54 protein-coding genes (2 of these 54 only partly in view) are annotated in these 55,824 nt (G+C 61.6%); 25 read left to right on the top strand and 29 right to left on the bottom strand.

What is annotated here, in order from left to right:
- The 3 genes in view from SJY08_RS03745 to SJY08_RS03755 are tightly spaced (at most 14 nt apart) and all read right to left on the bottom strand, a layout consistent with a single transcriptional unit that may run on beyond the window.
- Nucleotides 1-427, bottom strand: the 5' portion of a protein-coding gene (locus SJY08_RS03745; RefSeq protein WP_054148410.1) for a transglutaminase family protein. The gene continues 395 nt to the left of window position 1, outside the view; the window shows 427 of its 822 coding nt (coding positions 1-427); it begins with the start codon at nt 425-427; its stop codon lies off the left edge, out of view.
- 14 nt (nt 428-441) lie between these two features.
- Nucleotides 442-1,383: an alpha-E domain-containing protein gene (locus SJY08_RS03750; RefSeq protein WP_153763606.1), complete on the bottom strand. Its 942-nt coding sequence runs from the start codon at nt 1,381-1,383 to the stop codon at nt 442-444.
- 7 nt (nt 1,384-1,390) lie between these two features.
- Entirely contained in the window at nt 1,391-2,800 is a 1,410-nt protein-coding gene (locus tag SJY08_RS03755; protein ID WP_054148536.1) for a circularly permuted type 2 ATP-grasp protein, read from the bottom strand.
- Between the two features lie 381 nt (nt 2,801-3,181).
- Here SJY08_RS03755 and SJY08_RS03760 point away from each other — a divergent pair, with 381 nt between their 5' ends.
- Complete coding sequence (locus tag SJY08_RS03760) at nt 3,182-4,078, top strand: DMT family transporter (RefSeq protein ID WP_377274737.1); 897 nt, start codon at nt 3,182-3,184, stop codon at nt 4,076-4,078.
- Between the two features lie 64 nt (nt 4,079-4,142).
- Here the strand turns inward: SJY08_RS03760 and SJY08_RS03765 are convergent, their stop codons facing one another.
- Nucleotides 4,143-5,549 carry a DEAD/DEAH box helicase gene (locus tag SJY08_RS03765; protein WP_083229761.1) on the bottom strand — a complete coding sequence of 469 codons (1,407 nt, stop codon included), beginning with the start codon at nt 5,547-5,549 and terminating at the stop codon, nt 4,143-4,145.
- 371 nt (nt 5,550-5,920) lie between these two features.
- Complete coding sequence (locus tag SJY08_RS03770; RefSeq protein WP_300889271.1) at nt 5,921-6,241, bottom strand: YdhR family protein; 321 nt, start codon at nt 6,239-6,241, stop codon at nt 5,921-5,923.
- Nucleotides 6,242-6,336: 95 nt separating this feature from the next.
- On the opposite strand from SJY08_RS03770, the gene SJY08_RS03775 reads away from it, so the two are divergent.
- Nucleotides 6,337-6,720 carry a helix-turn-helix domain-containing protein gene (locus SJY08_RS03775; RefSeq protein WP_300889272.1) on the top strand — a complete coding sequence of 128 codons (384 nt, stop codon included), beginning with the start codon at nt 6,337-6,339 and terminating at the stop codon, nt 6,718-6,720.
- A gap of 57 nt (nt 6,721-6,777) precedes the next feature.
- Here the strand turns inward: SJY08_RS03775 and SJY08_RS03780 are convergent, their stop codons facing one another.
- Nucleotides 6,778-7,893, bottom strand: coding sequence for a DNA alkylation repair protein (locus tag SJY08_RS03780; RefSeq protein ID WP_377274738.1), 1,116 nt, complete (start codon nt 7,891-7,893; stop codon nt 6,778-6,780).
- Between the two features lie 6 nt (nt 7,894-7,899).
- Nucleotides 7,900-8,199 carry a hypothetical protein gene (locus tag SJY08_RS03785; RefSeq protein WP_069043578.1) on the bottom strand — a complete coding sequence of 100 codons (300 nt, stop codon included), beginning with the start codon at nt 8,197-8,199 and terminating at the stop codon, nt 7,900-7,902.
- Nucleotides 8,200-8,284: 85 nt separating this feature from the next.
- Between SJY08_RS03785 and SJY08_RS03790 the strand changes: the two genes are divergently transcribed.
- Together SJY08_RS03790 and SJY08_RS03795 are read left to right on the top strand one after the other, a co-directional pair.
- The gene (locus SJY08_RS03790; RefSeq protein WP_054148416.1) at nt 8,285-8,962 is read left to right on the top strand and encodes a YafY family protein; all 678 of its coding nucleotides are present in this window, start codon (nt 8,285-8,287) and stop codon (nt 8,960-8,962) included.
- A 108-nt stretch (nt 8,963-9,070) separates the two neighbouring features.
- Nucleotides 9,071-10,894 (top strand): methyl-accepting chemotaxis protein, encoded by a 1,824-nt coding sequence (locus SJY08_RS03795; protein ID WP_377274739.1) that lies wholly within the window; start codon nt 9,071-9,073, stop codon nt 10,892-10,894.
- 124 nt (nt 10,895-11,018) lie between these two features.
- Here the strand turns inward: SJY08_RS03795 and SJY08_RS03800 are convergent, their stop codons facing one another.
- Nucleotides 11,019-12,605: a trimethylamine methyltransferase family protein gene (locus SJY08_RS03800; protein WP_377274740.1), complete on the bottom strand. Its 1,587-nt coding sequence runs from the start codon at nt 12,603-12,605 to the stop codon at nt 11,019-11,021.
- Nucleotides 12,606-12,847: 242 nt separating this feature from the next.
- Between SJY08_RS03800 and SJY08_RS03805 the strand changes: the two genes are divergently transcribed.
- Nucleotides 12,848-16,834: a PAS domain-containing protein gene (locus tag SJY08_RS03805; protein WP_377274741.1), complete on the top strand. Its 3,987-nt coding sequence runs from the start codon at nt 12,848-12,850 to the stop codon at nt 16,832-16,834.
- Here the strand turns inward: SJY08_RS03805 and mnmD are convergent, their stop codons facing one another.
- Complete coding sequence (mnmD, locus tag SJY08_RS03810; RefSeq protein WP_377274742.1) at nt 16,835-17,560, bottom strand: tRNA (5-methylaminomethyl-2-thiouridine)(34)-methyltransferase MnmD; 726 nt, start codon at nt 17,558-17,560, stop codon at nt 16,835-16,837.
- Here mnmD and SJY08_RS03815 point away from each other — a divergent pair.
- The 3 genes from SJY08_RS03815 to puuE all read left to right on the top strand — a co-directional run bounded on the left by SJY08_RS03815 (nt 17,559) and on the right by puuE (nt 20,624).
- Nucleotides 17,559-18,749 carry an NAD(P)/FAD-dependent oxidoreductase gene (locus SJY08_RS03815; protein ID WP_377274743.1) on the top strand — a complete coding sequence of 397 codons (1,191 nt, stop codon included), beginning with the start codon at nt 17,559-17,561 and terminating at the stop codon, nt 18,747-18,749. The two genes, mnmD and SJY08_RS03815, sit on opposite strands and share 2 nt — an antisense overlap.
- Nucleotides 18,750-18,904: 155 nt before the next feature.
- Nucleotides 18,905-19,612, top strand: coding sequence for a DUF1045 domain-containing protein (locus tag SJY08_RS03820; protein ID WP_377274744.1), 708 nt, complete (start codon nt 18,905-18,907; stop codon nt 19,610-19,612).
- A gap of 91 nt (nt 19,613-19,703) precedes the next feature.
- Entirely contained in the window at nt 19,704-20,624 is a 921-nt protein-coding gene (gene puuE, locus SJY08_RS03825; RefSeq protein ID WP_377274745.1) for an allantoinase PuuE, read from the top strand.
- 90 nt (nt 20,625-20,714) lie between these two features.
- Here puuE and SJY08_RS03830 read toward each other — a convergent pair whose 3' ends face one another.
- Nucleotides 20,715-21,593 carry a LysR substrate-binding domain-containing protein gene (locus tag SJY08_RS03830; protein WP_377274746.1) on the bottom strand — a complete coding sequence of 293 codons (879 nt, stop codon included), beginning with the start codon at nt 21,591-21,593 and terminating at the stop codon, nt 20,715-20,717.
- Between the two features lie 117 nt (nt 21,594-21,710).
- Between SJY08_RS03830 and SJY08_RS03835 the strand changes: the two genes are divergently transcribed.
- On the top strand, nt 21,711-22,568 hold the full coding sequence (locus SJY08_RS03835) for an urea carboxylase-associated family protein (protein WP_377274747.1): 858 nt from the start codon (nt 21,711-21,713) through the stop codon (nt 22,566-22,568).
- 203 nt (nt 22,569-22,771) lie between these two features.
- Here SJY08_RS03835 and SJY08_RS03840 read toward each other — a convergent pair whose 3' ends face one another.
- On the bottom strand, nt 22,772-23,818 hold the full coding sequence (locus SJY08_RS03840; RefSeq protein ID WP_377274748.1) for an NAD(P)-dependent alcohol dehydrogenase: 1,047 nt from the start codon (nt 23,816-23,818) through the stop codon (nt 22,772-22,774).
- Between the two features lie 233 nt (nt 23,819-24,051).
- Here SJY08_RS03840 and uraD point away from each other — a divergent pair, with 233 nt between their 5' ends.
- The gene (gene uraD, locus SJY08_RS03845; RefSeq protein WP_377274749.1) at nt 24,052-24,549 is read left to right on the top strand and encodes a 2-oxo-4-hydroxy-4-carboxy-5-ureidoimidazoline decarboxylase; all 498 of its coding nucleotides are present in this window, start codon (nt 24,052-24,054) and stop codon (nt 24,547-24,549) included.
- A 184-nt stretch (nt 24,550-24,733) separates the two neighbouring features.
- Here the strand turns inward: uraD and SJY08_RS03850 are convergent, their stop codons facing one another.
- Nucleotides 24,734-24,913 (bottom strand): DUF2735 domain-containing protein, encoded by a 180-nt coding sequence (locus SJY08_RS03850; RefSeq protein WP_054148428.1) that lies wholly within the window; start codon nt 24,911-24,913, stop codon nt 24,734-24,736.
- Between the two features lie 395 nt (nt 24,914-25,308).
- Between SJY08_RS03850 and SJY08_RS03855 the strand changes: the two genes are divergently transcribed.
- The 6 genes from SJY08_RS03855 to SJY08_RS03880 all read left to right on the top strand — a co-directional run bounded on the left by SJY08_RS03855 (nt 25,309) and on the right by SJY08_RS03880 (nt 29,972).
- Nucleotides 25,309-26,349 carry a glutamine synthetase beta-grasp domain-containing protein gene (locus SJY08_RS03855; protein WP_054148429.1) on the top strand — a complete coding sequence of 347 codons (1,041 nt, stop codon included), beginning with the start codon at nt 25,309-25,311 and terminating at the stop codon, nt 26,347-26,349.
- 233 nt (nt 26,350-26,582) lie between these two features.
- Nucleotides 26,583-26,927: a MarR family winged helix-turn-helix transcriptional regulator gene (locus SJY08_RS03860; RefSeq protein ID WP_377274750.1), complete on the top strand. Its 345-nt coding sequence runs from the start codon at nt 26,583-26,585 to the stop codon at nt 26,925-26,927.
- Nucleotides 26,928-26,946: 19 nt separating this feature from the next.
- On the top strand, nt 26,947-28,272 hold the full coding sequence (locus SJY08_RS03865) for an MATE family efflux transporter (RefSeq protein ID WP_377274751.1): 1,326 nt from the start codon (nt 26,947-26,949) through the stop codon (nt 28,270-28,272).
- A gap of 94 nt (nt 28,273-28,366) precedes the next feature.
- Nucleotides 28,367-28,876, top strand: coding sequence for an ureidoglycolate lyase (locus tag SJY08_RS03870; protein WP_377274752.1), 510 nt, complete (start codon nt 28,367-28,369; stop codon nt 28,874-28,876).
- Complete coding sequence (gene uraH / locus SJY08_RS03875) at nt 28,873-29,229, top strand: hydroxyisourate hydrolase (protein ID WP_054148433.1); 357 nt, start codon at nt 28,873-28,875, stop codon at nt 29,227-29,229. The genes SJY08_RS03870 and uraH overlap by 4 nt, the downstream gene beginning before the upstream one ends.
- A gap of 2 nt (nt 29,230-29,231) precedes the next feature.
- Nucleotides 29,232-29,972 carry a metallophosphoesterase family protein gene (locus SJY08_RS03880; RefSeq protein ID WP_377274753.1) on the top strand — a complete coding sequence of 247 codons (741 nt, stop codon included), beginning with the start codon at nt 29,232-29,234 and terminating at the stop codon, nt 29,970-29,972.
- A gap of 6 nt (nt 29,973-29,978) precedes the next feature.
- Here the strand turns inward: SJY08_RS03880 and SJY08_RS03885 are convergent, their stop codons facing one another.
- From SJY08_RS03885 to xdhC, 6 genes are all read right to left on the bottom strand, one after another.
- On the bottom strand, nt 29,979-31,124 hold the full coding sequence (locus SJY08_RS03885) for an alpha-hydroxy acid oxidase (RefSeq protein ID WP_069043594.1): 1,146 nt from the start codon (nt 31,122-31,124) through the stop codon (nt 29,979-29,981).
- 36 nt (nt 31,125-31,160) lie between these two features.
- Nucleotides 31,161-31,595, bottom strand: coding sequence for a potassium channel family protein (locus tag SJY08_RS03890; RefSeq protein ID WP_377274754.1), 435 nt, complete (start codon nt 31,593-31,595; stop codon nt 31,161-31,163).
- A 27-nt stretch (nt 31,596-31,622) separates the two neighbouring features.
- Nucleotides 31,623-32,939, bottom strand: a complete 1,317-nt coding sequence (gene guaD / locus SJY08_RS03895; RefSeq protein ID WP_377274755.1) for a guanine deaminase — start codon at nt 32,937-32,939, stop codon at nt 31,623-31,625.
- Nucleotides 32,939-34,171, bottom strand: coding sequence for a urate hydroxylase PuuD (gene puuD, locus SJY08_RS03900; protein ID WP_377274756.1), 1,233 nt, complete (start codon nt 34,169-34,171; stop codon nt 32,939-32,941). The genes guaD and puuD overlap by 1 nt, the downstream gene beginning before the upstream one ends.
- 137 nt (nt 34,172-34,308) lie before the next feature.
- Nucleotides 34,309-35,208: a LysR substrate-binding domain-containing protein gene (locus SJY08_RS03905; protein WP_377274757.1), complete on the bottom strand. Its 900-nt coding sequence runs from the start codon at nt 35,206-35,208 to the stop codon at nt 34,309-34,311.
- Nucleotides 35,209-35,612: 404 nt separating this feature from the next.
- On the bottom strand, nt 35,613-36,410 hold the full coding sequence (gene xdhC, locus SJY08_RS03910; protein ID WP_377278471.1) for a xanthine dehydrogenase accessory protein XdhC: 798 nt from the start codon (nt 36,408-36,410) through the stop codon (nt 35,613-35,615).
- A 130-nt stretch (nt 36,411-36,540) separates the two neighbouring features.
- On the opposite strand from xdhC, the gene SJY08_RS03915 reads away from it, so the two are divergent.
- Nucleotides 36,541-37,425, top strand: a complete 885-nt coding sequence (locus SJY08_RS03915) for a hypothetical protein (RefSeq protein ID WP_377274758.1) — start codon at nt 36,541-36,543, stop codon at nt 37,423-37,425.
- A gap of 4 nt (nt 37,426-37,429) precedes the next feature.
- Here the strand turns inward: SJY08_RS03915 and xdhB are convergent, their stop codons facing one another.
- The 3 genes from xdhB to SJY08_RS03930 all read right to left on the bottom strand — a co-directional run bounded on the left by xdhB (nt 37,430) and on the right by SJY08_RS03930 (nt 42,113).
- Nucleotides 37,430-39,766, bottom strand: coding sequence for a xanthine dehydrogenase molybdopterin binding subunit (gene xdhB / locus SJY08_RS03920; protein ID WP_377274759.1), 2,337 nt, complete (start codon nt 39,764-39,766; stop codon nt 37,430-37,432).
- Between the two features lie 2 nt (nt 39,767-39,768).
- Complete coding sequence (gene xdhA / locus SJY08_RS03925) at nt 39,769-41,241, bottom strand: xanthine dehydrogenase small subunit (RefSeq protein WP_377274760.1); 1,473 nt, start codon at nt 41,239-41,241, stop codon at nt 39,769-39,771.
- Between the two features lie 98 nt (nt 41,242-41,339).
- On the bottom strand, nt 41,340-42,113 hold the full coding sequence (locus SJY08_RS03930) for a 3-hydroxybutyrate dehydrogenase (RefSeq protein ID WP_377274761.1): 774 nt from the start codon (nt 42,111-42,113) through the stop codon (nt 41,340-41,342).
- A 231-nt stretch (nt 42,114-42,344) separates the two neighbouring features.
- Here SJY08_RS03930 and SJY08_RS03935 point away from each other — a divergent pair, with 231 nt between their 5' ends.
- Together SJY08_RS03935 and map are read left to right on the top strand one after the other, a co-directional pair.
- A complete protein-coding gene (locus SJY08_RS03935; protein WP_377274762.1) occupies nt 42,345-43,391 on the top strand; it encodes an LLM class flavin-dependent oxidoreductase in 1,047 nt (348 codons plus the stop codon).
- Nucleotides 43,392-43,432: 41 nt separating this feature from the next.
- A complete protein-coding gene (gene map, locus SJY08_RS03940; RefSeq protein WP_054148447.1) occupies nt 43,433-44,185 on the top strand; it encodes a type I methionyl aminopeptidase in 753 nt (250 codons plus the stop codon).
- Between the two features lie 30 nt (nt 44,186-44,215).
- On the opposite strand, the gene SJY08_RS03945 is transcribed toward map, so the two are convergent.
- The gene (locus tag SJY08_RS03945; RefSeq protein ID WP_006725732.1) at nt 44,216-44,452 is read right to left on the bottom strand and encodes a hypothetical protein; all 237 of its coding nucleotides are present in this window, start codon (nt 44,450-44,452) and stop codon (nt 44,216-44,218) included.
- 215 nt (nt 44,453-44,667) lie between these two features.
- Between SJY08_RS03945 and sbmA the strand changes: the two genes are divergently transcribed.
- The gene (sbmA, locus tag SJY08_RS03950) at nt 44,668-45,948 is read left to right on the top strand and encodes a peptide antibiotic transporter SbmA (protein ID WP_054148448.1); all 1,281 of its coding nucleotides are present in this window, start codon (nt 44,668-44,670) and stop codon (nt 45,946-45,948) included.
- A 79-nt stretch (nt 45,949-46,027) separates the two neighbouring features.
- Here sbmA and SJY08_RS03955 read toward each other — a convergent pair whose 3' ends face one another.
- Both SJY08_RS03955 and SJY08_RS03960 read right to left on the bottom strand, forming a co-directional pair.
- Entirely contained in the window at nt 46,028-46,183 is a 156-nt protein-coding gene (locus SJY08_RS03955) for a hypothetical protein (RefSeq protein ID WP_156322722.1), read from the bottom strand.
- Between the two features lie 101 nt (nt 46,184-46,284).
- Complete coding sequence (locus SJY08_RS03960) at nt 46,285-47,301, bottom strand: polysaccharide deacetylase (protein ID WP_377274763.1); 1,017 nt, start codon at nt 47,299-47,301, stop codon at nt 46,285-46,287.
- Nucleotides 47,302-47,430: 129 nt separating this feature from the next.
- Here SJY08_RS03960 and SJY08_RS03965 point away from each other — a divergent pair, with 129 nt between their 5' ends.
- The 3 genes from SJY08_RS03965 (at nt 47,431) to der (ending at nt 50,253) form a co-directional block, all read left to right on the top strand.
- Complete coding sequence (locus SJY08_RS03965; RefSeq protein WP_054148450.1) at nt 47,431-48,009, top strand: NnrU family protein; 579 nt, start codon at nt 47,431-47,433, stop codon at nt 48,007-48,009.
- A gap of 110 nt (nt 48,010-48,119) precedes the next feature.
- The gene (locus SJY08_RS03970) at nt 48,120-48,791 is read left to right on the top strand and encodes a tetratricopeptide repeat protein (RefSeq protein WP_377274764.1); all 672 of its coding nucleotides are present in this window, start codon (nt 48,120-48,122) and stop codon (nt 48,789-48,791) included.
- A gap of 40 nt (nt 48,792-48,831) precedes the next feature.
- Nucleotides 48,832-50,253 (top strand): ribosome biogenesis GTPase Der, encoded by a 1,422-nt coding sequence (gene der, locus SJY08_RS03975; RefSeq protein WP_300889296.1) that lies wholly within the window; start codon nt 48,832-48,834, stop codon nt 50,251-50,253.
- A gap of 9 nt (nt 50,254-50,262) precedes the next feature.
- Here der and SJY08_RS03980 read toward each other — a convergent pair whose 3' ends face one another.
- A complete protein-coding gene (locus tag SJY08_RS03980; RefSeq protein ID WP_377274765.1) occupies nt 50,263-51,357 on the bottom strand; it encodes a glycosyltransferase family 4 protein in 1,095 nt (364 codons plus the stop codon).
- Nucleotides 51,358-51,537: 180 nt separating this feature from the next.
- Here SJY08_RS03980 and SJY08_RS03985 point away from each other — a divergent pair, with 180 nt between their 5' ends.
- The gene (locus SJY08_RS03985) at nt 51,538-53,199 is read left to right on the top strand and encodes an alpha-glucosidase family protein (protein WP_377274766.1); all 1,662 of its coding nucleotides are present in this window, start codon (nt 51,538-51,540) and stop codon (nt 53,197-53,199) included.
- Nucleotides 53,196-53,648, top strand: coding sequence for an aminoglycoside 6'-N-acetyltransferase (gene aac(6'), locus SJY08_RS03990; RefSeq protein WP_069044082.1), 453 nt, complete (start codon nt 53,196-53,198; stop codon nt 53,646-53,648). The genes SJY08_RS03985 and aac(6') overlap by 4 nt, the downstream gene beginning before the upstream one ends.
- Nucleotides 53,649-53,651: 3 nt before the next feature.
- On the opposite strand, the gene SJY08_RS03995 is transcribed toward aac(6'), so the two are convergent.
- From SJY08_RS03995 to ade, 4 genes are all read right to left on the bottom strand, one after another.
- Nucleotides 53,652-54,443 carry an ion channel gene (locus SJY08_RS03995; RefSeq protein WP_054148456.1) on the bottom strand — a complete coding sequence of 264 codons (792 nt, stop codon included), beginning with the start codon at nt 54,441-54,443 and terminating at the stop codon, nt 53,652-53,654.
- A 9-nt stretch (nt 54,444-54,452) separates the two neighbouring features.
- Nucleotides 54,453-54,557 carry a type II toxin-antitoxin system YoeB family toxin gene (locus tag SJY08_RS04000; RefSeq protein ID WP_377274767.1) on the bottom strand — a complete coding sequence of 35 codons (105 nt, stop codon included), beginning with the start codon at nt 54,555-54,557 and terminating at the stop codon, nt 54,453-54,455.
- A gap of 262 nt (nt 54,558-54,819) precedes the next feature.
- Nucleotides 54,820-55,020: a hypothetical protein gene (locus SJY08_RS04005; RefSeq protein ID WP_377274768.1), complete on the bottom strand. Its 201-nt coding sequence runs from the start codon at nt 55,018-55,020 to the stop codon at nt 54,820-54,822.
- A 50-nt stretch (nt 55,021-55,070) separates the two neighbouring features.
- A protein-coding gene (gene ade, locus SJY08_RS04010; protein WP_377274769.1) for an adenine deaminase crosses the window boundary here: on the bottom strand, nt 55,071-55,824 show its 3' portion. 941 nt of this gene lie beyond the right edge of the window; 754 of the gene's 1,695 nt are visible here — the last part of the coding sequence; the start codon falls outside the window, past its right edge — the gene reads right to left on this strand; it ends in the stop codon at nt 55,071-55,073.

Genomic DNA, 55,824 nt, shown 5'->3' on the forward strand with positions numbered 1-55,824 from the left:
AGGCGATCTGTGCGTTGAGCTTGCCCATCAGGTCATGCATCTTCGCCAGTTCATCGCCGCCCGACAGGCTGCGCGCAAGCTCGCGGATGAGCTTGCCTGGCTTGGTGAGGGGCGTATCACGCAGATAGAGCCAGAGCGGCACATAGCCCTGATGCGGGCCGAAGACGCCGGCCCGGTCTTCGGTCTCGACTTCACCCGAAGCGACGATATGAACGCTGTGGCTATCGCCTTCGGTGGAGACGAGGTGCGTGTGGTTGCCGAACTGATCGTTGAAGCCCGCTTCGACCTTCGCGCCATCGACGACGATGTTCCACGACAGCACTTTCTGGCCCGGGCTATCCTGGGGGCTCAGTCGCAGGCGCTGCAGCGAATACTGAACGGGATCGTCGTAGCGATACTCGGTGGTATGGGTAATCCGGAGACGCATGCGCTCAATCCTGCTCAACTGTAGAACCTGTAGCCCTCGGTGATCTCGCTGCCCAGCTTGTTGTTGAGGGCAATGAAATTGTCGAGGAACTCGTGCAGCCCCTGATCCATGATCTGATCGATGCTGGTCGCCCGAAGAGTTGCAAAGACCGTATCGGCGGTTTCGTGTGCGGCGAGGCGCTCGCCGTAGTCCTTGCCGATGTAGCCGAGATTGGAAACGATCTTCTCGTAGCAATAGGCAAGCGAGCGCGGCATCTGACCGCTCAGGATCAGGAAGTCGGCGATGTTCGTCGCCTTGTATTCCCCGTCATAGACCCACCGATAGGAGCGATGGGCGGAGACCGAGCGCAGGATCGATTCCCACTGCATGTTGTCGAGCGAGGAGCCGACATGGGTGATCGCCGGCAGGAGCACGTAGTATTTCACATCGAGGATGCGGCTGGTGTTGTCGGCCCGCTCGATGAAGGTGCCGATGCGAGCGAAGTTGTAGAGCTCGTTTCTCAGCATCGAGCCATGGAAGGCGCCACGGATCAGACCGGCGCGGCGCTTCACGGTGTCGATGACCTCGGGCAGGTCTGCCGACTTCAGCTTGCGGGCGAGCATCTGCTTCAATTCGATCCAGCATTCGTTGGTGGCTTCCCAGGTCTCACGGGTGAGTGCGGTTCGCACCATGCGGGCATTGTTGCGGCCGGCGTCGATGCAGGACATGACGCTCGACGGGTTGGCTGGATCGCGCAGCATGAAGTCGATGGCATCAGAGGCCGTCACCTTGCCGTGGCGTTCGGCAAACAGCGGGCGGACGTCGGCGCTTTTCAGGACGGCGTCCCAGTCCTCGTCCGAGGCGCCGGATCGGGTGAGCGACATGCGAAGGCCCGCATCAACCAGACGGGCGATGTTTTCGGCTCTCTCGATGTAGCGGAACATCCAAAAGAGGCCGTTGGCAGTTCTTCCGAGCATGACCATGTCAGTCCTCCAGTACCCAGGTGTCCTTGGTGCCGCCGCCCTGGCTGGAATTGACCACCAGCGAACCCTGCTTGAGGGCCACGCGGGTCAGGCCGCCGGGAATGATCTGCACCTTGTCGGAGACGAGGACATAGGGACGAAGGTCGACGTGGCGGGGCGCGATCCCCTTGTTGACGAGAATCGGCACCGTCGAGAGCGACAGCGTCGGCTGGGCGATGTAGTTGGAGGGCCGCGCCTTGAGTTTTTCGGCGAAGTCAGCGCGCTCCTTCTTCGTGGCCGTCGGGCCGACCAGCATACCATAGCCGCCGGAGCCGTGGACTTCCTTGACCACGAGCTCTTCCAGGTGCTCGAGCACGTATTTCAGGCTGTCGGCTTCCGAGCAGCGCCAGGTCGGCACGTTCTCGAGCAGTGCCTTGCGGCCGGTGTAGAATTCGACGATCTCCGGCATGTACGAGTAGATCGCCTTGTCGTCGGAAATGCCGGTGCCCGGTGCATTGGCGATGGTGATGTTGCCGGCGCGGTAGACGTCCATGATGCCAGGGATGCCGAGCGCCGAATCGGGGCGGAAGGTGAGCGGATCGAGGAAGTCGTCGTCGACGCGACGGTAGAGCACGTCGATCGCCTCGTAGCCGCGGGTGGTGCGCATCTTCACCTTGCCATCGATGACACGCAGGTCCGAGCCTTCGACCAGCTCGACGCCCATCATGTCGGCGAGGAAGGAGTGTTCGTAATAGGCCGAGTTATAGATGCCGGGCGTCAGTACCGCGACGCGCGGCTTGCCCTTGCATCCGGGAGGGGCGAGCGAGGCCAGCGACTGGCGCAGCAGATAGGGATAGTCCTCGACGCGTTGCACCTTGTTGAGCTGGAAGAGCTCCGGGAACATCTGCATCATGGTTTCCCGGTTCTCCAGCATGTAGGAGACGCCGGAGGGGGTGCGGGCATTGTCTTCGAGAACGTAGAACTGGTCCTCGCCAGTGCGGACGATGTCGGTGCCAACGATGTGGGTGTAGACGCCGCCCGGCGGGCGAAAGCCGATCATCTCGGGCAGAAAGGCGACGTTTTTCTCGATCAGCTCGCGGGGAATGCGGCCGGCCTTGATGATTTCCTGCTTGTGATAGATGTCGTCGAGAAAGGCATTGAGAGCCAGCACGCGCTGTTCGATGCCCTGGGCGAGCTTGCGCCACTCACGGCCGGAAATGATCCGCGGAATGATGTCGAAGGGTATCAGCTTTTCGGCGCTGTCGGCATGCCCATAGACGGCGAAGGTGATGCCGGTCTTGCGGAAGATGTTCTCAGCATCTCGCGATTTCGCCAAAAGCCTTGCCGGATCCTGGCTGGAATACCAATCGAAGTAGTTCTGGTACGGTGCACGCGGATCGTTGTCCGCAGTGATCATTTCATCAAATGCCAATGGCGCCATCCCCTTTTTTGTTCATTTGAATACAACCAATTGGGCAATGCAAGCTGGATCACTGGCTTCGGTCGCAGAATTGCAGTCTGCCGAATGTGATTGAAATCAGAGCATTCGCGCAAACTCTGTGCAGAATGATAGGTGTTTTGCAGTTCCAGACGGCTCTACTCCCGCGTGATTTGGCATCTTCTGAAATTCGGCAAGCGTAACTTGGTCGCGATTGCTGAAAAAATGAGCAGATGAGCCTGCGAGATTTTTTGCGGCATGCTTGAATGGAGTTGACGGCAGCCTGCATGAAAACTCTTTTGACCGCCGCCCGGTGCCGCAGTATCGAAGCTTGCTGCCGGCTGCTGCGATCCGGTCCATGAAAGACAGTTCTCCATGACCCTTGCCCGGCTTGCGCCCGTCCTCTTCGTTCTCCTGTGGTCGACCGGCTGGATCTCGGCCAAATACGCGACGTTCTTCGCGGATCCGCTGACCTTCCTCGTGGTGCGCTACGGGACGGCCGTCGTCCTCTTCTATGTCGTCTGTCGGCTGGGCGGCGTTTCCTGGCCGAAGCAGAGATCGGGGTGGCTGCATGCCATTATATCCGGCATGTTTTTGCACGGGCTTTATCTCGGCATGGTCTGGTGGGCGATCGGGCAGGGAGTGCCGGCCGCCTTGTCCGGAATCATCGCAGGGCTGCAGCCGTTGATGACCGGGATCGCCGCGGCCTATCTGATCGGGGAAAATCTCAATAGCGGACAGCGGGTTGGTCTCGTCATTGGCTTCCTTGGTGTGGCAATCGCCGTGCTGCCGAAGGTGTTGATCATCGATGCCACGAGCATTCCGGCTTATGCGGTTGCGGTGAACGTGCTGGCTATGGCCTGCGTGACCGCCGGCACGCTCTACCAGAAACGTTTCGTCCGCGAGGGCGATCTGAGGGCTGTTGCGACGCTGCAATATGTCGGTGCGCTGATCGTCACCATTCCGGCGGCCATCGCTCTGGAAAACCTACGAGTCGACTGGAGCCTCGGTTTCTTCGCTACGCTCGCCTGGTCGGTGGTCGGCATCTCGATGGGGGCGGTAGCGCTGCTGCTCTACCTCATCCGCCGCGGGGACGTGTCGAAGGCGGCGTCGCTCATCTATCTCGTGCCGCCGCTCGCAGCGCTCGAAGCGGCGATCGCCTTTGGCGAAGAACTCACCGTGCCGATGATGGTTGGCACCTGCGTCGTCATGGTCGGGGTCTATCTGATCAACCGCAAGAGTGCGGTCGAGCCGATCATCGTCAAAGACTGACGCTATGAAAAATGGCGCGGTGAGTACCGCGCCATTTCAAATTCAATCAGACTCGAGCCGTGGCTCAGGCTTCGCGACGGCGTCCGCCGGCAGTGCCCGAGCGGGCTGGACGGCCCTGGCCGCTGCCATTGCCCGGACGACCCTGGCCGCCATTGGCGCTGCGGTTCTGACCGCCGCCATTGCCACCCTTGCGGTGACCGGACTTGGCGGGGCGACCGTCGGCCTTGGCGCCGCCTTCGGACTTGCCGCGACCCTGGCCCGGGGCCTGGTGGTTGCGGTTGTTGCCGCCGCCACCGCCGCCAGCGCGACGCTGCGGACGGGCCGGGCGTGCGAGGTTTGCCGGCGGTTCGCCAGAAGCGACCGGAATGTCGATGCTCATCAGCTTTTCGATGTCGCGCAGCAGGCGACCTTCATCGGGACCGCAGAATGCGATCGCAATGCCGTCACGGCCGGCACGGGCCGTACGGCCGATGCGGTGGACATAGGCGTCGGGAACTTCCGGCAGGTCGTAGTTGAAGACGTGGGAGACGGCCGGGATGTCGATGCCGCGGGCGGCAACGTCGGTGGCGATCAGCGTCTTGATCTCGCCGTCACGGAAACCCTTGAGTGCCCGCTCGCGCTGGCCCTGGCTCTTGTTGCCGTGGATCGAGGCGACCGAGTAGCCGGTGGCGTCGAGGTGCTTCATCAACTTTTCCGCGCCATGCTTGGTGCGCAGGAAGACGATGGAGCGGCCATCCGGATTGTCGTTGAGGATCTTCTTGAGCATTTCCGTCTTGGCGTTCTGGCCGGCGACGAAATGCACGTGCTGTTCGACCTTGTCGGCAGCCTTGCCCGGAGGGGAGACGGCAACCTTGAGCGGGTCGGTCAGGAAGCTGGATGCGAGATCGGCGATTGCCGATGGCATGGTGGCCGAGAACAGAAGCGTCTGACGCTTCGGCGGGACCATCTTCGAGATCTTGCGCAGGTCATGGATAAAGCCGAGGTCCAGCATCTGGTCGGCTTCGTCGAGAACCAGGTAACGCACGGCGCGCAGCGAGATCGCGTTGCGGGCGATCAGGTCAAGCAGGCGGCCAGGCGTCGCGACGAGGATGTCGGTGCCCTTTTCGAGCTGCAGCTGCTGCTTGCCGATGGACGCGCCACCGACGACCTGGTTGATCTTCAGCGGCAGGCGGCGCAGATAAGAGCGCAGGTTGTCGCCGATCTGGTTCACCAGTTCGCGGGTCGGGGCGAGAATGAGGGCACGGGTGGTGCGGTTGTCAGGGCGCTTCTCATCCTTGAGAAGCATCTCGATCATCGGCAGGCCGAAAGCGGCCGTCTTGCCGGTGCCGGTCTGGGCGAGGCCGATCAGGTCGCGGCCGCCGAGAACGACGGGGATGCCCTTTTCCTGGATGGGAGTGGGGGTCGTGAAGCCGAGCGTCGTCAGCGTCGCGACGATATTCTTGGAGAGGCCAAGATCATCGAAAGTTGTCAAAGTCATACCTTTCGGGGCGCCAAATGCACGAACCCCGGAACGCGTTCTTCGCGAGCCGGTTGGCATTGGCGTCAAGAACCCCGCGTGATTTGGGAACTTGTAAGTTGGAAAAAAGCTTTCCAAGCGCATCGGCGGCATGTCCGCCCGGATGTCATGCGCCTTATCCTTCGTCGCGTCTCAGTTGTCGCTGGGCACGCTCACGCGGCGGCCGGAAGGTAAAAGCTGACCTGCAAATGGGCTTATTTGTTCCGAAAGTCAAGGCTTTGTTTGCGGTGCAGTGTGGAAGCTACTCGTAGCAGCAGGAGCACCTGCCGCTCGAAATCTGGCGGGCGGCAGGTGGTGATCCGTTCGAGTGTGAGTCGTTTGGACGATCAGTCGGCGTAGTAGGGAGAGTTCATGCCCCGGCTGGCTTCCGCCACCACATCGCCGTCGAAGAGCTTGACGGTGAGGCTTGCGTTCGACCCCTTGGCGAAATCGGAGAGCATGCCTTCGGCATAGGCACGGGCATTCTCGACGGAATCGAAGTGATAGAAGCCGCCAACCGAATGGGTGTGAATGCCGCTGAGCCAGGTCTTGCTGATCAGGCCCTTGACGGTGTGCATGGCCGGGTTTGCTTCGCCCCAGACGGCTTCGGTGAAGGGAGCAGATACCTGGAATTCGGCATAGAGGTAGACGCGGGAAGGATTGGACATTTTTTCTCTCCTTGTGGTGGTGGGGCTTGGATACGGCTCTTATATGCGCTATTATCACCAATAGAAAAGTACGCACCTTCTGGTAATAATTGAAAATGTTCAATCCCGCCGACCCCTACAATATGGACTGCCCCTCCCGCGATGTGCTCGATCTGATCGGCGGCAAGTGGGCGATCCTGATCCTTTGCTGTCTCCAGCAGGGCCCTGTTCGCACCGGCGCGCTTATGCGTTCGATCAATGGCATCTCGCAGAAAATGCTGACCCAGACCCTGCGCGACATGGAACGGGACGGCCTGATCGAGCGCATCAGTTATCCCGAGGTGCCGCCCCGTGTGGAGTATCGCCTCACCACGCTCGGGGCGTCTTTGTCAGAACTTGCCCGGGCCATGGAGCAATGGGTGGTGACACATTACCCGACGATCATGGAGAACCGTGAACGCTCCGGTGTCGAGATCCCTGCATATTTGAAGCGGGCCTAACATCGACCGCCAATGGCGCCGAACCTGACGCCCCCTTGGTCGCGTGGCCACCTGCGCTCACGGCGCCTTAACCTGTGGCATGGCAAGATCGAAATCGGCACTGGCAGCGCCCGCGCCGTTCAGCATTATTTCCAGCCGGTGCAGGCCCGGATGATAGACCCGCGTGGTGATCGCACGCAGTGCATGCCGCTTTGCAATCGTCACGCTTTCTCCCGGTCGCAGCAGCAGGCTTTTGCCCTTGAAGACCTTGGGCGACAGAGAGCCATCCTTCTTCTGGTGGTAGATGGCGTAATCGAGCAATACGGTCGCTGCTTCCTTTCCGGTGTTGGAAAGGCGGAGTTGAAAGGCAAGCGCTCCGGGAAAGTTGATGCAAGTGCTCTCCAGAACGAGCCTTGCCGTGACATCGGTCAGGGCAGTGAAACCGAAATTGGCGAGCGCCTTGCCGTGGCCCTTCTTGATCAGCGTGCGCGAGGCGTGCTTGAGCAGCCAGAGCCGGTCTTTCGAAGCGCCCGCGGAATGCCTCTCCACGAAATCAGCGACCAGATCCGGGTGATCCTTGGCAATGTCGTTGAGGCTGTTGGCGACCGAGCGTCGGACGTAGTCCTCGGGGTCGTCGATGAGGGCTTCCAGAATCGGCAGGATCGGTGTCGGGTTCTTCACCAGGGCGGGCAGGCGCATGGCCCAGGGCAGGCGGGGGCGGGTGCCTTCCGAGGCGAGGCGACGGACATGGTGGTTCGGGTCGAGGGCCCAGGATGAGATGATGGCAAGTGCTGCATCCTGCTCCTCGGCGATGAACGGGCGTATGCCGAATTCTGCGGTGAAATGCGGGGTGAGAGCCTTCAGGAGGTGGAGAGCTGTTTCCAGATGGCCGCGGCCACGGGCGGCAACATACTGGTTGAAAGAGAGGAGTGCCCAACCGTTGAGGCCCGCCCGATCCGGTGCCGGCAGGCAGGCGTGCAGGATCGGAGCCGTGTTCTCGAAATCGTCCGGCAGATGGCGGTGCAGCGCATCCGCGATGCATTGGCCGCGCTGCATCAGTTCCAGCCCGTCGATGACGGGCAGGATGTCCGCGACAAAGGCGGCGTGATCGAAGGTTCCCCAGGCTCGCGCCACGGCATCAGCCGTATCGCGGGCGGTGTGTGGGCCGATCAGGTGTTTCAGTGGCTCGGCCATGATCGCTCAGATCGTTCCGTTGGTTTCGAAATGCTGCATCAGGGTAACACCCGTGATCGCTGCCATGTAAGGTGCGAAGGCGGGGTCGGCCTGAACTTTCGCGGCTGCTGCGTCGGCGCTTTCCTTGTCTGCCCATTCGACGAGATCGGCGATCATGTCGCCCTGTTCGATGGCGGTCAGCGCCCGCCAGCTGACGAAGCCCGGATAGGTGTTTACCGCCGCCATGGCGGCACGTCTTGCCTGTTCTGCTGCGGGCCTGTCGGTGACGGTGCAGACGGCGAGTTCGAGGACGGTGGTGGTGGTCATGAGGGTCTCCCTTTGCTGTTGACGGCTTGACCTAACACGACCCAACTGACAACCTTGTGGCCATAGCTATTGCCGGAGGTATCGCATGCGCCCCGCAGACCGCCTTTTCCGGATCATCCAGTTGATGCGCTCGACGGGCCGCGCCATGACGGCCGCCGAGATTGCCGAGAAGATGGAGGTTGCGCCGCGGACCATCTACCGTGACATGGATCACCTGATTGCCTCAGGGGCCCCGATCGAAGGAGAGCGCGGCGTCGGCTACATGCTGCGCGAGGCCTTCGATGCCCCGCCGCTCACTTTCACCTTCGAGCAGCTGGAGGCGCTCGCCTTCGGGCTTCGCGCCGTCGAGATGCTGGGGGATCCAAGGCTCGGCCAGGCGGCGCGCGAGGCGAAGGACAAGATGCTGGCGATGCTGCCGAAGGATCATGCCGAGCGGCTGATCTCCGCGCCGATCCACGCTTTCCGCTCATCGGCCCAACCGGTCGTGCCGGATTGTTTGGGCGACGTGCGTTCTGCGTTGTCGGCCAAGCGCAAGGTCTGGATCGCCTATCATTCGCTGCCCGGCGAGCGCAGCCAGCGTGTCGTCTGGCCGCTGGGGCTCGCCGCCTTCGGGGCGATCTGGGTGATGACCGCCTGGTGCGAGATGCGCGCCGGCTTCCGCGACTTCCGCCTCGACCGGGTCGAGGACTGGAAAGTCATGCCGGACCGTTTCGAGCCGGAGCCCCATCAGACCTATCAGGCGTATTTGAAGCAGCTCAGCTGAGTTTTGCTGTGGAGCGGAATTTTTTTTATGCCGTTCTCCTAAATTCCATAAATATTAAGGGGTCGAGCGGATAGGTAGAGGTACGAAAGCAACTTCTGAAAGACGCCTATGAAACACCTGAGAGTCTCCCGCAAGCTGACTTTGGCATTCGCCTCTGTCCTGTTCGTTGTCATCGCCTTCTGCTCCGTGGCATTTGTGTCGATGCAGCGGATCCATGACGCGACGCTGGCCAATCAGCAGACGCAGTCGGTCCTGAAGTTATCAGGTCAGATACTTGCGACGCTGGTCGAGCACCAGAATGCCATGCGAGGCTTTGTCGCCAGTCTGAATGAGGAATTCATCGAGCGCATGGCAAAGTATGGCGATGCCGTGCCGCCGCTCATGAGTGAACTTGAGCAGAAGCTTAGCAAAGCGGAAGCCGAAACCTATCTCCCCCCGGCACGCCAGGCGATACAGACGTTCTACGCTCAGCTCGATGCGACGGTCGCCAACGCACGCGATCCGGCAAAGATTGAAGAGACCCGCAGCAATATTGCGACGACCGCGCGCTTGAGCGATATCCGCAAGGCGCTCACGGCTCTCGACGAAGCGAGCCAGAAAGTTGCCGACGAGCGAACAGCTATGCAGAACGCGGCGTTCGAGACGGGTACCAAGACCCTGATTGCCGGGGGGCTGACCGCTGCCCTCATCGCCGTTGCCATGGGCATCCTCCTGACACGCAGCCTCGCAGCCCCGCTTCGCGGCATGACGGTCGCCATGCGCAAGCTGGCTGAAGGTGACACCGCCATCGACACTCCTGCGATGGGGCGTCGTGATGAGCTTGGCTCCATGGCCGCCGCAGTGGAAGTCTTCCGGGCCAACGCAATCGCTGCCCGGAAACTCGAGGCCGATTCGAAGCAGCAGCAATCCTTGACCGAGGCCGAACGCGCCGAGCGGGCAAGACTGGATCAGGCTCGCTCCGAGACGATGACCCAGGCAACCGCAACCTTGGCAGGCGGTCTGGCGGAACTCGCAAAGGGCAATCTCACGGTCCGCCTGGAGCAGCCTTTCGCCGAGGAATTCGAGACATTGCGCAAGGACTTCAATGAAGCTGTCTCGCAGCTTGCCGAGACACTTTCCGCCGTCGCTCACACTACCAACTCGATCGACACTGGTAGCCGCGAGATCAGTGGCAGCACGAATGATCTGTCACGACGCACCGAGCAGCAGGCTGCATCGCTCGAAGAGACAGCTGCAGCGCTCGACGAAATTACGGTCAATGTCCGTCATGCTTCAAACCGCGTGGAGGAGGCGCGCGCCGCTGCATCGGATGCCGCACACAGTGCCGAGACTTCCGGCACCGTCGTTGCCAGCGCCGTTGAAGCCATGGGACGTATTGAGCAGTCGTCTCAGTCGATTTCCAACATCATCGGTGTGATTGACGAGATCGCCTTCCAGACCAACCTACTGGCCCTCAATGCGGGCGTTGAAGCGGCCCGTGCCGGCGACGCCGGCAAGGGATTTGCGGTTGTCGCCCAGGAAGTCCGCGAACTTGCGCAGCGGTCAGCGCAAGCTGCTCGTGAAATCAAGGACCTGATACGGGTTTCGACGGAGGAAGTGTCCAAAGGCGTGAAGCTGGTCAGCGACACCGGTGCCGCGTTGAAGACGATCGAGAGCTTCATCACGACCGTCAACGTCCAGATGAACGCCATTGCCACATCTGCAAAGGAACAGGCGACCGGACTGGCCGAAGTCAACACGGCCGTCAATCAAATGGACCAGTTCACTCAGCAGAACGCGGCCATGGTCGAAGAGACGAGTGCTGCGAGTGCAGGCCTTGCCACTGAAAGTACGCGCCTGCGCCAACTGGTTCAGCGTTTCGAGATCAGTGCCGTCAACAGCAATGCCCAAGTCGACAGAGGCTATGCATCCGGGATGCGTCGCTCGGCATAGCAGGCCGGCGACCTACGTCAGGAGGAAGCCCGTTTTCGAACTTCAAAACCATGCAGCCTCGACCTTAACGGGTCGGGGCTTTTGTCTGTCGGGATCTCCGCGTTTCCTGGTCGGATTCCATTCCTCAGAAATCCGTCGCAACCCCGCCCTCGGCCTTGCGTTTCGCCACGAAGGCGTCCAGTTCTTCCTCGACGGCCGGGTCAATCGGCGGGCGCTCGTAGGAGCCAAGCTTTTCCTTGAAGACGCGATTGGCGTGGTCATAAGTTGTCGGGCGGCCGGCTTCCGTCCAGGTCTCGAAATTGCGCCAGTCGGAGAGGATCGGCGAATAGAAGGCGCTCTCATAGCGGGCGAGCGTATGAGCCGTGCCGAAGAAGTGGCCGCCAGGGCCGACTTCGCGCACGGCATCCAGCGCCAGCGCATCCTGGCTGACGTCGAGGGGCGTCAGGAACTCGGCGACCATCTGCAGCATGTCGACGTCGAGAATGAATTTTTCAAAGGAGGCAGTCAGCCCACCCTCTGACCAGCCGGCCGAATGCATGATGAAATTGCCGCCCCCTTGCGTCAGCGCCCAGAGCGAGAAGGCGCTCTCATAGGCTGCCTGGGCGTCCAGTGTGTTGGCGGCATTGGTGTTCGAGGTACGGTAAGGGATGCCGTAGCGGCGGGCGAGCTGGCCACCGACAATGACGGCTTTCATATATTCGGGCGTGCCGAAGGCAGGCGCACCGGTCTTCATGTCGACATTCGAGGTGAAGCCGCCATAGACGACTGGGGCGCCGCGCTTGACCATCTGGGTAAAGGCGATGCCACACAGCGCTTCGGCATTCTGCTGCACGACCGCACCGGCGATGGTGACGGGCGCCATGGCGCCGGCCAGCGTGAACGGCGTCATGACGACGACCTGGCCGCGCGACGACATTTCGATGATGCCCTGAAGCATCGGCCCATCGAGGCGGAGCGGCGAAGACGAGTTGATGATGGTGAAGAGCGAGGGCTCGCTTTCCATCTGCTCCATGGAGACACCACGGCCGATGCGGGCGATCTCAATGGCGTCGAGATTGCGCTGCTTGCCGAGCGAGTAGCAGTGGAAGACCTTGTCGGTCAGCTTCACCATGTCGGAGAGGCAGTCGAGATGGCGCACCGAGGCGTGGATGTCGATCGGCTCGACCGGATAGCCGCCGGTCGTGTGGATCACGTCGTAGCACTGAGCAAGCTTGACCAGCTTGCGGAAGTCTTCCTGGTTGCCGGCACGGCGGCCGCCATCGCGGTCTGCGACGAAGGGGGCAGAGGCGATCTGGGCAAATACCAGGTTGTTGCCGCCCATCTTGACGTTCCGCTCGGGATTGCGGGCGAACATCTGGAATTCGCGCGGGGCCGACGCGATCATGTCCATGATCAGGCCGCGGTCGAAGCGGACGCGGTCGGATCCCTCCGTCACCTCTGCGCCATGCGCCTTCATGATGGCGCGCGCCTCGGGCAGCATGATGTCCATGCCGATCTCTTCGAGAATAGTGAGCGATGCCTCATGCATGTCGTCGAGGGCCGACGGGTCGAGAAGCTCGGTCTTGGTCAGGCGATTGACGAGATTGCGGTACTTGCCGGCCGCACCCGTGCGAACACGTTCGGCTCCCCGACCACCCGTGCGCCTGCGGCGTTCACCGCCTGCAGAGAGGGTTTCAGTCTCGGACAAGGCGGAGGTCGTAATGTCGCTCATGGTCGATCCATTGTGTCAATCTCGACATCAAGTCTCGCAGGTTCGGAAGCCAAAAGGCATTGCCGTTTGCGACGAAAAACCGGCTCATCTGGAACAGTGGTGCGGCTGGAGTGATCCGTCAGGGATACGCGTTCATTCTGCTTCGCTTTTAAAGCTTTGGATGGTGCTTCGCTTACCCGCTGTTTACCATTCCGCGTCATTGATCGGAGGAGGGAGAAACTGATTTGATCCGGGGAAGCGACTTGCTGGACTTGGTCTGCGACAAGATCGCGGTGCTCGATCTGCCTTCCTACGTGAAGGACAGCGAGCTTCGTTACGTCGCCGTCAATGCGGCCTTCGCCGACCTGCACAACCTGTCGGCCGAAAGCTTCGTCGGTCGCAGCGATCGCGAAATCCTTGGAAGCGATCTGGACGCCTTGCGCGACGATCGCGAGCGGCGGGTCCTGGTGTTCGGGGAAGAGGAAGCGCTGCAGCTGCGGGCTGAACCCGGCGGACCGACGCGGGTCCTGCATATCGAACGTTTCTTCGACGACGACGACCGGCTCTATCTCTTCGGTTTCATGGAGGAGCAAAGAACGGTAACACCGTCCGACCCATCGGTCTTGGCGACTCTGCCCTCTGTTGCCCTCTTCCAGGCCGTGCTCGAGCAATATCCCATTGCGACCTATGTGCGCAGCTCTGACCACCGGCTGCTCTTTGCCAACAGCGTCTATTCGCAGATGGTAGGACGGCCCATCCAGGATCTCCTGGGGCGGACCGAGCAGGAGAATTTCCCCGAGCTCGGCCAGGAGTATTTCGAGGGCAACCAGCGCGTCCTCGAATGCGGCGTGACAGAGGAATTTCAGGACAATTTCATGCGGGCCGATGGCACGCGAATCCCCGTCCTCAGCCGCACCGGGGCCGTCACCGGGCCGGATGGCGAACGCTACATCGTCGGCTCGATCACCGATCTCTCTCCTCTCAGACACGAGCAGGAGAAGCTGGAATCCGTCCGACAGGAATCGGAAGCGCTGCAATCGCAGCTTCACAGCCTGATGGCCTCGCTGCCGGTCGGCATCATCGTTCTCGATCCCGATTTGCAGATCTCTTTTGCCAATGCGGCGGCCATCGAGATGACGGAATTTGATGCCTCGCAGAAGCTGGAGGGCATGTCCTACCGGGACTTTCTGACGCTGGCGATGGTCCGCAGAATGCCCAATCTCTCTGCACAAGAAATCGACGAGCGCGTCGCCTATCGCATCGAACAGGTGCTCAGCCTCGCAGAGGGGCCGCTGATCGACGTGAAGACGCCGTCGGGGCGGGCACTTGCCGGCGCAAGCCGCCGCCTTGAGGGCGGGCGCATTCTTTTGACCTATACCGACGTCTCCGACATTTATCAGCGCGAAGAAGAGACGCTGCTTTATCGCGCAGCGCTCGAGCAGATGCCGGTGCCTGTCTTCATCCGCGATCCGGATCGCCGGATGATCTATGTGAACAAGGCTTATGAGGACCTTCACGGCCAGCGTCGGGAAGACATCTACGGGCTGACCGAAGAAGAACTCTGGCCGGAGAACGGTCAGATCATGAAGGAGGAGAACCTCCGGATCTTCGCGACCGGCGAAATGATCGAGAAGAACCGGGAAGTCGTCGTCCGCGGCGGCGAGGAAATCTCGGTGATCACGCGCCTGAGCCGGATCACCACGGCGCAGAACAAGCATTACCTCGTCGGCTCGGTCAACGACATCTCGATGCTCAAGAAGGGCCAGGAGGCTCTGGTCGCGGCCCAGGCACGCGCCGAGTCGCTCTATGCCGACATCGTCTCGATGTTGCAGGTCATGCCAGTCGGCGTGGTGATTATGAATTCCGACTACATGGTCGAATTCGCCAACGAGAAGTGCCGGGAAATCTGGCGCTGGCCGGCTGACATGCAGCTGAACGGGCTGCCCTTCCGGTCCTATTGCGAGATGAACCACAAGCTCGGCTATGCCTGGCCTGGTATCGAGTTCGAGGAAGGCTATCGCGCCCGTCTTGCGCAGTTCGATGCGCTGGAAGGCTCGCATGTCACCGAACTTGCCTATGACGATGGCAAGTTCGTTCTGGCCACGATCACGCGGTTGCATGACCGCAAGATCCTGCTCACCTATTCCGATCTCACCGAGATGCGGGCGCGCGAACGCGAGATCGACGAGGCGCAGCAAAAGCTGGAGCGGCTCGGACGCTTCGTCCAGGAATCCATGCGGATGATGACGCAGGGCCTGATGATGATCGAGCAGGGACGGATCGCGGAGGTCAATCCTTCCTTCAGCCGCATCCTGAACCTGCCCGAAAACCTGGTGGCGTCGGGCGAAAGCTGGCGGCCGATATTCGAATATTGCGCGGCGCGTGGCGATTTCGGCGAGGAAGCGCACGACATTCTGCAGCAATGGCAATCGGCCGTGCAGACAGCAAACGCAGTCTCGACCAATTTCCTCGTCGACGGCAAGACCTGGGTCAAGCTGGAAGCGACCTTCGGTGGCGACCGCAGTTGTGTTGTCGTGCTCACCGATTTCACCGAGCTGAAGGAGCGCGAAGCCGAACTGGAAGTGCTCTTGGCGCGCAGCGAGGCGGCCGACAAGGCGAAGTCCGACTTCCTCGCCAATATGAGCCACGAGATCCGCACGCCGATGAATGGCGTTCTCGGCATGGCGGAGCTGCTCTCCAAGTCCGAACTCGACAGCCGCCAGAAGACCTTCGTCGACATCATGGTGAAGTCCGGCAATGCGCTGCTCACCATCATCAACGACATTCTCGACTTCTCGAAGATCGATGCCGGACAGTTGAAGCTGCGCAAGTCGCCCTTCGATCCGGTGGAAGCCATCGAAGATGTGGCGACGCTGCTGTCTGCCGCCGCTGCCGAGAAGGATATCGAACTCGTGGTCTCCGGCGAGCAGAAGGTGCGCCACACCTTCATGGGTGATCCGGGGCGTTTTAGGCAGATCGTCACGAACCTGCTCGGCAATGCGATCAAGTTCACCGAAAAGGGCCACGTGCATGTCGAGGTGTCCGCGGACGCCGTGGCGGAGGGGCAGGCGATCCTGAAGCTGCGGATCGAGGATACCGGCATCGGCATTCCCCAGGACATGCAGGCGAAGATCTTCGAGAAATTCTCCCAGGTTGACACATCTTCGACCCGTCGCCACGAGGGTACGGGTCTCGGACTCGCGATCACCGGCGGTCTCGTGCGCCTCTTCGGGGGCAAGCTGGATGTGGAATCAGAAGTTGGCCGGGGTTCGGCGTTTACGGTCGAGCTGCCGCTTGCGATCGTCGCCGAGCGGCGGGGCCAAAAAGAGCTGCCAGCGACGGTCAAAGATGCGCGGGTGCTCGTCATCGACGACAATGCCGTCAATCGTCGGATCATCACCGAACAGTTGAGTATGTGGGGCTTCGACGGGCTCGCGGTTCCCGACGGGCCGACAGGGCTTGAAATTCTGAAAGCGGCCCATGCCGAAGGATTGTCGATCGACGTCGTCGTCATCGACTACCAGATGCCGGACATCAACGGCATTGATGTGGCGAAGGCGATCCGCAGCGATCGTCGGTTCGACGATATTGCGCTGGTCTTCCTGACCTCGATGGATATGGTCGGCGATGACAGGCTGTTTGAAAGCCTGAAGATCCAGGCGCATCTGATGAAGCCGGCGCGGGCCAATGTGTTGCGTGGAGCGATCATCGATGTGGTGCGAACGGCGCGCGTTCATGGCGTGAATTCGCCTCGCTTGCGTCCGCTTTCGCCACCTGCACCACTGGCTCCGCGCGCGCCTGTAACTTTGGAGCGCAAGCCGGCTGCTGTTGCCGTTCGCGATGACAGTGCCCTTCGGGTGCTGATCGCCGAGGATAATGCGGTGAACCAGATCGTCTTCCGGCAGATCCTCACCGGAAGCGGCATCGCTTACCGCATTGTTGGCAATGGCGAGGAGGCCGTCGAGGCCTGGCGCAGCGAGCCGCCGGATCTCATTCTGATGGACGTCTCGATGCCGGTCATGAACGGCCACCAGGCGACCGGCGCGATCCGGGCGGAAGAGGCGATGCGCGGCGGAGGACGGATCCCGATCATCGGCGTGACAGCCCATGCGCTCGACAGCGACCGTGAGGCTTGCCTTGCCGCCGGGATGGACGACTATCTTTCCAAGCCGATCTCGCCGGAACTTCTGATGCGCAAGATCGAGCAATGGAGCGGCAGGTCCGTTACCGGGATCGCCGCCGAAGGCTGATCAGGCCGAGCGCCTGACGCCGCACAGCATTTCCCGCTTGCCCGCGAAACCTGGTCGGCGCTCGACGTCAAAACCGGCAGCGCCGAGATTGCGTCTGACGAAACCGGCCGCGGCATAGGTCGCAAAGCTGCCGCCCACCCGTGTCGTGTCGTGGACCCGCTGCATCAATTCCGCCGACCACATGGCGCTGTTGCGCGATGGCGCGAAGCCATCGAGGAACCAGGCATCGAAGGTCAGCATGCTTGCCGTCAGGTTCTCCAGTGCATCGCCGCAGACGACGGACAGACGCGTCTGATCATCAAGATCGATTTCAACGACGCCTGAAGGAGCTGTCGGCCAGAGCGAGACCAGCGCCTGCCGCTCGGCATTGATCTCCGGCCAGCGGGCGAGCGCGCGGTCGATCTCTTCCGCCTGCATGGGGAAGAGCTCGAAGGACACGAAGTGGAGGTGAGCGCCGGGATCACGATGCTCCTTCCACTGCCGCCAGGTTTCGCAGGCATTCAGCCCGGTGCCGAAGCCGAGTTCGCCGATGGTGAAATCGTCTGCATTGCGCCAGCGATCCGGAAGTCCATTGCCGGCCAGGAAGACGTGGCCGCATTCGAGCCGGCCATCGGTCTGGCAATAAAAATGATCGCCAAAGGCGGTGGAAAAGGGCATATCGCCGTCGTGCCAGGCCAACGGTGCCATGGTGTCGCCGGTGCCTGGCGGATAATTTGAATGGGTCATGGTGATGTCCGATAAAACGGCTGCGATGTCAGGTCAATTGCGCGCCGATCTCGTGATCGTCGGTGGCGGCATCATGGGCCTCTGGGCGGCTCTGAAGGCAGAGCGCCGTGGCATCGATACGATCCTGATCGACGGTGACGGTATTGCGAGCGGTGCGAGCGGCGGCCTGCTCGGCGCTTTGATGGCGCATATGCCCGATCGTTGGAACGAGAAGAAGCAGTTGCAATTCGAGGGGCTGCTGTCGCTCGAGGCAGAGATCGCTCTGCTCGAGGACGAAACCGGGCTCTCGGCTGGCTATCAGCGCTGCGGTCGTCTCATCCCCTTGCCAAAGCCGCATCTGAGACCGATTGCCCAACGCCATTCGGCAGAGGCGGCAACGAACTGGAACCAAGAGGGCAGGGCCTTCGACTGGACCGTCCTTGACGAGAATCCCTTTGCCGACTGGCCCTCGCCGAAGTTTTCGGAGGCTGGCGTCGTGTTCGATCGCCTCGCGGGCCGCGTCTCGCCGCGTGCTTTGACGGCCACGATCCGGGCGCGTCTCGAACGATCGGGGCGTGTGCGGTTGCTGGTCGGGGCCGCCGTGCAATCGATCGATGCGCAGGCAAGCCAGGTGAAGCTCGCCGACGGGACCGTCATCGGTTACGGGGATCTGCTGGTCGCAGCCGGTGTCGGGTCCTTCCCGCTGCTCGAAGCCATCGGACCGGCGCTTCGCAAGCCGCTCGGAAGGGGCGTTAAGGGGCAGGCGGCGCTGCTCAGACTGGACCTGCCGACGGATCTGCCGCTCCTCTATCTCGACGGCCTCTACGTGGTGCCGCATGAAGGCGAGCTGGTCGCCATCGGCAGCACCAGCGAAAACACGTTCGAACATCCATTTTCCACCGATGGGCAACTCGATGACCTGATTGCCGCCGCACGCGAGCTTGCGCCTATGCTGGGCGGGGCGGAGATTGTCGAGCGTTGGGCGGGTCTCAGACCCAAGGCGGTGGATCGGGATCCGATGGTCGGCCCTCATCCCGATCATCCTCGTGTGCATGCGCTGGCCGGCGGCTTCAAGGTGAGCTTCGGCATTGCGCACCGGCTGGCGGATGCAGTTCTCGATTCTATTGCCGGTGGAGCCCTGCAGTTGCCTCACGGTTTTGCCTTCGCCCATCACGTTTCGGTGGCTGCGCGTCGCGCAGGTGATGAGTAATTTACAGAATTACCCTGAAATCACAGGGATTAGCTCGGGGAGCTGCCGCGAAATTGCCTCGCGCGCTTCGTGATACTGTCATGCAAATCACCTATCCACCGGGTTGTAACGGCAACTGCTAAAGTGCCGTCGCGAGCCAGTGTGAGGTGCTCGACATGCGCTATGCCATCTGCTTTACGCCGCCTGCCCGTGATCCGCTTGCCGATGCAGCGGCGCGCTGGCTTGGCCGCAACGTGTTCTCCGGCGAGGCGGAGGAGCATCCGGGGCTGAAGGGCCTCGGCGTGCACGAGATTGCCTTTCACACGGCCCTTCCGCGACGCTTCGGCTTTCATGCGACATTCAAGGCGCCGTTCCGCTTGAGCGAAGGTTCAAACGAGGCCTCTCTCCTGCGCGACCTGATGCATTTCGCCGGCCAGATGGAGCCAATCGCATTGCGCGGGCTTTCGGTTGGCCGGATCGGCGACGTCTTCGGGCTCATCTTGCAGCGGCCTTGCCCGGAGGTCGATCATCTCGCGGCCTCGGTTGTGCAGGCCTTCGATGGTTTTCGTGCGCCGCTTTCCGAAGTCGAGATCGAACGGCGCAATCCCGACCGCTTGTCTGCGCCGCAGTTCAGCAATCTCAGCCGCTGGGGCCATCCTTATGTGATGGACGAATACCGTTTCCACATGACACTGACGGGGCCGCTTCTGGCGCGAGATTTCCCGCGAATTGAGCAGGGCTTGAAGGCGCATTTCGACCCGGTTCTCGCCGAGCCTGTCGTGGTGACCAATCTCGCGCTGTTTGTCGAGACTGAACGTGGTGCGCCGTTTACCGTACATTCGCTGCATCCGCTGGGCCGGGTTTCGAGCCGCAAGATCGCCTGACACCTGTGCGCTGCAGCAAGATGCGTGTTTTCCATCTCGACAGGCGCCGCCCTCGCCAATAGCCTCGCGTCAAAACACGAGAGGTGAACCGATGACGACTGCTCCTTATCCCCGCGACCTGATAGGCTATGGCCGCGACATTCCCGATCCGAAATGGCCCGGCGATGCGCGGATCGCGGTGCAGTTCGTGGTGAATTACGAGGAGGGGGGCGAAAGCTGCATTCTCGACGGCGATCCGGCCTCGGAAAACCTGCTGTCAGAAATCGTCGGCGCCCAGCCTTGGCCCGGCCAGCGCAATCTCAACATGGAGTCGATCTACGAATACGGCTCGCGCGCCGGCTTCTGGCGGCTTTGGCGGATGTTCACCGAGCGGAAAGTGCCCGTCACCGTCTATGGCGTCACGCTCGCCATGGCGCGCAACCCGGAAGCGGTTGCCGCGATGAAGGAAGCCGACTGGGAGATCGCCAGCCACGGCTATCGCTGGCTCGAATACAAGGATTTCCCAGAAGACGTCGAGCGCGAGCATATCCGCGAGGCGGTTCGCCTGCACAAGGAACTGACCGGCTCGCATCCGCTCGGCATGTATCAGGGCAAGCCTTCTGACAACACGCTGCGCCTCGTGATGGAGGAAGGCGGCTTCATGTACTCCTCCGACAATTATTCCGACGACCTGCCATTCTGGGTGCCGGATCTCGAAGGCAAACCCTTCCTGATCATCCCCTATACGCTTGAAACCAACGACATGCGTTTCGCCACGCCGCAGGGCTTCAACACCGGCGACCAGTTCTTCACCTATCTGAAAGACGCCTTCGACGTGCTCTACGAGGAGGGCAAGAACGGCAGCCCGAAGATGATGTCCGTCGGTTTGCACTGCCGCCTCGTCGGACGTCCCGGGCGGGCGGCGGCCTTGGCGCGGTTTATCGATTATGTGACTGGCCACGAGAAGGTCTGGGTGCCCCGGCGCATCGAGATTGCCGAGCATTGGCACAAGCATCACAAGCCTGGATGGTGAGGGCCTGATGACGACACTCGGCGACCTCAAGTCCAAGCTCATGGAATCCCCGGCATTCCGTGCCGAGTATGAGAAGGCCTGCGTCGAGTATCAGGCGATCGAAGCCGAACTCGCGGCTTCCGCCAGCAGCCAGTCCCGCAAGATCGCGGCCGGCCCGGACAGGTCCGTGCCTGATCGCAGCCAATAGGCCTTGTCCTCGTCGGCGGCTTCATCGAACAGCACGCTCAGCGTGCCCGCTGCCAGATGGTCTGATATCAGGGCTGTGGGGCAGAGGCCGATGCCGAGGCCCGAGAGGACAGAACTGACCAGCAGGTTGAAATCGGCATAGAGCGGTCCTGCGAGTGTCGGGCCCTCGATCCCGCGTGCCGCCAGCCAGGATTGCCAGGCGGCCTCGGTCGCGTCGTGCAGCAGGTCCTGTTTCAGGAGGTCAGCGGGTGTTGAGATCGGCCCGTGCCGCTCCAGATAGGCGGGCGCACATGTGGGCCGCGTGGCGGCGTCCAGGATGCGGTCCGCCCGACCCGGCGGGCGGGTCCCGTGGCAGATCAGCAGGTCGGCGCCGGCTTCATCCGGGGTCAATGACCCCAACGGATAGACGATCGAGACCTGGATCTGAGGATGTTGGGCGCGGAAGCGGGGCAGGCGGGGGCCGAGCCAGTGGGTGACCACCGACGGCATGCAGGCGAGGCTGGTGCGGGCCATGGACTTGCGGGCGGTCAGTCTTTCTGCGGCGCGGGCGATGTGGCCGAGGCCTTCCGAGCAGGCAGCGCCGAGTTCGCGGCCGTCGGCGGTGAGGCGCACGCCGCGCGGGCGGCGTTCGAAGAGGGCGAGACCCAGCCAATCCTCCAGCGCCTTCACATGCTGGCTGACGGCAGCTGCCGTCATGCCGAGTTCGGTTGCGGCCTGCAGGAAGCTTTCGCGGCGGGCGGCGGCCTCGAAGGCGCGGAGTGTTGGGAGCGGCGGCAGTTTCATGACCTCATGACTAAGCCAGACTTGGCCATGGGGCAAGAAGAGAGGCGGTTGTCTTGAGGGGACAGGTGGGGCACCTTGCGGCAAACCTTTTTTATGTGCCGATCCCCGGAGCCGCCCATGCCATCTTTCAACGCCAACATTCCCGTTCCCGCCGATGCGGCTGCCCGCCGCGCCGTGAAGCCTGTCGTCTGCTATCCGGTCGAGTCACTTGTCGCACCCGACATGAGCATTCTGGATCGGGCGCGGGCGACGATGGAAAAGGTCAGCGAGGTGATCGTGCCGCCGCGCGAAGGCAACACGTTTGAGGTGCCGAAAGGGCACTTCTTCCGCATCGTCAGCGTCGAGGGGCCGCAGGTCGGCGACCTAAACCTCTGGAATGCCAACGACCTTTCCGAGCGCTTCTTCTCCGGCAAGACGCGGGCGCTGCATGCGACGCATGTGACGACCGGCAACCGTCTCTGGAGCAATCTGCCGTCGCTGCGGCCCATGGCGACGATCAGCCATGATACGCTCGGCTGGTACGGATTCGACGAATTCGGTGGCGGCGTGCATGACGTGATCGGCACGCGCTGCGATCCCTATACCAACCGGCTGCTCTCAGGCGGCGACTACCATCATTGCTGCCATTCCAACCTCTGCCGGGCGCTGGCGCATCACACGGGTGCTGACATCAAGGTGGTCGAGCCGCATGTGCATGATGTGTTGAACGTCTTCATGTGCACCGGTTTCACCCGCGATACGCAGCAGTATTTCATGAAGGCGAGCCCGGTGCGGCCTGGCGATTTCCTTGAGATGTTTGCAGAAATCGACCTGCTGGGCGCTCTTTCCGCGTGTCCGGGTGGAGATTGCAGCGCCAGCCATTCGAGTGATGTTTCCAAGTGCTACCCGCTGAAGGTGGAGCTCTTCAAGCCGGATATGGCGCTGCTGGCGGATTGGCCGTTTCCGGAGCGGAATGGGTATCAGCTGCAGGTGTGATACCGCCAAGGGCCTGGCAAGACGGGCTTGAGCTGTGAGGTCGTCATGCTCGGGCTTGTCCCGAGCATGACGATGTTTCAATTGCATTCGACCGCAGTAGATCCTCGGCACAAGGCCGAGGATGACGTCTCGTTTGAGGACAGGCCTCTCCACGAAAAGAGGGCCCAGCGCAGACCGGGCCCTTCTCATTCCGTCTTCGCAGCTCAGTCCTTGGCGAGGGTCGCCATGTCGATGACGAAGCGGTAGCGGACATCGCTCTTGATGACGCGCTCATAGGCTTCATTCACCTGGGCGATGTCGATGATCTCGATCTCCGGGGTGATGTCGTGCTTGCCGCAGAAGTCCAGCATTTCCTGGGTCTCCTTGATCGAACCGATCATCGAGCCGGCGAGCGAGCGACGGCCGGCGATCAGGGCGAAGGCATGCACGGGAACCGGGTTTTCCGGCACGCCGAGCAGGACCATGGTGCCGTCGACCTTCAGAAGGTTCAGGTAGGCGTTCCAGTCGATCTCGGCGCTGACGGTGCAGAGGATCAGGTCGAAGGCGCCGGCGAGCGTCTTGAAGGTCTCCGGATCCGAGGTGGCATAGTATTCCTTGGCGCCGAAGGCGAGGCCGTCTTCCTTCTTCGACAGGCTCTGGCTGAGCACGGTGACGTCTGCACCCATGGCGGCGCCGATCTTGACGCCCATGTGGCCGAGACCGCCCATGCCGATGACGGCGACCTTCTTGCCGGGGCCAGCCTTCCAGTGGCTGAGCGGCGAATAGAGCGTGATGCCGGCGCAGAGCAGCGGTGCTGCCTTGTCGAGCGGGATGTTGTCCGGAATGCTCAGCACATAGTCTTCCTGGACGACGATGGAATCGGCATAGCCGCCCTGCGTCGGGGTCACGCCGTCGACTTCCGTGGAGTTATAGGTGCCGACGAGGCCGGGCATATACTGTTCGCGGTAAAGGTCGCGTTCGCAATGCAGGCAGGAATTGACGAAGCAGCCGACGCCGACGCGGTCGCCGACCTTGTATTTCGAAACGCTCGAGCCGACTGATGTCACGATGCCGGCGATCTCGTGGCCGGGGACCATGGGGAAGGTCGAGTTGCCCCATTCGTTGCGGGCCTGGTGGATGTCGGAATGGCAGATGCCGGAGAACTTGATCTCGATCACCACGTCGTCCGCGTTCGGTTCGCGACGCTCGAAGGTGAAGGGAACCAATGGCTTGGAGGCATCCGTTGCGGCATAGCCTTTGGCAATCGGCATGGGGTATCCTTTCAAATGTGATGGGGGGAGCGAGTTGTAGATAGGTCGATCCGGGTCTGCTGCAAGCTAAGGACCCTGGGGTTTGCGTTGAAAGTGCCTGTCGCCTTCGGAAACTCGACAAGACCAGGGGGCTCGGCTAATCCTTGTCATCAACTGCTTCGCGGGATGCGCGGGCAGGCCCTCCTTGCCGCTGCTGTTACAGCTGCGGCCTCACATGATACTGGATTGACGGCATGGACAGAGCGGACTTCGTTCAGCGTTTCGGCGGGGTGTTCGAACATTCGCCCTTCATTGCGGAGCGTGCCTTCGATGCAGGCATGATCGAGGCGCCGCTGACGGCGCTCGACGTGCATGATGCTATGGCTGCGATGTTTCGCACGGCAAGCCAGGATGAGCGGCTGGGCGTATTGCGTGCGCATCCTGATCTTGCAGGCAAGCTTGCGATTGCGGGCGAGCTGACGGAAGACAGCAAGCGCGAACAGGCCGGTGCCGGCCTCGATCGCCTGAGTGCGGAAGAACATGCCCGCTTCACCGAACTCAACACGGGCTATGTCGAAAAATTCGGCTTTCCCTTCATCATCGCGGTCAAGGGATTGACGAAGGACGATATTCTCGCAGCCTTCGAGACGCGCATCGCCAACTCCCAAGACCAGGAATTCGACACCGCCTGCCAGCAGGTGGAAAAAATTGCGAGGCTCCGCCTCGAAAGTCTGCTTCCGGAAAGGGACTGACACGCCCTGCAGCTGCACCGTGCGAAATCGCGGCAAGTGCTGTCCAGGCGAGGCTGGTAGCGACGTCCCGTTCGGCGCCTCAGCGTTTCAGAGTATGTGAAACGAAAAGAGCGGGCAATGGCCCGCTCGTCGCATGCTTCGAGCCGTCCGCAATGCGGGCGGCTTTCTTGTTGGACTTTCGCCCTTACTGCTTCGGCGCCCGTTCGGCTTCGCGGATCGCTTCCTCGTGATACCAGCTTGCCGAACCGCTCTCATAGATCACGGGTTTCGGCGTCTGGCGCTCACGCATGGCGTTGAGGCGGGCCAGGTCACGCACCGGGAATTCGTAGATCTTCGCCGATTCCCGAACCATGTTCGTTGTCATGCTACTACCTCTCGTTTCACCGAGTGTTGTCTCGATGGTTCATGCTTACCACGTCTGAAACTGAAATGCACATGAAAAGTGCAAAGTGCCTATTTTGTGGGCAATATGAAAGCAGAAAAAGTGATGAATTTAAAATCATCACAGCGCTTTCGTGATCTTAGGTGGCCTGACAACACCGGACACGCGCCTCTGGTTCCATGAGTATGCGCTCAATCTGTTAAAGAAAGGCCTGCAATGTCGGCGATTTGGCGGGTCGCCTGCGACAAAATGGCCGCATTTCGCAGTCCGTCTGCAAACTGGCACGCTTCCTGCTTTTTATCTTTCGACTCCCGGGCACCCGGAGAATCACCCCTCTGTTGCGCCGATGAGTGGCGCGAGACTGAAGAGAGAGCACCATGACCAAGTTTAAGCTCGAGTATATCTGGCTCGATGGCTACAAGCCGGTAGCGAACCTGCGTGGCAAGACGCAGATCAAGGAATTCGACAGCTTCCCGACCCTGGAACAGCTGCCGCTCTGGGGCTTTGACGGCTCCTCGACGATGCAGGCCGAAGGCCACTCGTCGGATTGCGTGCTGAAGCCGGTCGCCATCTATCCCGACCCGGCTCGCACCAACGGCGCTCTCGTCATGTGCGAAGTCATGATGCCCGATGGCGTCACCCCGCATCCGTCGAACAGCCGCGCCACGATCCTGGATGACGAAGGCGCCTGGTTCGGCTTCGAACAGGAATACTTCTTCTACGAAAACGGCCGTCCGCTCGGCTTCCCGGAGCAGGGCTATCCGGCTCCGCAGGGCCCTTACTACACCGGCGTCGGATACAAGAATGTCGGCTCGATCGCCCGTGAAATCGTCGAAGAGCATCTCGACCTCTGCCTCGAAGCCGGCATCAACCACGAAGGCATCAATGCCGAAGTGGCCAAGGGCCAGTGGGAATTCCAGGTATTCGGCAAGGGCTCCAAGAAGGCTGCCGACCAGATCTGGATCGCCCGCTACCTGCTGCTGCGTCTCTGCGAAACCTACGGCATCGACGTCGAATTCCATTGCAAGCCGCTCGGCGACACCGACTGGAACGGCTCGGGCATGCACTGCAACTTCTCGACCACCTTCATGCGCGAGATTGGCGGCAAGGAATACTTCGAAGCCCTCATGGCGGCCTTTGCCAAGAACTGGCAGGAGCACATCGACGTCTACGGTCCGGACAACCATCTGCGCCTGACCGGCAAGCATGAGACGGCGCCGTGGAACAAGTTCTCCTACGGCGTTGCCGACCGTGGTGCCTCGATCCGCGTTCCGCACTCCTTCGTCAACAACGGCTACAAGGGTTACCTGGAAGATCGCCGCCCGAACTCCCAGGGCTGCCCCTACCAGATCGCTTCCGTCGTGCTGAAGACGATCGCCGAAGTGCCGACGGCGGATTACGCCAAGAACGCCGCCTGATTTCAGGCTAAGGTTCAACGATTGCAGCGCCGGTGGAAACATCGGCGCTGTTTTCGTTTGTCGCGCTGGTTCGAGTCCATCCTTGGGGCAGGGGCTTGCGAAACGGATCCTCTCTATATAGTTAGTTAGTCTAACTATATAGAGCGTGCGAAATGGATCTGGAAGGAAGTCTACGCTGCCTGCAGTGGCACATGTGGTTCCGATGGCGGGAAGAGTCGCAGAAAAGCGGCTCCATGGACCTGACCGCGACGGAACTCGACTATCTCTATCTGGTGATCGCAGCCGAGAAGCAGCTGCGGCTTGCGGATCTGGCCGATCAGATGCGGGTGAGCAGGGCTTCCGCATCGGTGATGGTGCGCAAGCTGCATCTCGGCGGCTATCTCGACAAGCTCTCTGACAGTGCCGATGGACGTTCTGTGCTTCTTGCACCGACGGCCAAATGCAGCGCGCTCATTGCAGAAGAAAAATCGATCTATGCCGAAACAGCAGAGCGTATTTCCCGCGCGCTGACCCCCGACGAACTTGAAGACCTTGACCGTCTGCTGAAGAAGGCACGCGGCAGTCTTGAATGTTCCTGAACGTGACGATACAATTCCCATGACTCCCAGCTTTCTGACTGAACTCAAGGATATCGCGCGTCTGGCCGTGCCCATCGTGGTGGGCCTGAGCACCGGTGCCGTGATTACCGTGACGGATTCCCTGATGATTGCGCCGCTTGGGCATGTGCCCCTGGCCGCCGTGGGCCTTGCGGGTGCGGTTGCGACCGTCATGCTGGCGGCGATCTACGGCTTTCTGTCGGTGATCTCTGTCCGCATCGGGATGGCCTTCGGGGCGCGACAGGGTCGTCGGGTGGCGGCCTTCCTGCGGGCCGGTTTGGTGCTGGGGGCCGTGACTGGCGCTGGCGCGGCTTTGTTGATGAGTGCCTCGCTCCTTCTGATGCCCTATTTCGGACAGCCTGCCGATGTGCTCTCGCAGGTCACTGCCTACTGGCATCTGATCGCCGCCTTTCTCATTCCCTATGCGGTCCTCACGATCTTCAAATCGGCCTTCGAGGCCATTGATCGCCCCTGGATGGGGGTGAGTTTCGGAGCGCTCGCCTGTGCTTTGAACATTCCGCTCAACTATTGCCTGATCTACGGCGTTGGACCTCTGCCGGCCTTCGGCCTTGTCGGGGCCGGTATTGCGTCACTGGTCGCCGAGAGCATTGCGCTGCTTGCGGCCTTTGCCTACTGGCGATGGTCGATGTCGACTGTCCGGTTGCGGACGAGAAGCGATCGCACCTCTGTCGATACGGTGTCCCTCGTGCGGGAGGGGGCTCCGCTTGGACTGATGTATGTCGCGGAAACGGCTGCGATGGCGGTTGCGACCATGCTCATCGGTCTCTTTGGATCGGTTGCGCTCGCTGCCAATCAGGTTGCGCTCTCCGTCGGAACTCTGCTCTACATGGTGCCACTCGGGATTGCCGGAGCCGTGGCCATTCGTGTAGCCCAGGCGGCGGGCGCAAAGCGCGTTGATCGGGTGCGCCGCGTCACCTTTGCGGCGCTCGGGATGGGGACGGTCTGGCTGACCGGAGCGACCTTGGTGCTCGGTCTCTACGGGGCCGAGGTCGCGGCCCTGATCTCGTCAGATCCCGCCGTCATCGAACTGGCTGCCGCACTCTTCTTTGTATTCGCGCTCAGCCAGGTCGTCGACGGTCTTCAGTCGACGCTTGTGGGCGCCCTTCGCGGCATGTCCGATACCGCAATCCCGTCGGTGATCTCCATCCTCGCCTACTGGCCTGTGGCTATCCCGCTTGGCTGGGCTCTTGCCTTTCCGCTCGGCCTCGGGCCGCAAGGTGTCTGGCTCGGCTTCGTATCCGCACTTGCGCTTGCCGCATCGGCTCTGGTCTGGCGATTCCACAGCCTGACGCGCATTGTCGGTTGACGAAGGAGCGGCGAGTCTTGATTCTCCCAAGGTGCGCGATGGCTGGAAAACAGCTCTTGCCGCCGACATGCTGCCACCCGCATCTCCAGGGAGAATGACCCCTTTGCCCATCGAGCTCTCCATCCGTCCCTTGACGGCTCAAAGTTTCGCGCCTTTCGGCGATGTCATCGAAGCCGATCCCTCGACCATGCGGCTGATCAATGGCGGCACGACCGAGCGGTTTCACGGCCTGTTTTCGCCAGAGACTGCGGGCGAGGGGGCGCGGGTGATCGTCAACATCTTCCGTGGACAGCCGCGGGCCTTTCCCTATGAGATCGGCATGATGGAGCGCCATCCCTTCGGCAGCCAGAGCTTTTCACCGTTGTCCGGTCGACAGTTCCTTGTCGCGGTATCGCCTGACGAGAACGGCAAGCCCGGTGCGCCGCAGGTATTTCTCGCCGCGCCGCATCAGGGGGTGAACTATCGCCGCAACACCTGGCACCATCCCTTGATGGCGATCGGCGAGGTCAGCGATTTCCTGGTTGTGGATCGCGACGGACCCGGCAACAATCTCGAGGAAGTTTTCTTCGAGACCCCCTTCGTGATTCGGGAGCCCCAGATATGACCGGCCTCACCACCCATGTCCTCGACACGGCCCTCGGCAAGCCCGCCCAGGGGCTGCGCATCCAGCTGATGCGGATGAATGGCGAGGAGGCAGAGCTGATCAAGACGGTCTTCACCAATGACGACGGGCGCGTCGATGGCGGGCCGATGCTGATCGGCGAGGAATTCCAGATCGGGCAATACGAGCTGCTCTTTCATGCCGGCGATTATCTGAAGGGGACGGGAGCCACGCTCACGGATCCGCCCTTTCTCGACGTGATCCCGATCCGTTTTGGCATCTCCGACACCACGGCGCATTATCACGTGCCACTTCTGCTCTCGCCGTATGGCTATTCCACCTATCGCGGAAGCTGAGTATGCGGTTTGCGGCGATCGCCGACATTCACGGCAATCATCTGGCGCTCGAAGCGGTGCTGGCGGATATAAAGGCTCAAGGGATCGATACGGTCGTCAACCTGGGCGATTGTTTCTCGGGGCCGCTCGAGGCAGGGCTCACCGCCGATCTGCTGATGCCTCTCAACGCACTGACTGTGCGCGGCAATCATGATCGAGCGCTCATCGATCGGCCCTTCGAGGCGATGGGGGACTGGGAGAGGCCGAGCTATCCGCAATTGTCGCCGGCGCATCTCGACTGGATCAGGAGCCTGCCGGAAACGGCGCGCCTCGGCGATGATGTCTTTCTCTGTCACGCCACGCCTGGGAACGACAACACCTATTGGACCGAGACGCTGTCGGCCGACGGCATCTTCCACCTGAAGCCGCTGGCCGAGATCGAAGCCTTGGCGGACGGTATCGATGCGACGCTTATGCTCTGTGGGCACAGCCACATTCCGCGTGCCGTGCAACTCAGCGACCGCAGGCTGATCGTCAATCCCGGCAGTGTCGGCTGCCCCGGCTTCGACTACGATGTGCCTGTCTATCACAAGGCTCAGGCGGGTACGCCCTTTGCCAGCTATGCAATCCTGGAGAATGCGCCGCGTGGCTGGCAGCCGAGCTTTCGGCTGGTGCGCTACGACAATCTCGCCATGGCAGAGCTTGCGCGCCGCCATGGCATGATGGATTGGGTCAGTGCGCTCTCCAGCGGCTGGATCGTCTGAGGCCGCTCAGAACGGGCTTTCTGCGATGATCGACCTGTCGACATCGGCAAGCTGTCGTTTGCCGCAGAGCGCCATGGTCACATCCATCTCCTTGGCAATGATCTCCAGCGCCTTGGTCACACCGTCCTTGCCCATGGCGCCAAGGCCATAGAGGAAGGGGCGGCCGATATAGGTACCCCGTGCTCCAAGCGCTACCGCCTTCAAGACGTCCTGGCCGGAGCGGATGCCGCCATCCATATGCACTTCGATCTTGTGGCCGACGGCGTCGACGATCTTCGGCAGCATTGATATCGAGGAATGCGCCCCGTCAAGCTGGCGCCCGCCATGGTTGGAGACGACGATCGCGTCAGCGCCTGTCTTTGCTGCCATCTTGGCGTCCTCGACGTCGAGAATGCCCTTGATGATCAGCTTGCCACCCCACTGTTTCTTGATCCATTCGACATCCTTCCAGGACAGCTTGGGATCGAACTGCTCGTTGGTCCAGGCGCCGAGCGATGCAAGATCGGAGACATTCTTGGCATGGCCCTGGATGTTGCGGAAGGTGCGGCGTTGGGTTTGCAGCATGTTCCAGCACCAGCGCGGGCGCATGGCCATCTGGAAGAGGTGTTTCGGCGTCAGTCGCGGCGGGGCGGAAAGGCTGTTCCTGATATCCTTGTGACGCTGGCCGAGCAGCTGCAGGTCGGCGGTGAGAACCAGGGCCGAGCATTTGGCCGCCTTGGCCCGCTCGATCAGGTTCATCACGAAGTCCCGGTCACGCATGACATAGAGCTGGAACCAGAAGGGGCGGGTGGTGACGGAGGCGACGTCCTCGATCGAGCAGATGCTCATGGTCGAGAGCGTGAAGGGCACGCCGAATTCTTCTGCCGCCTTCGCTGCCAGCATCTCGCCATCGGCATGCTGCATGCCGGTGAGGCCGGTCGGGGCAAGCGCCACCGGCATTTTCACCTTCTCGCCGACCATGGTCGTTTCGAGCGTCCGGCCGCTCATGTCGACCAGCACGCGCTGGCGCAGCTTGATCCTGGCAAAGTCGCTCTCGTTGGCGCGATAGGTGCTCTCGGTATAGGAGCCGCTGTCGGCATAGTCGAAGAAGAGCTTGGGCACGCGTTTGCGCGCGAGTTCCTTCAGGTCGGATATTTCGAGAATGGGGGCCATGATTTCATGCCTTTCGGGATTGACGACAGTGGGCCATTAGAAGTGCTCGCCGGATTTGAAGGGACCGACGCGCATGCCGGCTGCGATAAGATAGGCGGTCGACCAGCCGATCAGCAGGAAGCCGTTGACACCTTCGAGAGCTGCCAGCATGCGCCATTCCGGATGCGGGACCACGTCGCCGAAGCCGACGGTGGAAAAGGTCGTGGTCGAGAAGTAGAGGGCGGTCTCGAAATCGTCGACGACGCCGAGCAGGCTATAGGCGGCGGCCCAGAGCCAGACCTCCGCCGTCAAAACGGCAAACACGCCGATCACCACCGTGTTCATGGCCAGCATGCGGCTTCTGTGGCCATGCAGGCGAATGCGGTCGGTGACCCAGGCCATGACATGCGTAACACCCATCAGGCCGAAGGTGTGGATGACCACCGTCAGCGAAATGATCAGCGTGCCGAGCGCGAGGTTGGTCAACAGCATGGATCCGCACCCTCCCTCGGGGCTACTTCAAAGGCCGGATTGGGGCTTCGAGGCCTTGCCTGCCACATAGGTCTCGACAACGGAACGATCATCGCCCAGCGTTTGCAGCAGGAAGAGTTCTTCCGAAAGTGATGTCACGGTTTCCATCCGCAGTCGCATGGCCGGGGTCGCCGCGGCATTGAGCACGACGATATCTGCGTCTGTGCCTTCGTCCAGCGTGCCGATTCTGTCTGCCAGATCGAGCGCCACGGCATTGCCGAGCGTCATATGGTAGAAGCTTTCCAGCGGGTTCATGCGTTCGCCGAGCAACTGCTGGATCTTGTAGGCCTCGTCCATGGTCTTCAGCATGGAATAGCTGGAGCCGCCGCCGATATCGGTGGCGACCGCGACGGTCACAGGCTTCTCACGCCGTTTGATCGCCTTCAGCGGGAAAAGGCCGGAGCCGAGAAAGAGGTTTGATGTCGGGCAGTGGACGGCGACAGCACCGCTTTCCGCCATGGCATCCGCTTCGCGCTCCGACAGGTGGATCGCATGGCCGAAGAGGGCCTTTTTCCGCAGCAGGCCGTAGCGGGCATAAATGTCCGTATAGTCCTTGGCGTCCGGATAGAGCTCGCAGGTGTAGCGGATCTCGTCGTGGTTCTCGGACAGATGCGTCTGGATATGCAGGTCGGGGAATTCTTCCGCGAGCTTCTGCGTCATCGCCATCTGTTCAGGCGTCGAGGTGATGGCAAAGCGAGGGGTGATGGCGACATGGTTGCGTCCCTTGGCATGCCATTGTTCGATCACGGCGCGGGTCTCGTCATAACCGAGCTGCGGTGTGTCGAGCAGACCCTGCGGGGCGTTGCGGTCCATCATCACCTTGCCGCCGATCATCAGCGTGCCGCGACGCAGGCTTTCCGCAAAGAAGGCATCGGCGGACGCCTTGTGCACCGAGCAATAGGCCACCGCCGTGGTCGTGCCCTGGCGCAGGAATTCGTCGAAAAACTGGATGGCAATCCGCTCGGCATGGGCGCTTTCCACGAAGCGGCATTCCTCGGGGAAGGTATAGGTATCAAGCCATTCCAGCAGATTGGCGGCATAGGAGGCGATCACCTGCATCTGCGGGAAATGCACATGGCAATCGATCAGGCCGGGCAGGATCAGGTGCGGGCGGTGGTCGATTTCGGTCGCATCAGCGCCGGCCTTGGGCTTCACATCGGCATAGGCGCCGGCGCTAGCAATCTTGCCATTTCGGACCAGTAGCGCGCCGTCTTCCTCGTAGAGATAGCTCTCGCTGTCGCCGGCATGCTCAGGTGCACGGCTGAAAGAGAGGATGCGGCCGCGGATCAGGGTCTCAGTTGTCATCATTTGCCTTCAACCGTCGTCTCGTACCAGGCGACGAGCAGCTTGCGCTCATCGGGCGAGAGATCGGTGATGTTTCCGGGCGGCATGGCATGGCTGCGGCCGGCCTGGAGATAGATTTCACGGGCATGGGCGGCGATCTCGCCGTCCGTCTCGAGCTTCACATTCTTCGGTGCCCGCGCAATGCCTTCCCAGACGGGCTCGGCTGCGTGACACATCGAACAGCGGCCCTGTACGACATCACGTACCGCTTCGAAATGGCCGTTTGCAACAAAGGTCTGTTCACGCGTGGAAAGGCGCGCCTGTTCCTCCTCGCCCGTCAGCACCTTTGGCACCGTCGAGAGCCACATGATGACGATGAAGATCAGCACCGTGACCAACCAGGTCCAGGTCGGCTTGCCCTTGCGGGCATGCGTGGTGTTGAACCAGTGGCGGATGGTGACGCCCATCAGGAACACCAGTGCTGCGATGATCCAGTTGAACTCGGTGGCAAAGGCCAGCGGATAGTGGTTCGACAGCATGAAGAAGATGACGGGCAGCGTCAGGTAATTGTTGTGCAGCGAGCGCTGCTTGGCGATCACGCCGTATTTCGGATCTGGTGTGCGGCCGGCGATCAGGTCGGCGACGACGATCTTCTGGTTCGGGATGATGATGAAGAAGACATTGGCCGACATGATCGTGGCGGTAAACGCGCCCAGATGCAGGAAGGCGGCGCGACCGGTGAACACTTGCGTATAGCCCCAGGCCATGGCGATCAGCACGACATAAAGGATGGCCATCAGGCCCCAGGTGTTGCGGCCGAGCGGCGACTTGCAAAGGAGGTCATACAGGATCCAGCCGACGGCGAGCGACGCCAGCGACAGGCCAATCGCCTGCCAGGGCTCGATGTCGAGCACCGTGCGGTCGATCAGGAACAGATCGGCGCCGCCGTAATAGACCACGGCGAGCAGCGCGAAGCCCGATAGCCAGGTGGCGTAGCTTTCCCATTTGAACCAGGTCAGGTGCTCCGGCATCGAGGCGGGCGCGACCAGATATTTCTGGATATGGTAGAAGCCGCCGCCATGCACCTGCCATTCCTCGCCATAGGCGCCGACGGGCAGGCCCGGGCGCTTCACCAGGCCGAGATCGAGCGCAATGAAATAGAAGGACGAGCCGATCCAGGCGATGGCCGTGATCACATGCAGCCAGCGGACAGCAAAGTTCAGCCATTCCCAGGCGATCGCGTATTCATACATCAGAGAATTCCCCTTTCGTCCTCCCGGCCGGACAGTGTGGAAAATATTGCGCTGCAAGGGAAGCCCTCGCGAACACGGGGAGGGCCTTGAAGGGCGATTTATGCAGAGATTCTTTTCTTGCCGAGAAGTCTGTGAAATCAGGGCGCTTTTTCGGCTTCGAGCGCGGCCGTGAGCCATGTCTCGAAGGCCTTGATTTTGGGCTGGTTGCCGCGTGTCTGTGGGTAGACGAGCCAATAAGTGTTGTCGTCGGTCCAGCTGATGTCGAAAGGGCGAATCAGACGGCCCGACAACAGATCATCCTGCACATAGAACGGGCTCAGCATTGCCACACCGTGGCCGGCAAGGGCGGCACCTGCTTCGAGATCAAGCACTCCGAGGGCATCGAGCCTGCGCGCGGATTTTGGCGGTGCCTCAAGGCCTGCAAGCTGAAACCAGTAGCGCCAACGCAGATCATCATGACTGATCCATGGCAGTTTTAGAAGGTCTGCAGGCTCGTTGACCCCGCCTATTGTGTCTGCAAGCTTCGGACTGAGTATGGGCGTGTAGGCAAGCCTGATCAATTCGCGACAGGTGAGGCCAGGCCAAGGGCCCCGTCCAACTCTTATGGCGACATCGGCCGCCTGACGGTTGAAGTCCGTGAGGGTTGATCCGCGCAAGAGGCGCACGGCAATGTTGGGATGCTGCAACTGAAAGCCGCCGAGGGTGCGGGCCAGCCATTGTGACGCGAATGTGGGCGAGGAGTGGATTTCAAGGATCTCGTCGTCGCCGCGTGCTGCGCCTGACATCGCTTCCTGGAGCAAGGTGAAGGCCTCGGACACCTTTGGCAGGAGACGTTCGCCGGTGGCGGTCATTTCTATCCGGCGTGGCAAACGTAGAAAAAGCCTTTCTCCCAAATGCTCCTCCAGGAGCTTGATCTGGTAGCTGACCGCCGTCTGGGTCATGCCGAGCTCGTCGCCGGCTTTTGTGAAGCTCGACAGGCGCGCCACGGCCTCAAAGACACGAAGGGCGTTTAGCGGCAGTTGGCGCGACAGCTTCATGGATCAACTCTCTTTATCCATCACCAGCGTAATTGAATTGGATCCGGCGGGCAATCGGCGGCACTATCTGCGCATCAGATAGAAACGAATTGATGCGCGTGGAGGCAGAGATGGTGTCCGCGATAGGACGGTTCATGCCCGGATCAGAGGGTATCAAACAATGGCTGCGGGAAACCCTCTCGCGGCGGAAACGGCGTCGGCGGTTCTCCGTAGACGCGTTGCCGGATGACCTCAGACGTGACGTGGGGTTGGAGGCCAAGGGTGACATGCAGCGTCGGCTGGAAGAGTCACATAGGCTGCTGCTCGATCGCATGCGGTCCGGGGCCCTGTGAATGGAAAGTCAATGGATAGAGCAGGTTGGCACGCAATTCTGCAGATGTGATTCCGCTTGTTCGGATATCGCTTCAGGGGAGCAACACAGCAAGCAATTCGGCCGCCACCATCGCTGCAATCACCGCCGGACGCTTGTCTTTCACCGTGCTGCCACCAATTGGCAGGACAAGCCGGCCGATTGCCGCCCGGCCAGTTCCCTCTCGCTCCAGGAAGGAGGCAAAGGTGGCGCGCTTGGTCTTTGAGCCGATCATGCCGACATATGCGAGGTCGGTAAGACCGAGCGCTTCCTTTGCGATCAGGAAATCCAATGCATGGTCGTGGGTGAGGATGACGGCGGCACCGCCCGATTTCAGCTTTGCCACCTCGGCCTCGGGCATCGCGACGCGGCGGAAGGCGATGCCGTAGGGTACCTCTCCGTCGATCTGCGGTCGTGAGTCAATCAGTATGACGTTCAATGGAAGAGGGGCGAGTGCCTGGGCCAGCGCGAGGCCGACATGGCCAGCGCCGAAGACCATGACCTCGGGGAAATGCGCCCGCTCTCCGGCGAGGCGTAGCAACAGTGCCTCCCGGACGGCCGGATCGATCCTGCGGAGGGACAGGCGTACCCGTCCGCCACAGCACTGGCCGATTTCAGGGCCGAGCGGCACATCCAGTTCGGTTTGCGCCGTTTCACCCGCCATTACCCTGCGGGCGCAGTCGATGGCCATGAACTCCAGATAGCCGCCTCCGATCGTGCCCCAGAGTGCTGTTTCGGCCACCAGCATCAACGTGCCGGCCTCGCGCGGCGTCGAGCCTTTGGCCTCGACGACTTCGACGAGAATGGCGTCAGGATGGGAAACGAGGAAGGCGGGGAGGGTGGCGACAGTCATCATGGGCTGATCCTAGCACCAGGCAGTGGGAACTGGACAGCGGGGCTTCGGGTTTAATCCACCAAGGTTTCACCGCGCCTGTAACATGTCTGCCGTGTTATGGTCCGGCATTGCAAGCTCAGGAGCGGGAATGACCAGAACCAAAGGCTTGATCGTATGGCTGCTTGTGGCGGCTTTCGCCGGGGCGCTATTCCTCGTCAATCCGCTGGCGGATGTCGCCGCTCGGTTCAGCCGCGACGTCACGCTCGGTAGCGGCGCGCTCTACACGACCTTGCGGGTTGCGAACTCGGTGATGAGCGTGGCCCGCGATGCCGATGTTACCGGCGGGGTGGGCGTCGCCTCCGTTACCGCGAGCCCCGGCCAGTTGCTGCAGCCCGTGATCAACACAATCGAGCGGATGGTCGACCTGCTGTTCGGGCTTGCCATCGTCTCCGGCATCCTGTCGTTGGTGCTGGTGCCCGTTGCGAAGGTTGCCTCCATCGGCCTTGCGGCCTGCGCGCTGTTTTGTGCTGGCATGACGCTGACCGCCCGGCGGGTACCGCCGATGCTGGAGCGCCTGACGCGGTCGGTCATGGTGCTGGGTGTCCTCGGCGCCGTTCTGTTGCCGGCATCCTATACAATCGCCTTCTATGCCGGCGATGCGATCACGGATCGGGCCTGGACCCATGCGACCGAGGTTTTCGATCAGATGCGCGGTCAGCATGCAGCGGCGGGCCTTGATGACGAGGCCGCAGGAATGGCTGGCGCCCTTACACCCACCGATCGGATCCAGCCGGCAGAGGACGGCATGTTTGACCGTCTCGGCACGGCATTCACGGGCACCCTGCAGGCCGCTTCCGACATGGCGGCCACGGCGGCGGCGAATGCGCAGATCATCCGCGATGGCGTCGCGATCTCGACGGATCTGTTTGCCGCCTCGATCGGCATTGCAACGGCCTATCTGGTCAAGCTGCTCGTGCTGCCGATCCTGATCCTGGCAGCCATGCTGTACCTGATGCGATCCGCCCTGCGCTGAGCTTTCAGGCTCGCTTCAACCTCTCCACCGCCATCAGCACTCGCTCCGGGGTGGCCGGCGCATCCAGTCTCGGGCAAACACGGTAATCCGCAACCGAGGCCACCGCCATCGACAGCGCCTCCAGGACCGAGATCGCCAGCATGAACGGTGGCTCGCCGACGGCCTTGGAGCGTCCGATGGTGGGCTCGGCGTTCTCAGACCAAGGCACCAGCCGCGTGTTGAAGATCTTCGGCCGATCCGAGGCGAGCGGGATCTTGTAGGTCGAGGGGGCATGGGTCCTCAAGCGTCCCTTGCCGTCCCACCACAACTCTTCCGTCGTCAGCCAACCCATGCCCTGCACGAAGCCACCTTCGATCTGGCCGATGTCGATGACCGGGTTCAGCGACTTGCCGACATCGTGGAGGATGTCGGTACGCTCCATCAGATATTCGCCGGTCAGCGTGTCGATCGAGACTTCCGTGCAGGCGGCACCATAGGCGTAGTAGTAGAAGGGCGTGCCACGGCCGGCGGCGCGGTCCCAGTGGATTTTAGGTGTCTTGTAGAAGCCGGCCGCAGACAGCTGGACGCGACCGAAATAGGCCTGCTTGACGAAATCGCCGAAGGTGAAAATCTGGTCGCCAACGCGCACGCGGTTGGGAAGGAACTCGACCTCGGAGGCTGGCACGCCGTATTTCTCAGCGGCGAATGCGACCAGGCGTTCCTTGATCTGGCGGGCGGCGTCCAAGGCTGCCATGCCGTTCAGGTCGGAACCGGACGATGCGGCGGTGGCCGAGGTGTTGGGTACCTTGGCGGTCGTCGTTGCGGTGATCTTCACCGTGTCGACATCGACCTGGAAACAGTCGGCAACGACCTGGGCGACCTTGGTGTAGAGGCCCTGGCCCATTTCGGTGCCGCCATGGTTCAGATGGATCGAGCCGTCCTGGTAGATATGGACGAGCGCGCCCGCCTGGTTGAAGGCGGTCATGGTGAAGGAGATGCCGAACTTCACCGGGGTGAGGGCAATGCCCTTCTTGATGACCGGGCTCGTCTTGTTGAAGTCGATGATCGCCTGGCGGCGCGCCTGGTAGTCGCAGGAGGTTTCGAGCTCCTCGACGACCTTCATGATAATGTTGTCTTCCACCTGCTGGTGGTAGGGGGTCACGTCTCGGCCGGATCCCTTCTCGCCATAGAAATTGGCCTTGCGGACCTCGAGCGGGTCCTTGCCCAGCGCATAGGCGATCTCCTCGATCACCCGTTCGGCCCCCAGCATGCCCTGCGGTCCGCCGAAGCCGCGATAGGCGGTGTTGGAGACGGTATGGGTCTTCAAGGGCTGCGAGGTCAGCTTCACATGCGGATAGAAATAGCTGGAATCGGCATGGAAGAGGGCGCGGTCGGTGACCGGCCCGGAGAGGTCCGAGGAGTAGCCGCAGCGGGCGGCGAAATTGGCCTCGATCGCGTGGATCTTTCCATCATCGTCGAAGGCGACGTCGAAATCCATCTTGAAGTCGTGGCGCTTGCCGGTGACGCCCATGTCCTCGTCGCGGTCGGGGCGGAATTTGACGGCCCGCTTCAGCTTCTTGGCGGCGAGTGCGGCGAGTGCCGCGAACTGGTTACCCTGCGTCTCCTTGCCGCCGAAGCCGCCGCCCATGCGCCGCGTGTTGACGGTGATCGCATTGGAGGGGATGTCGAGCACATGGCCGACGATGTGCTGGATTTCCGAGGGGTGCTGGGTGGACGACCACACGGTCACGTCGTCGTCCTCGCCCGGGATGGCGAGCGCAATATGGCTTTCGAGGTAGAAATGCTCCTGACCACCGATACGCATCGAGCTCTGGATGCGGTGGGTCGCCTTGTCGAGTTCGGTCTCCGGCGTGCCGCGCTTCAGTGTCATGCCCGGGGTAACGAGCGGGCTGCCATTGTCCAGCGCACCGTCGATATCGGTCCAGAACGGTAGGTCGCGATATTCCACCTTGGCGAGGCGGGCTGCCTTGCGGGCTGCGTCGCGGGTCTCGGCGATGACAGCGAAGATGGTTTGGCCGTGGAATTCGATTTTGTCGGTTGCAATCAGCGGCTCGTCGTGGCGGCCTCCAGAGGAGACATCGTTGACGCCGGTGATGTCGTCGGCCGTCAGCACGCAGACGACGCCGGGATGGGATTTCACCGCCGAAAGATCGATCGACAGGATCTCCGCATGGGCGCGATCCGCCATGCCGAGTGCGCCGTGCAGGAGGCCTGATGGTTCGGGAATATCGTCGATATATTCGGCACTTCCGGCGACATGTTTGTGCGCTGAATCATGCCTCAGCGACTGGTGCATCGGCCCCTTGATGTATTTCGTCGTCTCGTAGGTCGCCTTATCCATGATCACGCCTCCTCCGTCGCGAAGCGCTGCAGTTCCTGCGGGGTGCCCGAGACTTCCAGGAAGAAGCGGGTGAGCAGGTTCTTCGCCGTCAGCTGGCGATATTCGGCTGTTGCGCGCCAGTCGGTGAGCGGCTTGTAGTCGACATCGAAGGCATCGCGTGCGGCTTCCACGGTCGCTTGCGTAAAGGGCTTGCCGTAAAGGGCTGCCTCGACGGCGCGGGCGCGCTTCGGCGTTGCCGCCATGCCGCCGAAGGCGATGCGGATATGGGTCACGGTGCCGGCCGTATCCGTTTCGACATGGAAGGCGCCGCAGAGGGCCGAGATGTCCTCGTCGCGGCGCTTGGAGATCTTGTAGACGGCGACATGACCGTCTGGCTTCGGGCGCGGGACAAACAGGCTTTCGACGAATTCGCCCGACTGGCGGTCCTGCTTGCCGTAGTCGATGAAATAGTCCTCGAGAGGCATGGTGCGGGTGCCGGAGGCCGAGCGTAGCGTGACGGTGGCGGAAAGCGCGATGAGGGCTGGCGGACTATCGCCGATCGGCGAGCCATTGGCGACATTGCCGCCGATCGTGCCCATGTTGCGCACCTGCTGGCCGCCGATGCGTTCAATCAGGCGACCGATTGCGGGGATCTCTTTTCTCAAGACGTCCAGAGCGCTGGAGTAGCTGACGCCGGCGCCCATCTTGATGCCTTCAGGCGTGACGGTGATCTTCTGCAGGTCTTGCAGGTGGTTGATGAAAACGACCGGGTCGAGCACCCGCATCTGCTTGGTCACCCAGAGACCGACATCGGTCGCACCGGCAACCACGGTTGCCTTGGGATGGGCGGCGAGCGTTTCGGCCAGACCTTCGACGCTGCCGGGCACGACGAGGCGCCGGCCATCGGGGCCTGTGATCGCGATCGTCTCGCGGGTCGCAAGTTCTTCCAGCCTCGCGATGATGTTGGCGCGCTCGCGTTCCAGCGGGTCGAAGAGGGCGGACGGGCGGATCTGGCCGACCTGTTCGGCCGCCTTGACGATCGGCTCATAACCCGTGCAGCGACAGAGATTGCCCTGCAGTGCACGTTCGATCTCGGCACGGCTGGGGTTCTCCGAGGTCAGCCAAAGCCCGTAGAGCGACATGACGAAGCCCGGCGTGCAGAAGCCGCATTGCGAGCCATGACAGTCGACCATGGCCTGCTGAACCGGGTGCAGCGTGCCGTCCTTTGCCGCCAAGTGTTCGACCGTCACCACATGGGTTGCGTTCAGCGAGCCGACGAAGCGGATGCAGGCATTGACCGTCTCATAACTCAACTTGCCGCCGACCAGCCGGCCGACCAGCACCGTGCAGGCGCCACAGTCGCCCTCGGCGCAGCCCTCCTTGGAGCCCGTCAGCCTGCGCTTCAGGCGCAGGAAATCGAGCAGTGTCTCGGTCGGGTCGAGGCTTGCAAGAGCGATGTCTTCGCCGTTCAGGATGAAACGAATGCGGTCTGCCATGTATGTCTTTTGTCCCCCTCGAGACGTCCATTCTGTGGACGTCGGCGCTGCGCCGACCATGTTGCCAATGGTGGGCGGCGCAGCGTTATCTTTCAAGTCTATTGTGCGGTCCAGCCACCGTCGATGGAGATCGAGGTGCCGGTGATCTGGCGGGCAGCGTCGCTGGCCAGGAAGATCGCGGTCTGAGCGACCTCGTCGATCGAAACGAATTCCTTGGTTGCCTGCAGGCGCAGCATGACCTCGGTCTTCACCTGTTCTTCGGAGATGCCGCGAGCCTTGGCCGTGTCGGGGATCTGCTTTTCCACAAGCGGTGTCAGCACGTAACCCGGGCAGATCGCATTGATGGTGATGCCGAACTCGGCGACTTCGAGCGCGACCGACTTCGTCAGCCCAAGAATGCCGTGCTTTGCTGCCACATAAGCGGACTTGTAGGGCGAGGCGACGAGGCCGTGGGCCGAGGCGATGTTGATGATGCGGCCTTTTTTCTTCGCCTTCATGCCGGGGACGACCGCGCGCACCGTGTGGAAGGAACTGGTCAGGTTGATCGCGATGATCTGGTCCCATTTTTCGATCGGGAATTCCTCGACCGGGGAGACATGCTGAATGCCGGCATTGTTGACGAGCACATCGACGCCGCCAAAAGTCTTCTCGGCGGTGGCGATCAGGTCGGCGATCTCGGCCGGCTTGGTCATATCGCCGCCATGGTAGAGCGCATTGCCGCCATGCGCTTCCAGAGACTTGCGGGCCTGCTCGATTTCGGCGGCGTCGCCGAAGCCGTTGATGACGACATTGGCCCCCTCAGCGGCAAAGGCACGGGCGATTCCAAGGCCGATTCCACTGGTGGAGCCGGTAATGACAACAGTTCTTTTCATGTGAATGCTTCCTTCTCGACGGATGCCGATGGATCACGGGCGTGATGTTGCGCCCGCGAAGGGAAAGGTTAGTCCTAAAGGAAGTTCCGGCGCAACGACCTTTTGACGCAGCCGACGCCGTTCATCGCTGCAGAGCAATTGCGGGGAGACACACTGTTCGATGGCGGGCCCTTTTGTGTGCAGCCGCAAATCTCTATGTCTGAGCCAACACACGCAATCAGGAGTTTTCCCGTGGAACTCGGACTTTACACCTTTGCCGATGTCGACCCGAATGCCGCCAACAAGGGGGCAGATGCCAAGCGCCGTGTCGACGAACTCCTGGCGGAAATCCGGCTGGCGGACGAGGTCGGTCTCGATGTCTTTGGCTTGGGCGAACATCACCGCCCTGACTATATGGCGTCTTCGCCGGCGACCATTCTTGCCGCTGCGGCCGTGCAGACCAAAAACATCCGGCTGACCAGCGCCGTCTCGGTTCTCTCCTCGGACGATCCGGTGCGTGTCTTCCAGCAATATGCGACGGTCGATCTGCTCTCCAACGGTCGCACCGAGATGATGGTCGGTCGCGGGTCCTTCATCGAGAGCTTTCCGCTCTTCGGCTATGACCTCGAAGACTACGACCTGCTGTTTGCCGAAAAGCTTCAGTTGCTCATGGAGATCCGCGAGAACGAAGTGGTCAACTGGGAAGGCCAGACCCGCAAGCCGCTTCAAGCGCGGGGCGTCTATCCCCGTCCGCTGCAGGATCTGCTTCCGCTGTGGATCGCGATCGGCGGCACGCCCCAGTCGGCAGCGCGCGCCGGTTATCTCGGCCTGCCGCTCGGCCTCGCCATCATCGGCGGCGAGCCGCATCGCTTTGCGCCGTTCTTCGATCTCTATCGTCAGAGTGCCGCCAAGGCCGGTGTCGATCCGAAGCAGTTGAAGACCAGCATCAACGTGCATGGTTTCATCCACGACACGACCGAATCTGCGGCCGACATTTTCTACGCGCCGCAGGCGGTGGTGATGGACCGGATCGGCCGCGAGCGTGGCTGGGGACCGACCAACCGGGCGCAGTTCGATGCCTCGCGCGGTCCGCGCGGTGCGCTCTTCGTCGGCGATCCGGAAGCCGTTGCCGAAAAGATCGTCGCCATGCACGGCATCTTCAAGAATGACCGGTTCCTGATGCAGATGGCGATCGGGCCGATGCCGCATAAGGAACTGATGCGCGGGATCGAACTCTTCGGAACAAAAGTCGCACCGCTGGTTCGGAAAGCGTTGACGGAGACAGCGTCTGCCGCCTAAGGCAGCGCTTATCCCCGTCGAAGAGCCGTTGAAGGAACGCCATGATCGTTGAAACCGAAGAGGACCTGTCGCGTCTCAAAGACATCGGATGGATCTGTGCAACGGCAGTCAAGACGATGGCTGCAGCGCTTGAGCCGGGTATCACGACGCGCGAACTCGATCTGATCGGGCGCAAGGTGCTCGAGGACAATGGCGCCCAGTCTGCGCCTGAGCTTTGCTACCAGTTTCCCGGTGCGACCTGCATCTCGGTCAATGAAGAGATCGCCCATGGCATTCCGGGCGACCGGGTGATCAAGGCCGGCGATCTCGTCAACATCGATGTGTCGGGCGAAAAGCTCGGCTATTTCGGGGATACCGGCTCGTCCTTCATCGTGCCGCCAGGCACGGCCAAGCAGGAACGGTTGCTGCGCGACGGAAAGCGGGCGCTCTGGGTGGGCTTGAACCAGGTAAAGACCGGCCGGCCGCTCGCCGATATCGGCAATTCGATCGGCGCCTTTGCCAAGAAAAACCGCTATACGCTGATTACCAATCTTGCGAGCCACGGCGTCGGCCGCTCCCTGCATGAGGAGCCGACCGAGCTTTCGACCTGGCCGGATCCGGATGAGACGCGGATCATGGAGGAGGGGCTGGTTTTTACCGTCGAGCCGTTTCTCTCGCTCGGCGGACAATGGGCCGAGGACGGCGACAAGGACAACTGGACGCTCTACAGCGAGCCACGCGCGCCGACCGTGCAGTTCGAGCACACGATCGTGGTGACCAAGAATGGTCCACTGGTTTTGACGCTCGCCGACTAGGGCGAGCGTTCGATCTTGTGGCCTGCAGGCTTATTCCGACTTCGAAAAGCCGACCGCAACGCCTTTCTTCTTGAAATAGGACTGCATGATCTTGCGGCCCTGACGGTTCGACTGGGCGAGCTTGGACGGCTCGAACACCGCTTCCTTGACGCCTTCTTTCGCCATCGCAGCCTTGAGCGCCGCAATGTGAAGATCGATCTCTTCGTTGTCGTTGTTGATCGAGGTGTAGATGTTGTCGATGGCCTGCTGCAGGCTGAGATCGCTCATTGGGCACTCCTGAAAAAGCTTTGCGACTTCCCTAGCGATTTTTGGGCAGGAGGCAAGAAAAGCTTGAGACCAAATGACTTCCGCCCAACCTTACAGACCCTTAATTTTGGCGGGGGTAATTCTGCCACAATTTGGCGATGCCATTGCTGGGCGGAACCTTCTGCCCTAGGTTCCGCCAGGCTCTACAGGACTTCTCCCACACGAAGGTTTTCCGCGTGTTTCACTCCTTCTTTCCGCAGCCCAAGCTGTTCTTCACCTCAGCCGCTGTCTGGACGCTCGTCTGCATCATCGTCTGGTATACCGTCGGCCCGCAGATCGGCGCCGCGATCGGCTTGCCGCCGCTGGCAGAAGGGCAGCAGCCGCCCGTCGGGCTCGCCTTCTTCTTTACGCCCGACAACCTCTGGTTCTACCTGTACTTCACTATTTTCGTGGTGATGTTCGGTGGTGTCTGGCAGGTCCTCGCCAAGGATCATCCCTGGACGAAATGGTCGATCTGGGGATCGGCCTTCATCATCTTCATTGCCTATTTCAGCGTGCAGATCTCGGTGGCGGTCAACAACTGGCGGGGCCCCTTCTTCGATCTCTTCCAGAAGGCGCTCAACGGCGACGGTACGGTCACTGCCGGCCAGCTCTACGAGTTGCAGCTGCGATTCCTCGAAATCGGCATGGTCGGCGTCACGCTTTCCGTCTTTACCGCCTTCTTCACCAACCATTACGTCTTCCGCTGGCGCAATGCGATGAACGACTATTACCTGTCGAAGTGGGACCAGTTGCGTCACATCGAAGGCGCCTCGCAGCGTGTGCAGGAAGACACGATGCGTTTTGCCAATATCCTGGAAGGCCTCGGTGTTGCGCTGATCAACTCGGTCATGACGCTGGTCGTCTTTCTGCCGATTCTCTTCCGCATGTCGGAGAATGTCACAGAACTGCCGATTATCGGGGCCGTGCCGCATGCGCTGTTCTGGCTGGCGATCTTCTGGTCGCTGTTCGGCACGGTGCTGCTGATGGTGGCCGGCATCAAGCTGCCGGGCCTGCAGTTCCGCAACCAGCGCGTTGAAGCCGCCTTCCGCAAGGAGCTGGTCTATGGCGAAGACAATGCCGAGCGTGCGCAACCTGTCACCGTGCGCGAGCTCTTCACGAACGTGCGGCGCAACTACTTCCGCATGTATTGGCACTACACCTATTTCAACGTCGCACGCTTCACCTATGGCCAGCTCGACGCGATCTTCCTGACCTTCATCCTGATCCCGACCATCGTCGCCGGCAAGATCACCATGGGTGTCTGGCAGCAGATCGCCACCGCCTTTGGTCAGGTCACGGACAGCTTCCAGTATCTGGTCAGCTATTGGTCGACGATCATCGAACTGCTCTCGATCCACAAGCGTCTCGCCGCCTTCGAGGCCGCCATCGATGGTGCTCCGCTGCCGGCGATCGACCAGCGCTACCTTGAGCGCGAGGCAGAAGAGGGCGAGATTGCCGCAGATCGGCCCTACTGAGACCGAGCCAACGCGACCAAGTTGCAAAGGCCGTGCCGGGAAACCGGTGCGGCCTTTGTGTTTGCGATGAAGGAGGTCGTTAGCCGAAGTTCGGCGACACGGAAACCGGCGAGGTGAAGCCCGCAGGCACGGCGGAATAGGCTTCCGGTTGGGTGAACAGCGAAAGACCAATGGCTACAGCGCCGATGGTGGCGGCTATCACGCAGGCGCAGGCAAGGAGGAACAGGATCTTCATGGATTTCCCCGAGATGTTTGCCCCGGCATATCGGGTCTGCCAGCCGCGAAGTAAATGCGTCACGCGATCACATGCCGATCACATGACGATCACGGGGGGTATCACATGGCGCCGGGTGCCGCCGCCGGATTGGTCCGGCCCTCCAGCATGTCGAGCGCTTCGGCATAGGTAACGCAGGCGACATCGGGCAGGGGACAGACCTCCGTTACCAGTCGTTCCATCGCGATCCAGTAGGCGCCACCGTTCATCTCGACGAAATGCAGGCCGATCTGCAGGGGAATGCGCTCGCCGTCATACTGCCGGTCGAAGGCGCCACGGAAGGCCTGGTAGCTGCGCTCGGCGAATTCGTCTGCCTTTGACGGGTGGTCGATCCCGGCGGAATGGCGGATGAAGAGATTGTAGTCCATGGCGATGATGCGTCGCTCCCTCGGACCCTCCGGAATCAACGGCAGGCCGAAACGGGCCAGTCCGCCTTTTTCGACCGGCAGTGTCGGGTCGTGGGTGACGATGCTTGCATCATAACGGAAGCCGTGTTCGCGCAAGGCCTGAAACAGGCTCTCGGGTGCCGAGAGATAGGGTGCGCGGAAACCTGTGATGTCATTGTCAACGAAGTCTGCCCAGCCAGCCGGTTCGCGATCGGCAAAGCCGTTATCCTTCCATGCATTCGCCAGAACCCGGTCGAAGGCGTCGAACTCCGTCAGCCATTCCGCCTTGCTCCAGTCCTTGCCGTCGAAATGGCCGCAGGTATGGCTGGCGATCTCATGGCCTTCGCCGCGCGCTTTCCAGATGTGGTCGAGCCGGTTGCCGACTTCCTCCGCGCTCATGGCAAAGCCGATATTCGAGCGCCCCGCCTTGATGCCTGGCGCTTTGTAGTCGCTGGCACGGGCGCGCGGGATCAGGGTGGTGCAAGAGAGGAAATAGGTGAATTTCGCATTGGCACGCTTTGCGATATCGCGGCTGCGCGCCCAGAGCCTGTTGTCATGCGCACCGTCGAAGGAGACGAGCAGCAGTTGTTTCGGCCTCTGTTCATCCGCGCCTTTTTCCGCAGGGGCGGGCGCTTCGGCGAGCGCAGTGGTCGCCATTGCGGCGAGGGAAATGGCAATCAGGCTACGAAACATCAACAACTATCCGGCAATCAACAGGGTGCGTTGCCTCCCATTCAAATGCGGCGAAGCTTTGAACGCTCTGGAAATTCGATCGCCGGACCAGTAAGGCTTTGGGCAACTCGACCTGAAAGGTTCTGACCCATGACGCTTCTCATTCTCGGCATCATCCTGTTTCTGGCTACCCATCTGATCCGCGTCGTCGCGCCCGGTTTCCGGCTGTCGATGATCGACCGCTTCGGCGAGACGGGCTGGCGGGTGATCAATTCGGTGATGAGCCTCGTGTCACTCGTCGTCTTGATCTGGGGCTATGCCACGGCCCCTGTCGTCAATTTGTGGTTCCCGCCGATGGGCATGAACCACCTGACGACTACGCTGATGCTGTTTGCGATGATCTGTCTGGTGGCCGGTTTTCTGCCGGCCGGACATATCGCCACCAAGACCAAGCACCCGATCGTGCTGTCCATCAAGATCTGGGCGGCCGCTCACCTGCTCGCCAATGGCGATCTCGCATCCGTGCTGTTGTTCGTCGCGCTTCTGGCCTGGGGCGTGGTCCTGCGCATCAGCTACAAGCGCCGTGTGCGGGCGGGTGAACTGGTGCTCAAGCCCTTCGTCTCGGCGCGCTTCGATGCGATTGCCGTGGTCGGTGGCATCGTCGCTTGGGCCGTCATCACCATGTGGCTGCACAAACTGTTGATCGGTGTTGCGCCGCTCACCATGTGACGGCTTAAGGCTGTTGGCGGTTTTCCCCTTACAAGCGGGCAAAAATCGGCTAGAAGGCCGCTCACGCATGATAGACTGCATCGAAAGGCCGGCGACGTCCGGGAGTATGAATGGTTGACCAGAACGACAGCTTTATCCGCGAAGTGAACGAGGAGCTTCGCTCCGACCAGGTGCGCAATGCCTGGAAGCGCTACAGCCGCTGGATCATCGGTGTCGCCGTCGTCATCGTGCTTGGCACGGCCGGTCATCGCCTCTGGACGCATTGGGACAGTACCCAGGCCTCGGATGCCGGCGACAAGTTCCTGGCGGCGCTCAATCTGGCTGACCAGGGCAAGCGCGACGAGGCGGAAGCGGCACTCCAGGCGCTGGAGCAGGAGGGCTACGGCGCCTATGGCGTGCTCGCCCGTTTCCGTGGCGCCTCTGTTCTTGCCGAAAAGGGCGACCCGGCCGGCGCCATTGCCTCCTTCAAGACGATTGGCGACGATGCCTCGATCCCGGAGGCCGTGCGCAACACGGCGAAGGTTCGCGCCGCATGGTTGCTAGTGGATACGGGCTCTTACGAGGATGTCTCGGCGGTCGTCGAGGCGATGGCAACGCCGACCAATGCCATGCGCCACGCTGCCCGGGAAGCGCTGGGCCTCTCCGCCTACAAGACCGGTGACATGGTCCGTGCCCGCGAATGGTTCGAACAGATCAGTGAAGATGCGGAAACCCCGCGCAATGTCGCCAACCGCGCCCAGATGCTGCTCGACAACATCAAGGCCTCCGGCAAGGCGCCGTAACAACGACAAGGCCTCTTAAGGCCGGAAAGCTAGCGTTCCCATGAGTTTCACAGTCGCCATCGTCGGGCGCCCGAATGTCGGCAAGTCCACGCTCTTCAACCGCCTCGTCGGTAAGAAGCTTGCGCTGGTCGACGACACCCCGGGTGTGACCCGCGACCGCCGTCCGGGCGATGCCAAGCTCGTGGATCTGCGCTTCACCATCATCGATACTGCCGGTCTCGAAGAGGCCGGCGCCGACACGCTCGAAGGCCGCATGCGCGCCCAGACGGAAATGGCAATCGACGAGGCGGATCTGTCACTCTTCGTGGTCGACGCCAAGTTCGGCCTGACGCCCGTCGACCAGACGCTCGCCGAAATGCTGCGCCGTCGTGGCAAGCCGGTGGTGCTCGTTGCCAACAAGTCGGAAGCACGCGGATCCGATTCAGGCTTCTATGACGCCTATACGCTCGGCCTCGGCGAACCCGTGCCGATCTCGGCCGAACATGGCCAGGGCATGATCGACCTGCGCGACGCCATCGTCGAAGCGATTGGAGAAGAGCGCGCTTTCCCCGAGCCCGACGACGAGGCGGAAACCGATGTGGTTCTGACCGAAGGTGAGGGCGAAGAAGACGAGGAGTTCGAGCCGGAATACGACGACACCAAGCCGTTGCGCGTGGCGATCGTCGGCCGCCCGAATGCCGGCAAGTCGACGCTGATCAACCGATTCCTCGGCGAAGACCGTCTGCTGACCGGGCCTGAGGCCGGTATCACCCGCGATTCGATCTCGGTCGAGTGGGACTGGCGCGGCCGCACGATCAAGATGTTCGACACCGCCGGCATGCGCAAGAAGGCGCGCGTGCAGGAAAAGCTCGAGAAGCTCTCGGTCGCCGACACGCTGCGCGCCGTCCGTTTCGCCGAGACCGTCGTGATCGTCTTCGATGCGACCATTCCCTTCGAAAAGCAGGACATCCAGATCGTCGATTTCGTGCTCCGCGAAGGTCGTGCCGCCGTGCTTGCCTTCAACAAGTGGGATCTCGTCGAAGATACGCAGGCGGTCCTGGCCGACTTGCGTGAAAAGACCGAGCGGCTTCTGCCGCAGGCCCGCGGCATCCGCGCCGTGCCGATGTCCGGCCAGACCGGCTACGGCCTCGACAAGCTGATGCAGAACATCGTCGACACCGACAAGGTGTGGAACAAGCGCATCTCGACGGCCAAGCTCAATCGCTGGCTGGATAGTGTCACGACCCAGCATCCGCCACCGGCCGTTTCCGGCCGCCGCCTGAAGCTAAAATACATGACGCAGGTCAAGGCTCGTCCGCCGGCCTTCATGATTTCCTGCACGCGTCCCGATGCGCTGCCGGAAAGCTATGTGCGCTATCTGACCAATGGTCTGCGCGCCGATTTCGATATGCCGGGCGTGCCGATCCGCATCCACTTCAAGGCGGGCGAGAACCCGTTCGAGGGCCGTAAGCGGCGCCGCTGATCGGCAGTCTCACTCGGTTGCGGGTGCCTGATAGCTGTCCGCGTCTTGCGGGCGGATCCCGAAGCGCTGCCTGAGACCACGCCTGCGGCGCCGCTCTTTCGCTTCCACGACATTGTCGAAAAACTGCTGAGTGGCCGCTTCCCAGGAATAGGTCTCGGCCAGCCGTCGTGCGGCCTGGGGCGAGGCCTGAAGGGCCGCGATACAGGCGATTTGCAGGTCGCGATCCATGGCGCCGGCATTGGAGCCGGACGGTATGATGTCGACGGGGCCGGTCACGGGATAACCGGCGACGGGGACGCCGGAGGCCAGCGCTTCGAGGATGGTGTTGCCAAAGGTGTCGGTCTTCGAGGGGAAGACGAAGACATCGGCCTCTGCATAGGCCCGGGCGAGATCCTCGCCGTGTTTCATGCCGGTGAAATGCACGTCGGGATAGCGCGCCTGAAGGTCGGCACGGGCAGGGCCGTCACCTACCACCACCTTGGATCCCGGCAGGTCGAGATCGAGAAAGGCCGGCAGGTTTTTTTCCACCGCGACGCGACCGACCGTCATGAAGATCGGACGGGGCAGGCCGAAGGGCTTTTCCGATTTTTCGCGGGGGTAAAACAGGCTCGTATCGATGCCACGGCTCCAGAGGCAAAGATTGTTGAGACCCTGTGCTGCCAGTTCCCGTCTGAGGCTTTCGGTCGCCACCATGCAGGCGCCGCCGCGATTGTGAAACCAGCGGACATAGGCATAGAGCCAGGAAAGCGGCACCGGCAGACGAGCCGCCACATATTCGGGAAAGCGTGTGTGATAGGTCGTCGAGAAGGCACGCTTGTGCTTGAGGCACCAGCGCCGGGCCATCAGGCCGAGCGGGCCCTCTGTGGCGATGTGAATGTAGTCGGGCTGCTGCTCTTCCAGCATCCGGCCGATGCGGCGCGGTGTGACGAGCGACAGGCGGATCTCAGGATAGGTTGGCATTGGGGCGCTGCGGAAGGGTGCCGGCGTGATCATCGAGACCTCGACGCCCATCTTCTGCAGTTCGCGATTGGTGGTCTCGATCGAGCGGACAACGCCATTGACCTGAGGGTGCCAGGCATCGGTCACGATGGTCAGTCTCGGCATGGCGTGTCCGCCCTCATCCGAACGGCCGCCTGAGCGGCGATTCACCCTCTGAAGCTCTGACCGCCTTATGCGGGTCCAATATTACAGTCTGATGTCAGTCGAAAAAGGGGTGTTTGACATCGGTCTCCGAACCCGATTCCCTAGGCGCGACCTGACGATTCCCGCTCAAAGGATCCGCCCATGACGAAGTCACCCGCTCAATCCCCTCGATCCAATGCGGCCGACTGGTGGCGGGGCGCCGTCATCTACCAGGTCTACCCGCGCTCCTTCCAGGATACGGATGGCGACGGGATCGGTGACATCAAGGGCATCATCGAGCGACTGCCCTACATCGCCTCGCTCGGCGTCGATGCCATCTGGCTGTCGCCTTTCTTCACGTCGCCCCAGGCCGATATGGGCTACGATGTCTCCGACTATTGCGACGTCGACCCGATGTTCGGCACGCTTGGCGATTTCGACGCTATGATGAAGGAGGCGAAGCGGCTTGGCCTCAAGGTGATCATCGACCAGGTGATCTCGCACACGTCCGATCAGCACCCCTGGTTCAAGGAAAGCCGCGCGAGCCGGGATAATCCGAAGGCCGACTGGTATGTCTGGGCGGCCGCCAAACCCGATGGTACCGCGCCGAATAACTGGCTCTCGGTCTTCGGTGGCCCCGCCTGGGAGTGGGACGGGGTGCGCAAGCAATATTACATGCACAACTTCCTCGCCTCGCAGCCTGATCTCAACTTCCACAACAAGGCGGTCCAGGATGCCGTGCTCGACGCGGTAAGGTTCTGGCTCGATCGTGGGGTCGACGGCTTCCGGCTCGACACGGTCAATTATTACTTCCACGACAAGGAACTGCGCGACAACCCTCCGCATGTGCCCGACAGCGAGGATGCCGGGCTCGATGCGCCCGACGTCAATCCTTATGGCATGCAGAGCCATCTCTATGACAAGACGCAGCCTGAGAATATCGAGTTCCTCAAGCGCTTCCGGGCATTGCTCGACCAGTATCCGGACCGCACGACGGTGGGCGAAGTTGGCGATGGCGCCCGTTCCCTGAAGACTGTCGCCGCCTACACCTCCGGCGGCGACAAGCTGCACATGTGCTACACCTTCGACCTACTGGGGCCAGACTTCACGCCGAGCCATATCCGCCACTGCGTCGAGAGTTTCCAGAAACAGGTGAAGGACGGCTGGGTCTGCTGGGCCTTTTCCAACCACGACGTTACGCGGCATGTGAGCCGTTTCGTCCAGCAGCCGCAGGAACGGGAGGCTGTGGCGCGGCTCGCCATATCAGTGCTTTCGGCTCTCCGCGGCTCCATCTGCCTCTATCAGGGCGAGGAGCTTGGCCTGCCCGAGGCAGAGCTTGCCTTCGAGGATCTGCGCGATCCCTATGGCATCCGCTTCTGGCCCGCCTTCAAGGGGCGTGACGGGTGCCGCACGCCGATGGTCTGGGAAGAAGGCAAGTCGCAGGCCGGCTTTTCCACGGGCAAGCCATGGCTTCCGGTGCCGGCGGAGCATCAGGCGCTTTCGGTCGATGTGCAGGAGAGGAACGGCGGCTCGGTGCTCCCCCACTACCGGGCGACGCTTGCCTTCCGCAAAAGCCATCCGGCGCTGATCGATGGGGACATGGAGTTTCTGGCGACCAATGAGGATGTGCTGGCCTTCATTCGCTCTAAGGGCGACGACCGGCTGCTCTTCGTCTTCAATCTCCGCCGGGGGCCGCAGGAGATCGGCTTGCCGAAGGGGCATGGCGTGCGCGAGGTGTTTCCCATGCCCGGTCTGACCGGCTCGGTAGTCGACGGAGAGATCCGCCTCGGGCCGCTGGATGGCATTTGCGCGCGATTGTCATGACCGGGTTTCGGGTTCGGCGAGCGACAGAAGAGGATCTCGACGCCTGGGCATCCCTTCGCCATCAGCTCTGGCCGCACCTGTCGCTTGAGGGACACCGGACGGAAATCGTCGATGCGCTGGCACAGCCGGAGAAGCTTGTAGCCTTCCTTTGTGTGAGTGCCACCGGCAACGCAATCGGGCTTGCCGAGGCGAGTGTGCGGTCGGACTATGTCAATGGCTGCGAGACTTCGCCGGTGGCCTTCCTGGAGGGCATTGTGGTGGACCCGTCTTTCCGTCGGCAAGGCGTGGCGGCGAGCCTCGTCGCGGCCGTTACAGATTGGGCGAAGGATGAAGGCCTGAGCGAACTCGCTTCCGATGCCGAGATCCACAATACCGTCTCCCATGCCATGCATGCGGCACTGGGCTTCGAAGAGACCCAGCGGGTCGTCTATTTCCGCAAGTCGCTTTGACGATCAGACGGCGCCGTCATCGGGAATGTTGAGCACATGGCCGCAGGCCTTGCAGTGCACGGCGTCCACGTCGTGTCGCTGAAGCCCGCATTGCGGGCAGGGGAAGGTCACCTTGTTGGGGCGGACGATCGCCTGGGCGAGCCGCACAAAGAGCGAGATACCGATGATCATGGTGACGATCGACGTCAACTTGCCGAAGGTGCCGGGCAGCGTGATGTCGCCGAAACCCGTCGTCGTCACGGTCGCCACGGTGAAATACATCGCATCAATGAAGCCGGTGCCGGGATCTTCGCGATAGAAAAAGAAGGTGTAGACGAAGCCGGTTACCAGAAAGAGGAAGACGAAGAGATTGATGAAGGCGGTGACGACATCCGTCTGCTCCTTCAGCCCAAGCCGGTTCAGCATCAGTTTGAAGACCGGTCGCTGGGCGACGGCCCAGATGCGCGCCACGCGCAGGAAGGCGAAGTTGAACAGCCATTGCGGGAAGAGCAGCGTGCCCAGCACGAAAAGATCGATCCAGGTCATCGGCCGCATCAGGAAGCGGCGCGTCGACCAGGACGCCGACCATTGGGCAATCAGCTCCACCGCGATCCAGGCGGCAATCATGTAGTCGAGGATCAGGTAACTCGGACGATCACGCAGATAGGGTCCGGCGAGGAAGAAGCCGATGATCGCGATGTCGATCACCATCAGCGTGAACTGGAAGCGGATCGCGGCGGTATCGCGGCCGTAGTAGAGGCGAACGAGGCGCTGGCGGAACGGCTTGATTCGATTGCCTTCAGTCTCGGATACCATGGGCCCTCGTCAGTAATGGTAGCGGCATTGCAGGATGACCAGCGTCTGGTCTTCTCCCATGCCGACAACGGCGTAGACGACCCTGTGTTCCTGGGTCATGCGGCGGGACCACATGCCTCCAGCACACAGCGATCATCGAGTGATCAGTTTATCGTAATCCGCATGAGAGCCGATCCAGAACCAGATCCAGTCCTCGCTCGACCGGACGGCAAGCGCCCGATGTCCAATGCCGACCAGACTTTGCCGATCTGCTTGAAGTGCAGAGATGGATGCTGGGGATCGGCCTTCAGGCGATCGAAGTTATGGTCGGCGAGTTTGCGAACCGCTTCTGGAAGTGCGTTGTCACATGCCCAGAACTCCGGTGTCGTGTGGTGATTCACAGCGGCCGCGTTCGCGCACCCGCGTGAGATGCCAACGCGCCCTCGATGAGTTTGTCCAGTCGTCCTGCTGCCGAATCGTGTTCGATCTCTCGATCCCAGCGCTCGGCGCGCAGTTCTTCCACCGAGGCCGCAAAGGTGTCGAACTCCTCAGGCGACAGTTCGCGGACCATTTCTAAAAGACGTTCGAGACGGGTCATGGCTTCATCCTCGCCTCAGACATAAGACTTCTATGGTCCGCTGCCAATCCTCACCCGATCAGGCAGAACTTGTCGACATCGACCATGCCCTTGTCGGAAATCTTCAGATGCGGGATCACCGGCAGTGGCAGGAAGGCGACCTGGAGGAAGGGTTCTTCGAGTTGCGTTCCAAGGGCATAGGCGGCTTGTCTCAAGTGATGCAGTGTGTCGCGCACGCTCTCATAGGGCTCGAGGCTCATCAGGCCGGCGACGGGCAGCGGGATCTCGCCGGTGACCTTGCCGTCCTCGACCACCACGAAGCCGCCCTTGATTTCGCCCAGACGATTGGCGGCCAGCGCCATATCTTCCTCTGAGACGCCGACGACGCAGATATTGTGGCTGTCATGGCCGACGGTCGAGGCGATGGCGCCCTTCTTCAGGCCGAACCCCTGAACGAATCCATTGGCGTGGTTGCCGTTCTTGCCGTGACGCTCGATGACGGCGACCTTGATCACGTCATTTTCGAGATCGACGGATGTCTGGTTGCCCGAGGTCGGCAGGCGGTAGCGGCGGTGTTCGGTGATGATCTTGCCGGGTATGACGCCGATCACGGGTGTTTCGCCCTCTGCGACCGGCACGCCGAAGTCCGCAGCCTTCACTTCCCGTGCCTTGACGCTGTCGAGCCCGACTGGGGCGACCGGCTTGCGGGTGGCAAAGAGATCGTCGGTCACCCGCCGGCCGCCGGCAAAAACCATATCGGCCTTGCAGTTTTCGAGGCTGTCGATGACCACGAGATCGGCCCGCCAGCCCGGTGCCACGAGGCCT

This window comes from Rhizobium sp. R86522 (assembly GCF_042466255.1).
GTDB lineage: Bacteria > Pseudomonadota > Alphaproteobacteria > Rhizobiales > Rhizobiaceae > Allorhizobium.

Excerpts from the sequence above, each read along its gene's own strand:
- SJY08_RS03790 (WP_054148416.1), top strand. The coding sequence starts at position 8,285 with ATGCGCCCCGCAGACCGCCTTTTCCGGATCATCCAGTTGATGCGCTCG.
- SJY08_RS03820 (WP_377274744.1), top strand. The coding sequence starts at position 18,905 with ATGCGCTATGCCATCTGCTTTACGCCGCCTGCCCGTGATCCGCTTGCC.
- SJY08_RS03985 (WP_377274766.1), top strand. The coding sequence starts at position 51,538 with ATGACGAAGTCACCCGCTCAATCCCCTCGATCCAATGCGGCCGACTGG.
- der (WP_300889296.1), top strand. The coding sequence starts at position 48,832 with ATGAGTTTCACAGTCGCCATCGTCGGGCGCCCGAATGTCGGCAAGTCC.
- SJY08_RS03840 (WP_377274748.1), bottom strand. The coding sequence starts at position 23,818 with ATGCCGATTGCCAAAGGCTATGCCGCAACGGATGCCTCCAAGCCATTG.
- SJY08_RS03970 (WP_377274764.1), top strand. The coding sequence starts at position 48,120 with ATGGTTGACCAGAACGACAGCTTTATCCGCGAAGTGAACGAGGAGCTT.
- SJY08_RS03955 (WP_156322722.1), bottom strand. The coding sequence starts at position 46,183 with ATGAAGATCCTGTTCCTCCTTGCCTGCGCCTGCGTGATAGCCGCCACC.
- puuD (WP_377274756.1), bottom strand. The coding sequence starts at position 34,171 with ATGTATGAATACGCGATCGCCTGGGAATGGCTGAACTTTGCTGTCCGC.
- SJY08_RS04005 (WP_377274768.1), bottom strand. The coding sequence starts at position 55,020 with ATGACCCGTCTCGAACGTCTTTTAGAAATGGTCCGCGAACTGTCGCCT.
- SJY08_RS03980 (WP_377274765.1), bottom strand. The coding sequence starts at position 51,357 with ATGCCGAGACTGACCATCGTGACCGATGCCTGGCACCCTCAGGTCAAT.
- SJY08_RS03750 (WP_153763606.1), bottom strand. The coding sequence starts at position 1,383 with ATGCTCGGAAGAACTGCCAACGGCCTCTTTTGGATGTTCCGCTACATC.
- uraH (WP_054148433.1), top strand. The coding sequence starts at position 28,873 with ATGACCGGCCTCACCACCCATGTCCTCGACACGGCCCTCGGCAAGCCC.
- SJY08_RS03885 (WP_069043594.1), bottom strand. The coding sequence starts at position 31,124 with ATGGCCCCCATTCTCGAAATATCCGACCTGAAGGAACTCGCGCGCAAA.
- xdhA (WP_377274760.1), bottom strand. The coding sequence starts at position 41,241 with ATGGCAGACCGCATTCGTTTCATCCTGAACGGCGAAGACATCGCTCTT.
- SJY08_RS03780 (WP_377274738.1), bottom strand. The coding sequence starts at position 7,893 with ATGGCCGAGCCACTGAAACACCTGATCGGCCCACACACCGCCCGCGAT.
- SJY08_RS03815 (WP_377274743.1), top strand. The coding sequence starts at position 17,559 with ATGGTGATGTCCGATAAAACGGCTGCGATGTCAGGTCAATTGCGCGCC.
- SJY08_RS03760 (WP_377274737.1), top strand. The coding sequence starts at position 3,182 with ATGACCCTTGCCCGGCTTGCGCCCGTCCTCTTCGTTCTCCTGTGGTCG.
- mnmD (WP_377274742.1), bottom strand. The coding sequence starts at position 17,560 with ATGACCCATTCAAATTATCCGCCAGGCACCGGCGACACCATGGCACCG.
- SJY08_RS03835 (WP_377274747.1), top strand. The coding sequence starts at position 21,711 with ATGCCATCTTTCAACGCCAACATTCCCGTTCCCGCCGATGCGGCTGCC.
- SJY08_RS03860 (WP_377274750.1), top strand. The coding sequence starts at position 26,583 with ATGGACCTGACCGCGACGGAACTCGACTATCTCTATCTGGTGATCGCA.
- xdhB (WP_377274759.1), bottom strand. The coding sequence starts at position 39,766 with ATGGATAAGGCGACCTACGAGACGACGAAATACATCAAGGGGCCGATG.
- SJY08_RS03830 (WP_377274746.1), bottom strand. The coding sequence starts at position 21,593 with ATGAAACTGCCGCCGCTCCCAACACTCCGCGCCTTCGAGGCCGCCGCC.
- SJY08_RS03915 (WP_377274758.1), top strand. The coding sequence starts at position 36,541 with ATGACCAGAACCAAAGGCTTGATCGTATGGCTGCTTGTGGCGGCTTTC.
- SJY08_RS03850 (WP_054148428.1), bottom strand. The coding sequence starts at position 24,913 with ATGACAACGAACATGGTTCGGGAATCGGCGAAGATCTACGAATTCCCG.
- SJY08_RS03905 (WP_377274757.1), bottom strand. The coding sequence starts at position 35,208 with ATGAAGCTGTCGCGCCAACTGCCGCTAAACGCCCTTCGTGTCTTTGAG.
- puuE (WP_377274745.1), top strand. The coding sequence starts at position 19,704 with ATGACGACTGCTCCTTATCCCCGCGACCTGATAGGCTATGGCCGCGAC.
- SJY08_RS04000 (WP_377274767.1), bottom strand. The coding sequence starts at position 54,557 with ATGTGGTCCCGCCGCATGACCCAGGAACACAGGGTCGTCTACGCCGTT.
- SJY08_RS03890 (WP_377274754.1), bottom strand. The coding sequence starts at position 31,595 with ATGCTGTTGACCAACCTCGCGCTCGGCACGCTGATCATTTCGCTGACG.
- SJY08_RS03960 (WP_377274763.1), bottom strand. The coding sequence starts at position 47,301 with ATGTTTCGTAGCCTGATTGCCATTTCCCTCGCCGCAATGGCGACCACT.
- xdhC (WP_377278471.1), bottom strand. The coding sequence starts at position 36,410 with ATGACTGTCGCCACCCTCCCCGCCTTCCTCGTTTCCCATCCTGACGCC.
- SJY08_RS03995 (WP_054148456.1), bottom strand. The coding sequence starts at position 54,443 with ATGGTATCCGAGACTGAAGGCAATCGAATCAAGCCGTTCCGCCAGCGC.
- SJY08_RS03930 (WP_377274761.1), bottom strand. The coding sequence starts at position 42,113 with ATGAAAAGAACTGTTGTCATTACCGGCTCCACCAGTGGAATCGGCCTT.
- SJY08_RS03865 (WP_377274751.1), top strand. The coding sequence starts at position 26,947 with ATGACTCCCAGCTTTCTGACTGAACTCAAGGATATCGCGCGTCTGGCC.
- SJY08_RS03855 (WP_054148429.1), top strand. The coding sequence starts at position 25,309 with ATGACCAAGTTTAAGCTCGAGTATATCTGGCTCGATGGCTACAAGCCG.
- SJY08_RS03870 (WP_377274752.1), top strand. The coding sequence starts at position 28,367 with ATGACCCCTTTGCCCATCGAGCTCTCCATCCGTCCCTTGACGGCTCAA.
- uraD (WP_377274749.1), top strand. The coding sequence starts at position 24,052 with ATGGACAGAGCGGACTTCGTTCAGCGTTTCGGCGGGGTGTTCGAACAT.
- SJY08_RS03775 (WP_300889272.1), top strand. The coding sequence starts at position 6,337 with ATGTTCAATCCCGCCGACCCCTACAATATGGACTGCCCCTCCCGCGAT.
- map (WP_054148447.1), top strand. The coding sequence starts at position 43,433 with ATGATCGTTGAAACCGAAGAGGACCTGTCGCGTCTCAAAGACATCGGA.
- SJY08_RS03945 (WP_006725732.1), bottom strand. The coding sequence starts at position 44,452 with ATGAGCGATCTCAGCCTGCAGCAGGCCATCGACAACATCTACACCTCG.
- SJY08_RS03770 (WP_300889271.1), bottom strand. The coding sequence starts at position 6,241 with ATGTCCAATCCTTCCCGCGTCTACCTCTATGCCGAATTCCAGGTATCT.
- SJY08_RS03965 (WP_054148450.1), top strand. The coding sequence starts at position 47,431 with ATGACGCTTCTCATTCTCGGCATCATCCTGTTTCTGGCTACCCATCTG.
- SJY08_RS03880 (WP_377274753.1), top strand. The coding sequence starts at position 29,232 with ATGCGGTTTGCGGCGATCGCCGACATTCACGGCAATCATCTGGCGCTC.
- guaD (WP_377274755.1), bottom strand. The coding sequence starts at position 32,939 with ATGACAACTGAGACCCTGATCCGCGGCCGCATCCTCTCTTTCAGCCGT.
- SJY08_RS03785 (WP_069043578.1), bottom strand. The coding sequence starts at position 8,199 with ATGACCACCACCACCGTCCTCGAACTCGCCGTCTGCACCGTCACCGAC.
- SJY08_RS03800 (WP_377274740.1), bottom strand. The coding sequence starts at position 12,605 with ATGAGCGACATTACGACCTCCGCCTTGTCCGAGACTGAAACCCTCTCT.
- SJY08_RS03795 (WP_377274739.1), top strand. The coding sequence starts at position 9,071 with ATGAAACACCTGAGAGTCTCCCGCAAGCTGACTTTGGCATTCGCCTCT.